A 42,348-nucleotide genomic window follows, 5' to 3' on the forward strand; every position below is an offset into this window, starting at 1 on the left:
GACAATCGGCTGGGCAGTGGGACTGTTCGTGGCCGGGCTGGTATTCGGCTCGATGACGAAAGCTCTGATGGACGCGGCCAAGACCAACGAGCTGATCGCCCGATTGCTGTCCGCGACGGGCAACGACGGCATCTACACCACCATGACTCAGTTCCTGGCCGCGGCGGCCACGGCGTATGTCTCATCAGTGGTGCTGCGGGTGTACACCGACGAGCAGAACGGACTGGGCGAGCCGGTTCTGGCCGGGGCGGTGTCACGGTGGCGCTGGCTGTTGGGCGCGGTCGGCTGCGCGCTGGCCGGGTCGGGGATCCTGATGTTCTGCGCCGGCCTGGGCAACGGCCTCGGTGCCGGGCTGACTCTTGGTGAGCCGGGCACCATCATCCGCCTCACCTTGGCCGCGCTGGCCTATCTCCCCGCGCTGGCGGTGCTCGCCTCGGTCGCGGCCCTGGCCGTGGCTCTGCGTTCGCCCTGGATCGCCTGGCTGGCAGTCACCTTCGTGATCACCGCGTTGTACCTCGGGGCGCTGCTACGGCTCCCGCGCTGGCTGATCGAGCTGTCCCCGGTCGGCCAGACCACCGTGCCGAGCCAGTTCCCGGCCATGGCCCTGGTGGTAATGCTCGTCACCGCAACGGTTCTGGCGGCCATCGCGGGCTTGATCTATCGCAACCGCGACGCGGTGTGAACCCGAACAGGAGACAGTTGATGAAACTCGCACTTCAGACGATCGCTTCGGGCGTGTTCGGCCTGGCATTGTTCGCCGTGACGCTGTTCTGGCCGGCCGGCACGTTCCACTATTGGCAGGCCTGGGTTTTCATTGCCGTGTTCATGGCGACCACCATGGTCCCGAGCATTTATCTCGCGGTCAGAGACCCGGCCGCCCTGCAACGACGCCTCCACGGTGGGCCCACCGCGGAAACGCGGATCGTGCAGAAGATCGTCATCTGGGCGGTCACGGGCTCGGCCTTCGCGGCGTTTGCCCTCAGTGCGCTCGACCACCGGTTCGGCTGGTCCAGCGTGCCGGTCGCCGTCGTAATCCTCGGCAACGTCCTGGTGGCGGTCGGGCTCATCCTCGCGCAGACGGTGGTCTTCCAGAACAGCTTCGCCGGCGCCAGTATCCAGGTGGAGGACGACCAGCCGCTCGTCTCGACGGGGCTTTACGGTCTGGTCCGACACCCGATGTATTTCGGCGCGGTGTTGATGATGTTCGGCACCCCACTGGCGCTGGGTTCTTACTGGGCCCTACTCGTTTCGATCGCCTCGATACCGATCTTCGGCGTGCGGATCGCCGACGAGGAGAAGATGCTGCGAGCCGAACTCGACGGCTACGACGAGTACACGCAGAAGGTGCCCTACCGGCTGCTGCCCTACGTCTGGTGAGGACTGCGACGTGAAGACAGGTCTACTCACCGCCGTGTCGGCCGTCATCGGACTGGTCGTATTCGGTGCACTGGTGTTCGGTCCGGCCGGGACGTTCGACTACTGGCAGGGGTGGGCATTCCTCGCGGTGTTCGCCCTGACCACTCTCCTTCCGAGCAGATACCTGGCGGTGCATGATCCGGAAGCGCTGCGACGCCGGATGCGCGCCGGACCGGTCGCCGAGACCAGACCACTGCAGAAGGTCGCCAGCACGTTGGCGTTCACTTTCCTGGCTGCGATGGTCATCGTGAGCGTCCTGGACCACCGGTTCGGCTGGTCGGCCGTCCCCGCCTGGGTGTCGGTCGTCGGCAACGCGTTGGTGGCCGTGGGACTCGGCGCCGCGATGCTCGTGGTGAGCCAGAACAGTTACGCCGCGGCCAACGTGATCGTGGAGGCGGGCCAGACCGTCGTGTCCACCGGCCTGTATCGGCTGGTGCGCCATCCGATGTACGCCGGGAACGTGATCATGATGATCGGCATCCCGCCGGCTCTCGGCTCGTACTGGGGATTGCTGCTCATGATCCCGGGTATAGCGATACTCGCCATGCGCATAGTCGACGAGGAGAAGCTCCTGCGCGCCGAACTCGACGGCTACGACGCGTATGCCGGGAAGGTCCGTTACCGGCTGCTGCCCTACGTCTGGTGAGGACTGCGATGTGAGAGGCCACGACGCGGACTCAGAGCCGATAACGACGAACCGCCGGGTCTGGAGCGGAGTTCGCCGCATACTGCAGTAATGGAACTGTTGACCGGCTTCGGCCTGGCCACTGCGGCGGGGCTCAATGCCTACATCCCGTTGCTGGCCCTCGGCCTGCTGTCACGCTTCACCCATCTGGTGTCATTGCCGGCGGGGTGGTCGTGGCTGGAGAACGGCTGGGTGATGGCGATCGTCGCGGTCTTGCTGATCGTCGAAGTGGTCGCCGACAAGATCCCCGCGCTCGATTCCATCAACGACACCATCCAGACCTTCGTGCGCCCGACCGCGGGCGGCATCGTGTTCGGCTCGGGCACCGCGTCCCAGACCGCCGCGGTCGCCGATCCCGGCGCGTTCGCCCAGTCCGGCCAATGGATTCCGGTGGCGATCGGCGCGGTGACCGCACTCGTGGTGTCGCTGACCAAATCGACGGTGCGGCCGGCCGCCAACGTCGCCACCGCCGGCGTAGCCGCCCCGGTGCTGTCCACTGTCGAGGACGTCACGAGTGTCGGACTGGTCTTCGTGGCGATCCTGCTGCCGATCCTGGTGCTCGTCGCGCTGTTGGCGCTGATCTGGGGTGCTTTCCGGTTGTGGCGGTGGCGCCGACGACGCAGTGAAGCCAAGGTCGGCGTCAACGCACGCAGCAATGCAGCTCCCCGCCCTGCCGCGGTAGACCCCTGGGAGTGAATCCGGTTCGGCGATGCGTCGGACGCGTCAGATCCACACACCCTTGCCGACGGCGACCACGCCGCCCGCGCTGATCGCAAACCGTTCCCGGTCCTTGTCGAGGTCCACGCCCACCATCTCGCCCGGGCCCACCACCACGTTCTTGTCCAGGATCGCGTGGCGCACCACCGCGCCGCGGCCGATCCGCACGCCCGGCATCAGCACGCTGCCCTCCACGATCGCGCCGTCGTCGATCACCACATTGGAGGACAGCACCGAATTGCGTACGGACGCCGCGGAAATGATGCTCCCGGCGCCGACGACCGACTCCTGTGCCGAGCCGCCGTTGACGAACTTGGCCGGGGCCAGATTCTCCGACTCGCCGCGGATCGGCCAGCGCTTGTTGTACAGGTTGAACACCGGGTGCACCGACACCAGGTCCATGTGCGCGTCGTAGAACGCGTCCAGGGTTCCGACGTCGCGCCAATAGCCGTGGTCACGTTCGGTGGCGCCGGGCACCTCGTTGTTGTTGAAGTCGTAGACCGCCGCCATCCCGTCGGACACCAGCCGGGGAATGATGTCGCCGCCCATGTCGTGGTCGGAGTGGTCGTCGTCGGCATCGGCGCGGATCGCGTCGATGAGCACCTTGGTGGTGAAGATGTAGTTGCCCATCGACACGAAGGTCTGCTCGGGATCGTCGGGCGTGCCCGGCGGGTTCGCGGGCTTCTCGACGAAATCCTTGATGCGCCCAGAGTCGTCGGCGTCGATGCAGCCGAACGCACTGGCCTCCGCGCGGGGTACCCGGATGCCGGCCACAGTCGCCCCGGCCCCGCTGTCGATGTGGAACCGCAGCATCTGCTCGGGATCCATGCGGTACACGTGGTCGGCGCCGAAGATGATGATGTAGTCGGGATCTTCGTCGTAGATCAGGTTGAGCGACTGGTAGATCGCATCCGCCGAGCCGGTGTACCAACGCGGACCGAGCCGCTGTTGGGCCGGCACCGGGGTGATGTACTCACCGGCCAGACCCGACAGACGCCAGTTCTGGCTGATGTGACGGTCCAGTGAATGCGACTTGTATTGCGTCAGAACACAGATCCGTAGGTAACGGGCGTTGACGAGATTGGACAGCACGAAGTCGATCAGCCGGTAAGCACCGCCGAAGGGAACTGCCGGCTTGGCTCGATCGGCGGTCAACGGGTACAGCCGTTTGCCCTCTCCCCCGGCCAGAACGATGCCCAGCACATGTGGCAACTCCCTCATGGGTCCAAACCTATCCGCCAACCAGCAACGCGGCCAGCCAATGGCAACAGAAGTCTGCGGCGCGTAGCTAGACCCGCCAAGACCTACTACCGTCTCGGATATGCGGGTGGCCATGATGACTCGGGAATATCCACCCGAGGTGTACGGCGGTGCCGGTGTGCATGTGACCGAACTCGTCGCCCAGTTGCGTCAGCTTTGCGACGTCGACGTGCACTGCATGGGCGCCCCGCGTGACGGCGCCTTCGTGGCGCAGCCCGATCCCGCGCTGCGTGGTGCCAACCCGGCTCTGTCGACGCTGTCCGCGGATCTCAACATGGTCAACTCGGCCGCCGCCGCGACAGTGGTGCACTCGCACACCTGGTACGCCGGAATGGCCGGGCACCTGACCGGGCTGCTCTACGGCATCCCGCACGTGCTGACCGCGCATTCCCTCGAGCCGCTGCGTCCGTGGAAGGCCGAGCAACTCGGCGGGGGCTACCGGGTGTCGTCCTGGGTGGAGCGGACCGCGATCGAGGCCGCCGACGCGGTCATCGCGGTGAGTTCCGGCATGCGCCACGACGTGCTGCGCACCTATCCGGCACTCGACCCCGGCCGGGTCCACGTGGTGCGCAACGGGATCGACACCGACGTCTGGTACCCGACTCCGCCTGCCGACACCGACTCGGTGCTCGCCGAGCTCGGGGTCGACCTGGGCCGACCGATCGTGGCGTTCGTCGGGCGCATCACCCGTCAGAAGGGTGTGGCCCACCTGGTGGCCGCGGCCCATCGGTTCAGCCCCGAGGTGCAGCTGGTGTTGTGTGCCGGCGCCCCCGACACCCCCGAGATCGCCGCCGAGGTGTCCTCAGCGGTGGCCGAGCTGGCCCGTGCCCGCACCGGCGTGTTCTGGGTGCGCGAGATGCTGCCGATCAACAAGATTCGCGAAATACTTTCCGCTGCAACAGTTTTCGTATGCCCTTCGGTGTATGAGCCGTTGGGTATCGTGAACCTGGAAGCGATGGCGTGTTCGACGCCGGTCGTCGCGTCCGACGTCGGAGGCATCCCCGAGGTGGTCGCCGACCGGCAGACCGGGCTGCTCGTGCACTACGACGCCAGCGATCCACGCTTCTTCGAGATGCGTCTGGCCGATGCGGTCAACTCACTCGTGGCGGAGCCGGAAACCGCCCGAAAGTACGGCGAGGCCGGGCGCCAGCGCTGCATCGCCGAGTTCTCCTGGGCGCACATCGCTGAACAGACCCTGGAGATATACCGCAAGGTGTCCGCCTGAGCGGACACCTTGCGAGCCGATCAGCTGGTGACGGCCTTGAGTTCGTCGCCCAGCGCAGCGGCCTCGTCGGGAGTCAGTTCGACAACGAGGCGCCCACCGCCTTCCAGCGGTACTCGCATAACGATTCCTCGCCCCTCTTTGGTTGCTTCCAGTGGACCGTCACCGGTCCGGGGCTTCATCGCCGCCATCGAGTGCTCCCTCCAACAGTGCCGACCCGTGTCAGCGGGCCAGGTTGGGGCCGAAGCCGCCCACTCGTTGGCGGCACCCGGCGTTGAACTGCTACTGAACTAGCCCTATTGTTCCTTATCCGCGGCTGTGCTTGTGCAAAGACCCGTCGGATACCGACCTAAGGCATGTTTTACCGGTCACAATTACTGCGCCGGGACCCAGCAGGTCGCGACATGGTCGTCGACCATCCCGGTGGCCTGCATCAACGCATATGCCGTGGTCGGGCCGACGAATTTGAAGCCCCGCCGCTTGAGTTCCTTGGCCATCGCGGTCGATTCCGGGGTCACGGCAGGCACTTGGGCCAGGTCAGCGGGCCGCGGCCGGGCCGGGGGCGCGAACGACCACAACAGCTCGCCGAGGTCTACGTCGAGCTCGGTGACAGCCTTTGCATTGGCGATGGTCGCGACGATCTTGGCCCGGTTGCGCACGATCCCCGCGTCGGCCATCAACCGCTCGACGTCGTCGTCGGTGTACCTCGCGACGGCGTCCGCATCGAACCCGTCGAACGCGGCCCGGAAATTCTCCCGCTTGCGCAGGATCGTCAGCCAGCTCAACCCGCTCTGGAATGCCTCCAGGCTGATCCGCTCGAACAGCGCACCAGAATCCCGCAGCGGGCGACCCCACTCGGTGTCGTGATAGTCGCGGTAGAGGGTGTCTCCCGCAGCTGAGCTGCTGGCTGAGACTGCCCAGCCGCAGCGGGTCTTGCCGTCGTCGGTCATGACTCGTCCGAGGTGCGGACCTCGCCTGCGGTGGCCGACACTTCTTCCTCGTCGTCGGCAACCTCGTCGAAGTCGTCGGGCACACCGTACGCAGCGCGCACCGCTGCCAGCTCCCCGCGCACCGCGTCGAGTTCGCGGCCCAGCCGATCGAGCACCCAGTCCACTTCGCTGGTCTTGTATCCACGGACGGCCTGGGCGAACTTGAGCGCATCCACATCGGCACCCGTGACGCCCGAGGCCGGCAGGACCGTGGCGGTGGTGCCCCGTGGCAGCGGCGGCAGCGTCTCACCGCGGCCGAAGATGACGCTGCCCAGCCCGAACAGCACCGTGGCCACCAGAACCAGCACCACGAGGTACAGCAGTATCAGTGTCACTGCAAACACCACGCAATCACGTAGGAATTCGAGTCCATCAGGGTCCACTATCCACGACAGCACCGACGAGACCTGGCGCCACACCACCGGCCGGTGGTTACGTGGGCAGAAGATGCCGAATCGTCCCAGGAAGGTGGATCAGAATGCCTGGCAACCCAACGCCTGCAACTGCCCTGCTCATGGCTGGAGCCGCGACTGCGATGGCCGCGGTGGTCGCTTGTGGCGGAGGCCAAGCGCCGACGACAGCCAATCCGGACAAGCAGGACGGGACCAGCGCGGCGCCGGCCCCCACCCAGTCCCCGCCGCAGGCGACCGCGAAGGGCAACACCGCTCTGCTGGCGGCAGCGGAGACGGCGCGAGGCACTGTTCCCGGCAGCACCGTGTCCTCCATCGAGACCGAGCGCGACGACACGCAATGGGAGGTTCAGGTCATCACGACCGATGGCGTCGAGCACGAGGTCGAGGTCTCCGCCGATGGCACCCAAGTTCTGAGCGGCCCGCTCGCCAAGCCGGAGGACGCCAAGGACACAGCCAAACACCGCAGCCGCATCCAGGCCGCCAAGCTCGACTTCCGCGCAGCTGTCGACGCTGTCGCCAAGGCCGTCGACGGCCGGATCACCGAATTGAACCTGGACGACCGCGACGGCACCACGGTGTGGGAGGCGGACGTCGTCGATCCCGCGAACACCCTTCACGAAGTCAGCGTCGACGCCGCTACCGGTTCCGTCGTGGCCCGGAACTGAAGGCCGACCGTCAGCGCGGGCGCAGGGTGACCATGGGCGGGCGGTCGGCCAGGGACACCGAAGACACCCGCGGGGTGAAGTCGTCGCCGTCGGCGTAGAACTGCGTCAGCCCCACCCCCGAATCGGCGATCCCGCACCGCGACAGCAAGGTCGCGATGACCTGTCGGCTCATCGAGGCGAGCTCGGTCAGCGGCCGGTTCCGATGCGCCCGGACGCCGAGGTTCACCTGGGCAATGGCATCGAGGCCGAGTCGGTCGTAGGTGTCGACCAGCAGGCCGATCTCCACGCCGTAGCCGGGCGCGAACGGCACCGAGGTCAGCAGTTCGCGGGTGCCCGCGTATTCGCCGCCCAGCGGCTGCAACACGCAGTTCAACTCGGGACGCAACGAGGCCAGCAGCGGGCGGGCCACCAACTCGGTGACCCGGCCGCCACCGTTCGCGTCCTCGGCGCCGCTCACCTTGAGCGGCCGCCGGTAGAACCCCTTGACGAGGTGCACCCCGTCGGCGGTGAGCAGCGGGCCCAGCAGCTTGGGCACGAACATCGGGTCGGGATCGATCAGGTCGGAGTCGACGAAGGCGATGATGTCGCCCGTCGTGGCGGCCAGCGACCGCCACAGCACTTCGCCCTTGCCCGGTTGCGGCGCGATCTCGGGCAGCGCCACCTCGCGGCTGACCACCCGGGCCCCGGCGGCGACGGCGCGGATCTCGGTGTCGTCGGTGGACCCCGAATCGAGCACGATCAGCTCGTCGACCAGCCCGCCGAGCAACGGGGTGATGGTCTCGACGACGGACGCGACGGTTTCTTCCTCATTGAGGGCAGGCAGAACCACCGAGACCGTGCGGCCCGCCTTGGCGGCCTCCAGCTCTTCGATGGTCCAGCTCGGCCGGTTCCAGCTGTGGTCGGTCAGCCAGCGGTGGCCGACGACTCCGTCGGCGACGGACAGATCAGGCAGAGCGGTCATGCCAACCCCCTCACTGTTCGTGCGGGTGCCCGCACTCCCTGGATCGACGCGACCATCTCCAGCACGCGCCGTGTGGGTCCGACCTCGTGTACCCGGAACATCGCGGCTCCATCCGCGGCGGCGAGTGCCGTCGCGGCCAGGGTGCCCTCCAGGCGTTCGGTCAGATCCACACCCAGAGTCTCCCCGACAAAATCCTTGTTGCTCAGCGCCATCAGGACTGGCCATCCGGTCTTAACAAGATCTTTTACGTGACGCAACAAACTAAGACCGTGATGAGTGTTTTTACCGAAATCATGGGTGGGGTCGATCAGTATCCGGTCGCGTGGCACACCCGTTGCTACCGCCCGCTCGGCCGCCGCGGTCACCTCGGCGATGACGTCGTCGACGACGCCGCGTTCGGTGATCCCGTAGTTCACCCGGAACGGCCGGGTGCGCGGCACCGCGCCGCCGGTGTGTGAGCAGACCAGGCCGGCGCCGAACTCGGCGGCCACCTCGGGCAGCCCTGGATCCGCACCTGCCCAGGTGTCGTTGATCAGATCGGCCCCAGCCGCGCAGGCCTGCTTGGCCACGGCGGCGCGCCAGGTGTCGACGCTGATCAACTGGTCGGGGTAGGTGGTGCGCAGCCATTCGATGAACGGCACGACGCGGGCGATCTCCTCTTCGGCGTCGACCATGCTGCCGGGGCCTGCTTTGACGCCGCCCACGTCGATCACGTCGGCACCGTCGTCGATCGCGCGCTGGGCAGCGGCCTTGGCCGCGTCGTCGGTGAAGGTGGCGCCGCGGTCGTAGAAGGAGTCCGGGGTCCGGTTGACGATCGCCATGATCAGGGCACGGTCAGCCGCGACCGGGCGCCCGCAGAACGTCGTCAACACGCCTCCATAGTGCCCGGTGGCTCAACCGCAGCAGTATTCGCGCCAGCTTCCGCGTCGTTTTCTACCTGTCGGTCGTCGCCGGACGCGATCGACGACCCAGGCGTGGAAATCCGCGCGGAGCTGCAGGCGCCCGCCTACTTCGGCCGCTTACCGGCCGTCACTTCGTCGGGGTATTCCGGGTAGAAGGGCACGTAGCCCTCCTCGCGGCCGGCCAGCACGTACAGCGGATCCTCGATGTCGGATCCATACCCCTGCTTGCGCAGGTCGACCTTCTGGCTCTTGAAGGTCGAGGTGTGCGCCAGTTCGGTGACGACGCGGACGAACAGCGGCACGGCGTAGGCCGGCAGGTGCGCGTAGAACGCGTCGGCCAGCTCCTTGCCTGCGAATTCCTTGCCGCCCTTGAGCTGCACAGCGGCCATCCCGGCGCGACCACCGGCGCCGGGCACCTCGACGCCGAACACGGTGCACTCCTCGATCAGCGGATGGCTCGCAACAGCCGCCTCCACCTCGGTGGTGGCCACGTTCTCGCCCTTCCACCGGAACGTGTCGCCGAGCCGGTCGGCGAACGCGGCGTGGCCCAGCCCCTGGGAACGCATCAGGTCGCCGGTGTTGAACCAGACGTCGCCTTCCTTGAAGGCGTTGCGCACCAGCTTCTTCTCGCTGGCGGCCTCGTCGGTGTAACCGTCGAACGGCTGCAGCGCGTTGATCTTGGAGAGCATCAGGCCGGGCTCGCCGCGCTTGACCTTGCGCAGCCGGCCGTCGGCGCCACGGGCCGGTTCGCCACTGTCGGCGTCGTATTCGACGAAGGCGACGGGACTCGGGCAGATGCCGGTGGACTTCGACACGTTGAAGACGTTGACGAAGGCGGTGTTGCCCTCGCTGGCGGCGTAGAACTCGCAGACGCGCGGGATGCCGAAGCGCTGGGTGAACTCGTCCCAGATGGCCGGGCGCAGCCCGTTGCCGACGATCACGCGGACCTTGTGTGCCCGGTCGGTCGGTTTGGGCGGCTGGTTGAGCAGATAGCCGCAGATCTCACCGATGTAGACGAAGGCGGTCGCGTCGTAGGCGATGACCTCGTCCCAGAACCGGGATGCCGAGAACGACTTGCCCAGGGCCAGGGCGGCACCCGAGTTCAGTGCCGAACCGACCGAGACCGTCAGGGCGTTGTTGTGATAGAGCGGCAGGCAGCAGTACAGGGTGTCGTTGCTGTGCAGCCGAAGCCCGAGGCCACCGAATCCGGCCAGGGCACGCAGCCAGCGGTAGTGCGTCATGACGCTGGCCTTGGGCATGCCGGTGGTGCCCGAGGTGAAGATGTAGAACGCCTTGTCCTTGGCCAGGACGGCGGACGCGCTGGCCGGGTTGGTGGTCGGCGCGGTGGCCGCCAGCCGGCGCAGCTCCTCGACCGTGATCAGGCCGTTGACCTCGGCCCCGCAGTCGGTGACGTGCTCGATCAGATCGGACTCGGCCACCACGGCGGTGGCGTCGAGCAGTCCGAAGCTGTGGGCCAGCACCTTGCCGCGCTGGTGGTAGTTGAGCATGCCTGCGACAGCGCCGCACTTGACGATCGCCAGCATCAGCAGGACCGCATCGGGCGAGTTGCGCAGCATCACCCCGACGACGTCGCCGTGGCCGACACCCTTGGCGGCGAGGACTGCCGCATACCGGTTGACGGTCTCGTTGGCTTCGCGATACGTGATGCGCTCGTCGCCGAACTTGAGGAAAACCCGGTCGGCGTACTGGGCGGCACGCTCCTGGAACACCTTGCCGATCGAGGTCTTGGCGGTCGGCCGGGCCATCATTCCGGTGACTACACCTCGCACGATGACCGGCGCATCCATCAGCAGACCGGGTACCTGGCTGGCGAGGTCGAGTAGGCCGACGCTGCTCCTGGTGCCCGATTTCTGGTCGGTCATGCGGTCTCCCCCTGCGCGTTGTTATGGGTCTCGAAGTGGCTGTCGTGTGGGCAACACCATAGCCGCGCTGGTAACCGCCGTTACCGCCGGTTCTAGGTAACCGACTCGCACGCCTCGAGCGCGGCGGACACCTCGTCGACGACAATCAACCGATCCAGGGCTGCATCACTCACGTAACCCGAGGCGACGAGTCCGCGCAGCCATTTCAACAAGCCGTCGTAGTGACCGAACGGGTCGAGCAGCACCACCGGCTTCTCGTGCATCCCGAGATAGCCCGCTGTCCAGGCCTCGAAGAACTCCTCCAGCGTGCCGATGCCGCCGGGCAGCGCGATGAACGCGTCGGAGCGGTCCTCCATCTCCTTCTTGCGTTCCCGCATCGTGTCGGTGACCACCAGCTCAGCGGCGTCCACGTCGGCGAGCTCGCGGTGAACGAGCGCCTTGGGGATCACGCCGACCGTGCGACCGTTGCTCGATCGCGCCGCCCGGGCGACCGCACCCATCGCCGACACGTTGCCGCCACCGGAGACCAGCGTCCATCCGCGCTTGGCGATCGCCACCCCTACCTCACTGGCCAGGGCCAGCAGCTCGGGATGGGTGGGACCCGAGGCGCAATAGACACACACCGCAAACTCGCGGTCAGTTTCACCGGACACGCACACAACCTAGAGGGTGGTGGTGAACCGTCGATGTCGGGTGGCTGATGACAGGTCCGTTACTGATGCCTGTTGCTGATGTCCGTTGCTGATGGACTAAGCCCCGGCTCGCAGGGACACTGAGCTGAACGCGGAGGGACGATCCTGGTGACTGACGATGTCGATCAACCGACAAGGTTGAATCGCGAGTTCATCTTGGACACCGCGATCGAGCTGATCGACCGCGACGGTCTGACGAAATTGACCATGCGGCGACTGGGCACGGCGTGCGGTGTCGAAGCCATGGCGTTGTACCGCTATGTGCACAGCCGTGGCGACCTGCTGACCGGCGTGGTCGACCACATCGTGGACCGCCTGTACGCAGATCAGCTCGCCGCGCGCCGACAGGAGGACGGCTGGCAGGACTTCCTGCTGCGGCTGGGTCACGGAGTGCGCCAGATCGCCCTTGACCATCCCGACGTGTTCCCTCTGGTGGCGACCGAGGCGCCGGAGGCCCCGTGGGTGCGGCCGCCACTGCGCAGCCTGCGCTGGATGGAGACCTTTCTGGAGACGCTGATCTCCTATGGGTTCAGCGACAGCGCAGCCGTCGCCGCCTACCGGACATACACCACGTTCCTGGTGGGCCAGTTGCTGCTGGAGGTGTCTGCACGCGGTGTCGCCCTCAGCCCGGAGGAACCGACTCTCGACGCCGAGCCGCGGCCCGATACCTCGCTGGCCGACTACCCGAACTTGCGACGGTTGCAGCCGATGCTGGCGGAGGATCACAGCTCCGACGAGTTCGAGGAAGCGTTGGAAGCCCTCCTCGATCGCATCGAAACCTGGCTCGACGGGCACTGAGCAGCCTCGTTTACAACGTAAACCAAGATCGGTATGCTCGGTTTCATCGTGGAATCGAACCGGCAGGATCACGAGCTGCACTGGATGGCTCACCCCATACCCGAAGGCCTCATCGTTCAGGTCTTCGGACAGGTCGATGCCCACAACGAGCCCACGTGGGAACGCATGCTCGGTGAGTCGGCAGCCGCCGCTCCCGATGGTTCGATACTCGTCGTCGACGGCGGGTCCCTGGATTTCATGAGCTGCGGAGCACTAGTCGCCCTGGCCAAACAGGCCGTCGACAGCCGTCAGCAGGGAGTCACGGTGCGACTCGTCACCACGCTGCCGAGCATCCGACGAGTCATCGCCGGCTGCGGTATGGACGACGCGATCTCGGCGCACCCGGATGTCGAATCAGCGTTGAACGGCGGCAGCCCACCATAGGATTCGGTGGATGGCTGTCGACTGGGTGATCGCACCACGTGACCGTGTGCTCGACGGCCTGGAAGCCGGCCTGCACGAACGCTGCGGCGCGGCGCTACTCGGTCCCGCCGGAGTGGGCAAGTCGTCGGTGGCCCGCACCGCTGCTGAACATCTCACCCCGGATTTCCGTCGCGTCCTGTGGATCACCGGCACGGAATCGGCTGCGACAGTTCCCTTTGCAGCGGTCGCGCACCTGATCGACATCCCCTCGACAGGCAAGACCGCCGAGGTGATGCGCGCGGCGCGTGAGGCGCTCGGATCCGGACTGTTGGTTGTCGTGGACGACGCACATCTGCTGGATCGGTTGTCGGCGGCGCTCGTCTACCAACTCGCCGTGACCGGTGCGGCCAAACTCATCGTGACCGCATCTGCGGGGGCGCCCGACGACGTCGCGGCATTGTGGGGTGACCGGCTGGTGAACCGCGTCGAGATGTCGCCGCCGGGCCACGACGACGCCCGACTGGCCGACCAGGTGGACACGTTTCTCGCCGATCTGCCCGACGACGTGGCCGGGGTATTGCGACAACTGGCGGTGCACGATCCGCTGCCACTTGCCGATCTGGCGGCGCTGACCAGCACCGGTGCCGTGCAAGCTGCACAGGACAGCGGCGTGGTTCGCGTCGACGACGGGATGGTGCACTGTGTGCATCCGCTGTTTCTGAGCGCCATGCGTGCCACCGTCGGCGGACCCGACCTGCGGCGGTTGCGCAACGCGGTGGTCGAGAGATTGTCCGCGGCGCCGCGGCCCGGGGTCGTCGACCGGCTGCGTGTGGCGGTACTGGCCCTCGACAGCGACGTGCCCCTTCCCGCCGCGGAACTCGTCGGCGCGGCAGGCGAGGCGCTGCGATTGGGCGACCTGGAGCTGAGCGAACGGCTGGCACGGGCCGCGACAGCGTCCGGTGGCGAATTCACCGGTCTGCTGACCCTGGCGTATGCGTTGGCCTGGCAGGGCCGCGGCCGTGAGGCCGATGCCGTGTTGGGACAGATCGACCCGGCCGACCTGTCAGAGGATCAACTGATGGCGTGGGCGTTGCCGCAGGCGGCCAATCAGTTCTGGATGTTGTCAGAACCCGAACGCGCCACCGCGTTCCTGAAGGCCACCCGCCGACGGGTGTCGACGCCGAGGGCACAGACCACGCTCGACGCACTCGCAGCTACCTTTGCGATGAATGCCGGTGCGCCCCAACGGGCTTTGGGCCTGGCACTGGAGGTGCTGGCCTCCCCCGCCGCTGATGACACCGCGATCGGCTGGGCGGGGTCGACGGCTGCGCTCAGTTGCGCGCGCCTGGGCGCCTTCGACCGGGTGGACGCGATGGCTGAGCGCGCGTTGACGGCAGGGCATCCGGGCCTGTTGCGGTTCACCAGCGGGTTCGGTCAAACCACGGCGCTACTGATGACCGGACGGCTGGACCGCGCCGAGGAGCTGGCTCAGAGGATCACCGATTTCACCCAGCTGCTGCAGCCCGGTCGCGCGGTGGGCGAGGTGCTGATGGCCGACGTGTTGTTGGTGCGCGGTCAGCTCGATGAGGCGATTGCCTTGTTACGCAAGGCAACTGCCGCGTTGGCGCCGACCGGGTACTCCTGGGGTCCGCTGGCGTGGATGCTGTCGGCTCAGGCCCTCGGGCAACGGGGCATGCCGGTCGAGGCGGGAAAAGCATTGTCGCGTGCGGAATCCCGACACGGACTCAAGTCGATGTTGTTCGCGCCGGAATTGTCCCTGGCCCGCGCCTGGACGTGCTTTGCCCGCAAGGATTCGGTGGGTGCGGTGACCGCGGCGCGCGAGGCTGCCAAGGCCGCCGAGCGCGGCGAGCAATCCGCGGTGATGCTGCGGGCGTTGCACGACGGCGTGCGACTCGGCGATACGCGCGCGGTCGACGCGCTCGCTCGCGTCGAGCTGGATTGCCTGTTCGGGCAGCTGACGCTGGACCACGCGCGTGCGCTGGCCGCTGGGGACGGTGCGGCATTGGCCGACGTCGCCGAGCGGTATCGCGACGTCGGGATGGTTGCCGCGGCTGAGGATGCCTTACGCCAAGCGTCGCGTTGAGGTGAGTTCACGGATCGGATGTCTGTGACCGGACCGTAAACTTCGATCATGCCGACCGGGGAGACATCGGGGTGAGTGCGCTTGACGGGTTCTATTCGACGTGGAACAAAGCGCGGGAGACCTTCGGGGCGGGCACCCCGGACGACGGCTCGCAGTTCGACGGCAGCGCTCGCCTACGGCAGATGAAGGCCGGGGTCGAGGCGGCCGCACCCGATGCCCGTTGGCAAGGCACCGCGTCGGAGGCTTACGCGGCGGCCAACAAGAAGCACGCCGACATCTACGAGAAACTCGCAGATCTGGACCAGAAGATGGCCGCCGAAATCAAGAACGCCGCCAACATCGTCACCGCCGGCCGCGAGAGCCTCGATCGAACTCGCGACTGGGTCTCCAGCTTGGCAGCATCGGTCCCGAACAGCGAAGCCGGCAAGAAGATGCTGCTCGGCATCATCAGCAAAGGCATGGGAGACATCAGCGAGGTCATCCAAAGTTCCACAGTTGGCATGACTGAGAGCAAGGGCCGGATCGAAGCGCTCAAGGCCGGATACGACGAGCTGAAGACCCAACAGTTCGCACCCGCAGGCGGCGACGAAAACGGCAAAGAAGACACCCAGATGCTCGGCGACCAAGAAAACAAAGAGGACGGGGACGGCGAGACCAAGACAGATATGTCGTCCGGCAAGATCGCGGATATCGACGACGCCAACCGGAAACTTCTGGCCGAGATGCGCGCAGAATACGAACAACTCCCCGACGGGCAGGTGAAGACCGATCGGCTCGCCGACATCTCCGCTATCGAGGCGGCGCTCAAGGTGGGAGGGTCGCACCTGATCTATCTCGAAAAACCATCCGACCCGTCGCAGATGGTACCCGCGGCCACCTCGGTCGGGGATCCGTTCACGGCCGACCATGTGTCGGTGACAGTGCCGGGGGTAGGGGGCACCACCCGCGGGACCATTGAAGGAATGACAGGCGAGGCCGCCGTATTGCGCAACGAAGCGACGGATGTCGCCCATGCTGCCGGCACGCCGGACCGGCCGATCAGCGACAGTATTGCGACAGTAGCGTGGGTCGGCTACCAGCCCCCGCCCAATGTCGGCGACACCTCGGTGCTCTCCGACGATCTCGCCCAAGCGGGGGCACCGAAACTCACCTCGTTCCTGGGCGAATTGGATGCAGCGTCGAAGAATCCGGGCCAATCCACCGCATTGTTCGGCCATTCCTACGGTTCGTTGACGTCAGGCATCGCCATGCAGGACGGCGCCAGCCAGTACCTGGACAACGCGGTGCTCTATGGTTCGCCGGGATTTCAGGCTGACACCCCGGCGGAGCTCGGCATGAATGACGGCAACTTCTTTGTGATGGCCGCAGGCGACGACTATCTGATCAACGCGATCGGGTCTGCCGCGCCGCTGCACGGATGGGGATCAGACCCCAATGACATCATCACCAATGACGATGGCAGCCTGCGGTTCCGTTTCGAACACCTGGACACCTCGGCCGGCAATACACCGATTCCTGCCTATGAGTCCAAGATCGGCGCCTCCGGCCACTCCGAGTACGGCCGCGACGCGGGGGAACGAATGACCGGATACAACCTTGCAGCTATCCTGCTGGACCGCCCTGACCTCACGGTAAAGGAGACCCCGTTGTCATGGTCGACCGAAGGCTGATCAAACAAGCACGGCGCCGCGTGACGGCACTGACATTCCTGGTGTGTACCTCGATGGTGATAGGTGGCTGTTCCTTGACTGAGAATCCCTACGAGTCCAAGACGGTCGAAGGTGAAGAAGCGATCAAACTAATCGACACCATGCGCGCCAAGGGCTCCTACGAAGACGCCAGAGCGCGCCTCAACACCACCGCCCAGACCATCGCCGAACGCGTCGCCGCCGCCATTCCCGGCCAGACCTGGAAATTCAGTGACGACCCCGACGCCATGGAGGTCAAGGCCAGCGGACTGCCATGCACAAAACTCACCATGGACGTCGCGCGGCGCCCCTTGTCCGACATGGTCATATTCGGCCGGACGTTCACCTCCGAAGAATTCGAAATGGCCAACGACATCGTGCGCCAAGAAGCCGCCCGCGTCGGAGCGGCCGGAGAATCCTCATTGTTCAACGACGACGCCAAACGCGACTACGACGTACAAGGCAATGGCTACGAGTTCAACCTCCGACAAGGTGGCACCGCCATGCTCACCGCTACTGGAGACTGCTTCCTGATGCAATCCGTGGTTGACTTGCCGCCCGGGCAGCTGCCACCCAAATAACCCACGTGCCAGGCCCCCTGTGCCCGGACGGCCGGACCCGATCGACGAACTGCCGCACAGCATCCGCCCGCACCGACCGTAGAATGCGCAGTTAGACTCAGCGATTTTGAGGGGGCTCGATGAATCAGTTCATCGCCGACATCAGCGCCATGGGCAACTGGCAGCAGCAAATGGGTGATGTGAGCTCGGATGTCAGCAATCTTCTCGGTAGCGCCCCTGGTGCCTCCAGTCTGGCCAGCAGCCTCGGCACCATCGCACACCCGGCACTGAATGCGACGAATGGCGCACAGTCGTCGAGGGAGAGCGCGCTGGGCGCCACCCAGTTCGCCGCCGGCAGAATGTCGGAACTACTCGGCCAGGCGTCGCAGGCATATGCGCGTGGTGACCTGGCGGCCGCCGAACGACTCAAGGCCCAGGCCGACCAGATCGAGGGCAGCGGCTCCTCCGCATCCGCCGGTGGCGGTGCAAGCTCGGCCGGTGGCAGCGCCGACGGCGCAGGCCAGATGATGGGCCAATTCAGCCAGATGGCCGGGCAGATGATGCAGTCGGTCACTCAGCCACTGCAGGGCCTGACCCAGGCCGCGACGCAGGTACCGCAGCAGGTCATGCAGGGAGTGCAAAGCATCGTCGAGGCCGCCACGCAGGCAGCCGGAGGCGGCGGCGATGCTGCGGCAACGGCTGCCGATGTCGGGGGCACGGGAGCCGAGGACGCCATCAAGGCCAACGCCGCCGGCCATCAGGGCCCCGGGGACGGCCAGGGCGACAGCACTGACGGCGGCCCCGCGGATCCGCATGACGGCAAGCACGACGGAAAAGACGACAAGAACGACGCCGAGCACCGCAAACACGACGGTGAACCCGGCCATCGGGCCGAGGCCGGCGCCAGCGCCCTCGGGTACAACGAGCAGCTGGGCGACCGAGCCTCGGCCGGTGTGCGGCCGGAGGACGGCTATGGCGTCAGCACGTTGCCGGCCCAGGCCCACAACATCAACCAGCGCCGGCAGTAGCGGCCAGCTCGCCGCCATCCAGCCGCAGCCAGCGGTCGATGCCGATGGCCTCGAGAAACCGTTCGTCGTGGCTGACCACCACGAAAGCCCCCTGATAGGCGTTCAGCGCCGATTCCAGCTGACCGACGCTGACCAGGTCCAGATTGTTGGTCGGCTCATCCAGCAGCAGTAGTTGGGGTGCAGGCTCAGCGTAGAGCACGCAGGCCAGTGTCGCCCGTAGCCGCTCCCCGCCCGACAATGCCGCCACCGGCAGGTGGATGCGGTCACCGCGAAACAGGAACTGCGCCAGCAGATGCATCCGCCGAGTGTGCGCGAGACTCGGGGCAGCAGCCGCCAGACTCTCGGCCACTGTGCGGTCCTCGGGCAGCAGATCCAGGCGTTGCGACAGTGAGGCGATACGCCCGTCGGCCCGTTGCACCATCCCTGAGTCGGGCTCCAGCGCGCCGTCGATGATCCGGAGCAGGGTCGACTTGCCCGCCCCGTTGGGGCCGGTCAGGGCGATGCGCTCCGGACCGCGAATGGACAAGCCAATACCGTTGCCGGCGAACAGTTTCTGGCCGCCACGGCTGATCTGCAGCTCCTCTCCGGCGAAGACCGTACGTCCGGCAGGCACCACAGTGTCGGGCAGGTCCAGCGCGATCACCTTGTCTTCGCGCAGCATTCGTTCAGCTTCGTCGAGTCGGGTTCGCGCATCATCGACCCGCTTCGCGTGCACGTCATCGGCGCGGGCCGCCGATTCCTGCGCATCGCGTTTGAGCTTGCCGGCCACGATCTTCGGCAACCCGGCGTCCTTGACGTTGCGTGCCGCGTTCGACGAGCGTCGGGCAGCGCGCTCGCGCGCCTCCTGCATCTGTCGCTTCTCACGCTTGAGCTGTTGTTCGGCGTTTCGGATGTTGCCCTCGGCCACGGACTGCGCCGCCTCTACCGTTTCCTGGTAGGCGGTGAAATTGCCTCCGTAGAAGATGATTTCACCGCGGTACAGCTCGGCAATCTGATCCATCCGGTCCAGCAACACCCGGTCATGACTGACCACCAACAGGCAGCCGCTGTAGCTGTCGAGCGCGTCGTACAGGCGGCGCCGGGCCGCACTGTCCAGATTGTTCGTGGGCTCGTCGAGGAGCAGAACACCCGGCCGCTTCAGCAGTTGAGCCGCCAGCCCCAGGGACACCACTTCTCCGCCGGACAACGTCCCCAACTGGCGGTCCAGCGCCAGGTCGTCGAGACCGAGCCGGTCCAACTGGGCACGCGAGCGTTCCTCGATGTCCCAGTCGTCGCCGATGGTGGTGAACACCTCGTCACTGGCGTCACCGGCGGCCAAGGCGGCCAGCGCGTCGAGCACCGGGGCGATCCCCAGCACCGCAGCCACGGTGAGATCAGAAGTGAACGGCAAGCTTTGGGGCAGGTAGCCGACGGCGCCGTCAGCCGTCACCGAACCCGCCGACGGCAGGTACTCACCGGCGATCAGCTTGAGCAGCGTGCTCTTTCCGGCACCGTTGGGTGCGACCAGTCCGGTGCGGCCGGGGCCGACCGAAAACGACAGATCCGAGAACAGCTCGACGTCATCGGGCCAGGAGAACGACAAATGGGAACAGACAATAGACATGCTGGTACTCCAAGGTGATGCGGGCATAAAGGCACCGCACAGAGGGACAGGAAGACGAATCGACTCTCGGGATCACCCGGAGATATCGTCAGTTCCCAGCATGTTTTCGGCCCACCTCGGTCGACAGCAGATGCGTTACCCATAGTACGCACGCGTGCAACCGATTTAGGTTCAGAAGGTTCCGCGCAGCCGATCCAGTTGGCGCCGTTCACGTTTCGTCGGGCGACCGGCACCCCGATCGCGGACGGGCGCGGCCGCCAGGATCTCCTTGGGCGGCGGTGGCGGACTGCGGTCGATCAGGCACTCCGCTGCGATGGCGGGACCGACCCGCTTGGCGATCGGGCGGATGACCTCCACGATCCGCTCCCGCCCGTCAAGCCGGACCCGCACCTCGTCGCCCGGACTGACGTGCTGCGCCGGTTTGGCCGGCACGTTGTTGACCCGCACATGACCGCCGCGACAGGCGGCCGCCGCCGCGGACCGGGTCTTGGTGATGCGCACCGCCCAGATCCAGCTGTCGACACGGACGGTGCTCACGACAGATAGCGCCTCAGCATGTCGGTGACCGCGCTGATCTGGGCGACCTCGACGCGTTCGTCGACCTTGTGGGCCAGGTTGGGATCGCCCGGTCCGTAGTTCACGGCAGGAATCCCCAGCGCGGCGAACCGCGACACGTCGGTCCAGCCGTACTTGGCGCGGACGGCTCCCCCGGCAGCGGCCACCAGCGCGGCGGCAGCGGGTTTGGCCAGGCCCGGCAGGGCGCCCGCGGCGGCGTCGGTCAATTCGATGTCGACGTCGAGGCCGTCGAACACCTCGTGCACGTGGGCGACGGCCTGATCGACACTTCGGTCGGGAGCAAACCGGAAGTTGACGGTCACCGAGGCGGCGTCGGGGATGACGTTGCCGGCGATGCCGCCGTCGATCCGGACCGCCGACAGCCCTTCCCGATACACGCAGCCGTCGATGTCGACACTGCGGGGCTGATAGGCGGTGAGCCGGTCGAGCACCGCACCGAGTTTGTGGATCGCGTTGTCGCCCAGCCAGGAACGTGCGGAATGCGCTCGGGTGCCGGTCGCACCGACGACGACGCGGATCGTGCCCTGACAACCGGCCTCGATGTAACCGCCAGACGGTTCGCCGAGGATCGCGACGTCGGCCTGCAGCCAGTCGGGCAGCTCGCGTTCGATGCGACCCAGCCCGTTGGCGCTGGACTCGATCTCCTCGCAGTCGTACATCACCAGGGTGATGTCGTGGCTCGGCTCGGCGATGGTGGCGGCCAGGTGCAGGAACACCGCGTCACCGGATTTCATGTCCGAGGTGCCGCAGCCCCACATCTCCCCGTTCTTGATGTGGCTTGGCAGGTTGTCGGCGGCGGGCACGGTGTCGATGTGGCCGGCCAGCATCACCCGTGACGATCGGCCCAGGTTGGTGCGGGCCAGCACCGCGTCACCGTTGCGGATCACCTCGAACCACGGTGCCTGCGTACGCAGCGCGGCCTCGATCTCGTCGGCGATGAGTCGTTCATGGCGCGATTCGCTGGGGATGTCCACAAGTGCAGCGGTCAGCGCGATCGGATCAGCACGCAGGTCTAGCCCCATGGTGTCCGAGGCTAGTCCAGTAACCTTGGCCAACGTGACTGCAGCATCTGGCGTCGGCCTGGCCACCATCACCGCCGACGGGACCGTCCTGGACACCTGGTTTCCCGCCCCTGAGCTGAGCGCCTCCGGCGACGCCGGCACGGTGAAGCTCACGGGTGACGATGTCCCCGCCGAGTTCGCGGGCCTGACCGGCCCCGATGCCGACCGCGGTGTCGAGGTGGTGGCGGTGCGCACCACGATCACCGACCTCGCGGACAAGCCGGCCGACGCGCATGACGCCTACCTGCGGCTGCACCTGCTTTCACACCGGCTCGTGGCCCCGCACGGCGCCAACATGGACGGCATCTTCGGTGCGCTGGCCAATGTGGTGTGGACGAACTTCGGTCCGTGCGCGGTCGAGGGCTTCGAAACCGTGCGGGCCAAGCTGCGCCGCCGCGGTGCCGTCGCGGTCTACGGCGTAGACAAGTTCCCCCGCATGGTCGACTACGTGTTGCCGGCGGGCGTGCGGATCGCCGACGCGGACCGCGTCCGCCTGGGTGCGCACCTGGCCGCCGGGACGACCGTCATGCACGAGGGCTTCGTGAACTTCAACGCGGGCACGCTGGGCAACTCGATGGTGGAGGGCCGGATCTCGGCCGGAGTCGTGGTGGACGACGGCTCCGACATCGGTGGCGGCGCCTCGATCATGGGCACGCTGTCCGGTGGTGGCAAAGAGGTCATCAAGGTGGGCAAGCGCTGCCTGCTGGGCGCCAACGCCGGCCTGGGCATCTCGCTGGGCGATGACTGCGTGGTCGAGGCCGGGCTCTATGTCACCGGCGGCACCAAGGTGACCACCGCCGACGGGCAGACCACCAAAGCCGTCGAGCTCTCGGGCGCGAACAACCTACTGTTCCGCCGCAACTCACTCTCGGGCGCCGTCGAGGTCGTCAAGCGTGACGGCACCGGCATCACGCTCAACGAGGCGCTGCACGCCAACTAGCTTTCTTCCGCCGAACGTCGGCTTGTGTGTCACAAATCGCGGATAGGAGACACACAAGCCGGCGTCCGGGGACTCAGGCTAGGTGCAGGGGATCCCGTGCGGGCCGCCGATCCAGTGACCTGGCGGGGATTGCCAAGGGCACCACTTCTTGATCTGCCCTGGCGGTAGGTTCGGGCCTGGATTCCAGTCAACCCAGCCCGGACCGGGAACCCACGGAATACGGGGGCCGGGGTCAGCCTGCGCTGAAGCCGCGCCCAACCCGAGGGATCCGGTGCCCAGTGCACCGGCGATCATTGCTGTTCCCACGATCTTCTTGAGATTCACGTGTGGCCTCCAAACATCTGCAGGTTGACGTGCGCTTTCTAACTTCTCTATCGACCAAGCTACGCCTTTTGTTAACACGTCGGCGGAGCCGGACCTACTCGGCAGCGAGTATGCAGAACTCGTTGCCTTCAGGGTCGGCCAGCACCACCCAGGTCTCGTCGCCCTGGCCGACGTCGACGTGTCGCGCACCCAGACCGACCAACCGGTCCACCTCGGCCTGCTGATCGTCGGGGGTGAAGTCTGGATGCACTCGGTTCTTGACCAGCTTGCCCTCCGGCACGGCGGTGAACAACCAGACGGGGCCGGCACCGGGCGGCGGGGTGAGGATCACGTCGCCGTCGGCATCGGTGTGATGGGGCCAGCCGAGTACCTTCGACCACCACGCTCCCAGCGCTTCCGGATCGTGGGCATCGATACAGATCTCGGAGAACCTCAGTCCCATTGCGCCAGTTCCTTTTTCATCACCTTGCCCATGGCGTTGCGGGGCAGGCTGTCCACCAGCCGCACTTCGCGGGGTCGCTTGTGTGCTGAAAGTTGTTGGGCGACAAACTCGATCAATACTTCCGGTGCGGCAGTGCCGACGACGAACGCGACGATGCGCTGCCCGAGATCCTCGTCGGGCATGCCGACCACGGCCACCTCGTCGACGCCGTCATGGCCCAGCAGCACGGTTTCGATCTCACCCGCGCCGATGCGGTAGCCGCCGGACTTGATCAGATCCACCGATTCACGCCCGACGATGCGGTGCATGCCGTCGGCATCGATGACGGCAACGTCGCCGGTGCGGTACCAACCGTCTGAATCGAAGGCCTCGGCGGTGGCCTCGGGCCGGTTGAGATAGCCACCAAACACCATGGGGCCCTTGATCTGCAGCCGCCCGATGGTCTCACCGTCGTGCGGCACCTCGGCACCCTCGTCGTCGACCAACCTGGTCTGCACCCCGGCCAGCGGCAGCCCGACCCAGCCGGGCCTGCGCTCACCGTCCACCCGGGTGCTCAGCGTGATCAGAGATTCGGTGCTGCCGTAGCGCTCCACCGGAGCGTGCCCGGTCAGCCGGACCAACTCGTCGAACACCGGTACCGGCAGCGGCGCACTACCGGAGACCAGCAGCCGCGCCGTGGACAGGGCCAGCGCCGAGTCGAGGTCCTTGACCACCCGTGACCACACCGTCGGCACTCCGAAATACAGCGTGCCCTGGGCCTGCGCGTACGCGGCCGGTGTCGGTTTCCCGGTGTGTACGAAGCGGTTCCCGATCCGAAGCGAGCCGAGCAGGCCAAGCACCAGGCCGTGTACGTGGAACAACGGCAGCCCGTGCACCAGGGTGTCGGCGGACGTCCACTGCCACGCCTCGGCCAGCGCGTCGATGTCGTCGGCGATGGCCTGACGACTGATCGGCACCCCCTTGGGCGCTCCGGTGGTGCCGGAGGTGTACATGATGATCGCGGTCGAATCAGCTGGCGGTTCTTGGTAGCGGTGCCAGGACCGCGCGTGCAGCCGGACCGGGATCAATGGAAGCCCCGCAGGATCATCGCCGTCCTCAGGCATCTCCCCCAGCCAGGCCTGGGCGCCCGAGTCCGCGAGGATGTGCCTGCGCTCTGCCACGCCGACGTCGGCCGGGACCGGCACCACCGGCACGCCGGCGATCAAGCATCCGATGATGGCGAGGACCGTCGTCGGGGTCGGCGTCGCCAAGACCGCGACGCGGCCGGCGACAGCGACGCGCTCGGCCACCGAAGTGGCGGCGCCGACGAGGTCGCTGCGGCTCAGCACGGTCCCGTCGATCGAAACGGCATCGTCAAGTTCGGCCCCCGCGGCGACAGCTGCGGGGTTCAAGGAGGCCAGCAACACCCTTGTGAGGCTACCGTCGGGTGGTATGGGCACAGCATCTGGACGCGACCGCGACGACTCCGGCCGGCCACGCAACACCCGCCCGCGTGACGCACTCGGCCGGCCGTTGCCGTACGGCAGTGAAGGCGTCGCACGCATTCCCGATGAGCTGGAGCTCACGCCGGCCGAAACTCTCGCCTACGCCCAGGATCTGCTCGACCGTGGTCAGGCGTTCAGCGCTCACGAAGTACTCGAAGCGGCGTGGAAGAACGGGCCGGGCCACGAACGTGCGCTCTGGCAGGGTCTGGCGCAGCTGGCTGTGGGCATCACGCATGTGCAGCGCGGCAACCGGACCGGCGCTGCCGCCCTGTTGCGACGCGCCGCAGCGCGGTTGGCACTCGTCGAAACACCTGCGCCCTACGACATCGATGTGACCCGCCTCGTCGATGTCGCCGCCACTCTCGCCGACGACATCGAGAGCACCGACGACATCGCGCCGGAGCGGCTGCGCACCGGCCTCACGGCCGCCATCCGCCGGACTGCGACGCGCGAGGTGTACCGGAACAACTGGCTGACGCTGCGCGAAGACCACATCGTCCGGTCTGACGGCAGCACCGGCGTCTACGCCGTCGTGGACAAGCAGACCTACGCCCTGGTGATTCCGTACGACCCCGATGGCGATCGGTTTCACCTCGTCGAGCAGTTCCGCTACCCGTTGGGGTTGCGGCGCTGGGAGTTCCCTCAGGGCACAGCGCCAGAGAATCAACATCTGGAGGCCACCGCCCTCGCCCACCGCGAGCTTCGTGAAGAGACCGGTCTGCGCGCCGAGACCATGGAAAGACTCGGCCTACTCGATGTGGCGGCGGGGATGAGCAGTCAGCGCGGCTGGGTGTTTCTGGCGACCGGCCTGACCGAGGGCGAACACGAACGCGAGCATGAGGAGCAGGACATGCACAGCGCGTGGTTCTGCCGAGCAGAGCTGAACGACATGATCCGGGACGGCGCGATCACCGATGCCCAGAGCCTGGCGGCCTTGACTTTTCTGCTGTTGCGCGAGAGGGAAATTCAGCGTTGACATCAACTTAGGTTGAGGTTCTACCGTCGAGCGCGTGAGCCAACCAGAGGTGATAGTCGACCAAGTTGTCCTGCGCGACGGCTTCGTCCCGTTGATCGACATCAGCAGCGCCCGAAACGGCGACCCACGTCAACGCCAAGCAGTCGCCGACGCTATCGGGCGATGCTGCGAAAGCAGCGGTTTTCTGCTGCTCGTCGGCCATGGGGTGCCCGATGGCGTGATCGAGGATGTCAACCGCGCGCTGCGCGAATTCTTCTCGCTGCCACGGGCCCTCAAGGAACAGGTCGGGGCCGATCCTGCCGATCCGCTGGCCCGTGGTTTCAGCAGTGCGGGCAACCTCGCGGCCACCAACGACGGGGCCGACCCGGTGGCCGAACACGAATCACCGGACCAGGTCGAGAAATTCGTGTACTTCCCGCAGGGAAATCCGGAGGGGTTCGACGGACCCGGAAGGGCCGATGGACGGGTCTCGGTCGCCGAACGATGGCCAGAGGTACCGGGATTCCGCGCGGCCTACGAACGCTATTACGACGAGATGGCTTCGCTTGCGACCGAGTTGTCCCGGCTGTTCGCCTTGGCGCTGGGCCTGCGCGAAGACTGGTTCGACAAACTGATCGACCGGCACAACTCCAACCTGATGGCCAACCACTACCCGGCCGATGATCAGCCGGCCGGCCACATCCGGCTCAGTCAGCACAGCGACTGGGGCAACCTCACGATCCTGCTGCAGGACGAAACCCAGAGCGGGCTACAGGTTCGGGACGATCGCGGTGAGTGGCTCGACGTGCCGGTGGTACCGGGCTCGTTCGTCATCAACATCGGCGACCTGTTGGCCCGGTGGACCAACGACCGATGGGTCAGCACAGTGCACCGGGTAGTGGGCACCGGAGCACCCACCGCAGAGCGGTTCAGCCTTCCGTTCTTCCACCAGCCCAACTTCGACGCCGTGATCGAGTGCATCCCCACGTGTGCGACCGTGGACAACCCGGCGCGGTATGAACCGGTGGTGTCGGGACCCTATCTGCTCGACAAGTTCAAGGTCGCCTACGACCTGAGTCCCAGCTGAGGCCCTGGGTCAGTGGCGCTCGGCCAGGGCCCGCAGGAAGAACGTCAGGTTGGCCGGGCGCTCCGCCAGTCGCCGTACGAAGTAGCCGTACCACTCGTTGCCGAACGGCACGTACACCCGGACGTGGTTGCCCGCGTCGGCAAGCCGGCGTTGTTCGGCGTCACGGATGTTGTAGAGCATCTGGTACTCGAAACCGTCCACGCCCCGGCTGAATTCATCGACAAGGCCGGGTACCGCGTCGATGATCTGCGGGTCGTGTGAGGCCACCATCGGGTAGCCCGATCCGGCCATCAGCACCCGCAGACAGCGCAGGTAGGAGTCGGTGACCTCGTCTGCATCGCGGTAGGCAACCGTGGCGGGCTCGTCGTAGGCGCCCTTGCACAGCCTGATCCGGGCTCCGGATGCGGCGAACTCACGGCAGTCCGCCTCGGTCCGGTGCAGATAGGCCTGCAGAACGGTTCCCAGCCAGTCGAATTCGGTGCGTAGATCACGCACGATGGACAGGGTCGAGTCGGTCGTGGTGTGGTCCTCGGCATCCACGGTGACCCAGGCTCCCACCTCGCGGGCCTTGGTGCAGACGGTGTGCGCGTTCTCGTAGGCGATCTTCTCACCGTCGCGCGGCAGTGCCTGACCGAGCGCCGAGAGTTTGAGTGACACCTCGAGCGGTCGCACGGAGGCGTCGATGTCGCCGCGTCGTGCCAGCCCGTCGAGCAGGGTCAGGTAGGCCTGCACAGTACGTTCGGCGTCGTCGTTGCTCGTCGTGTCCTCGCCGAGGTAGTCGACGGTGACGAATCGGCCCGAATCTCGCAGTGCACCAACGGTGTCGAGCGCCTCGGGTACCGTCTCCCCTGCCACAAAGCGGTCCACCACCTTGCGGGTGATCGGGAGGCGTTCGGCTGTGTGGCGCAGTCTCGGCGAGTGCGACGCGGCCAGGATCGCCGGGCGGGCGACGCGCTGGAAGACGCCCATGTCAGACCTCCATGTGGGGGTAGGTGTGGTGGGTGGGCGGCACGAACGTCTCTTTGATGGAGCGGGCCGAGGTCCAGCGCAACAGGTTCAGCGCGGAACCGGCCTTGTCGTTGGTGCCCGAAGCGCGCGATCCGCCGAAGGGCTGCTGGCCGACGACCGCGCCGGTCGGCTTGTCGTTGACGTAGAAGTTGCCCGCGGCGTTCCGCAGCCGGTCGGCGGCGGTCAACACCGCGGCGCGGTCGTCGGCGATCACCGCGCCGGTCAGCGCGTAGCGGGCACCGGTGTCGACGACGTCGAGGATGCGCTCGTAGTCCGCGTCGGGATAGACGTGGACCGCGAGGATGGGGCCGAAGTACTCGGTGGAGAAGGCCTCGTCGGTCGGATCGTCGGACAGCAGGACCGTGGGCCTGACGAAATAGCCTTCACTGTCGTCGTATTCACCGCCGGCGGCGATGGTGACGCCCGCCGCGCCCTTGGCCCGCTCGATCGCCGCGACGTTCTTGGCGTAGGCGTGTTCGTCGATCACGGCACCGCCGTAGTTGGTCAGGTCGGTGACGTCGCCGTATTTGAGGTCCGATGTGGCCGAGAGGAAGTCATCGCCCATCCGGTGCCACACCGAGCGCGGGATGAAGGCCCGGGAGGCTGCCGAGCACTTCTGTCCCTGGTAGTCGAAGGCGCCGCGGATCAGGGCGGTGCGCAGGACATCCGGGCGGGCCGAGGAGTGCGCGACGACGAAGTCCTTGCCGCCGGTCTCGCCGACCAGTCGTGGATAGGTGTGGTAGCTGCCGATGTTCGCGCCGACCTCGCGCCACAGGTGCTGGAACGTGGCGGTCGATCCGGTGAAGTGGATGCCGGCCAGTCGCGGATCCGCCAGGGCCACATCGGAAACCGCGATCCCGTCGCCGGTCACCAGATTGATCACCCCGGGCGGCAGTCCGGCGGCCTCGAGCAGTTGCATCGTCAGGTAGGCCGCGAAGGTCTGGGTGGGCGAGGGTTTCCACACCACGGTGTTGCCCATCAGGGCGGGTGCGGTGGGCAGGTTGCCGGCGATCGCGGTGAAGTTGAAGGGGGTGATGGCGTAGACGAAGCCCTCGAGTGGCCGGTGATCGGTGCGGTTCCAGACGCCGGGGCTGCTGACGGGCTGTTGCGCCAGGATCTCACGGGCGAACTCGACGTTGAACCGCCAGAAGTCGATCAGCTCGCAGGGGGCGTCGATCTCGGCCTGGTAGGCGGTCTTGGACTGGCCGAGCATGGTGGCGGCGGCGATCTTCTCGCGCCAAGGTCCGGACAGCAGATCGGCCGCGCGCAGGAACACCGCGGCGCGCTCGTCGAACGGCACCCGGGCCCACTCGGCCTTGGCGGCCAGCGCGGCCTCGATGGCGGCACTGGCGTCGGCGTGTTCGGCGTTGGTCAGGGTGCCGAGCGTCGCGCTGTGGCGATGCGGTTGCACGACATCGATGCGTGCACCGCCGCCCATGGTGTGTTTGCCGCCGATGACGTGCGGCAGGTCGATCGGGGCGCCGGTGAGTTCGCCGAGCGCAGTGGCGAGCCGGGCGCGTTCGCCCGAGCCCGGTGCGTAGTCGTGGACCGGCTCGTTGGCCGGCGCGGGCACGGCGGTGATGGCATCCATGAGTCAAGAATCCCCGACGTGACCCACGCAACACTTGTTTGTTCCGCCAAGCCTTGCTCCTCTGATCAGTAGAATCGGACAACATGCGGACCACTGGTGTCAGCCTGGGCCAACTGTTGTTGGCGCTGGATGCCACCCTGGTCAGACTGGTTGAGGCACCCCGTGGCCTAGATCTGGCGGTGGCCTCGGCCGCACTCATCGATTCCGACGACGTGCGTCTGGGCCTGGCCCCGTCCGCAGGCGCCGCGGACGTGTTCTTCCTGCTCGGATTGTCCGAAGAAGACGCGCTGAGTTGGGTCGAGCAGCAGACCGCACGCCGGGCGCCTGCGGCGATCTTCATCAAGAAGCCATCCGATGCGGTCATCGAACGAGCAGTGGCGGCGGGCACCGCGGTGGTTGCCGTCGATCCGCGGGCCCGCTGGGAGCGGCTCTACCGATTGGTCAACCATGTCTTCGAACACCATGGTGACGGCGCGCTGCACGATTCGGGTACCGACCTGTTCGGCCTGGCCCAGTCAGTGGCCGAACGCACGCACGGCATGGTCAGCATCGAGGACGCCCAGTCACACGTGTTGGCCTATTCCGCGTCCAGCGACGAAGCCGATGAGTTGCGTCGCCTGTCGATTCTCGGCCGAGCGGGTCCACCAGAGCATCTGGCGTGGATCGCCCAGTGGGGCATCTTCGATGCGTTGCGTTCCCGACCGGAGGCGGTGCGGGTGGCCGAGCGCCCCGAACTCGGGCTGCGGCCCAGGCTGGCGATCGGCATCTTCGCGCCCGCCGTCGACGAGCGCCGGGCCGCCGCGTTCGTCGGCACCATCTGGGTGCAGCAGGGCAGTCACCCGCTGGCCGAGGACGCCGAGGAGGTGATGCGCGGCGCCGCTGTTCTGGCCGCGCGGATCATGGCGCGCCTGGCCGCCGCGCCGTCCACCCATGCCGTGCGGGTACAGGAACTGCTGGGGTTGGGTGAGGCGGAGGCCCCCGTCGAAGTGGAGTTGATCGCCCGGGAACTAGGTGTGGCCGTTGACGGCCGGGCCGCGGTGATCGGCTTCGACAGCCGCGCCGGAGCCAATCAGGCGAGCCGACTGGCTGACGTTCTGGCTTTGAGCGCCAGCGCCTTTCGCCACGACGCACAGATGGCCTCGGTGGGATCGCGGGTCTATGTGCTGTTCCCCACCACTGGTAAGGCGGTGACGTCGTGGGTGCGGGGCACCGTGGCGTCGTTGCGCACCGAGTTGGGACTGGAGCTGCATGCGGTGATCGCCAGCCCGGTGGCCGGGTTGGCCGGCGCGGCGGCGGCCCGCATCGATGTCGACCGGGTGCTCGGCACGGCCGGACGCCATCCCGGAACGCTGGCCGCCGTCACCTCGCTGGCCGAGGCGCGCACGACGGTGTTGCTCGACGAGATCGTCACCGCCATCGCCGCCGACGAGCGGCTGATCGATCCGCGGGTGCGGATGTTGCGGGCCGACGAACCGGTGCTCGCGGAAACCCTGGGCATGTACCTGGACTGCTTCGGCGACGTGGCCGCGGCCGCGCAGCATCTGCACGTACACCCCAACACTGTCCGTTACCGGATCCGCCGCGTGGAAGAGCTGCTGGCGACCTCCCTCAACGATGCCGATGTCCGGCTGCTGCTCGCGTTGAGTCTGCGTGCCACAGCGTGAGTCGCCTCCCCTGCCGAGCAGACGCTCAGGTACCCAGATGCTCGGCGTGTCGGGTACCGCCGCGTCTGCTCGCCAGAAATGTGGGCCCCTGTCCATCGTTCGGTTGACATACGAATCAGCCGCGAAGGCGTCGCGCGGACGCGGGCGAAGCGGCACCGTAGGGGTATGACGACCGAAACGGTTCAGCACACATACGAACATCCGTATCTGAGCGGGAACTACGCCCCGGTACATGACGAGGTCACGGTCACCGACCTGACGGTCACGGGGAACATTCCGGACTACCTCGACGGGCGCTACCTGCGCACCGGGCCCAACCCGCTGCGCGCTCCCGATCCGGAACGCCACCACTGGTTTCTGGGCGACGGCATGGCGCACGGGATCCGGCTGCGCGACGGCAGCGCGACCTGGTACCGGAATCGCTGGATCAGGTCGAGTTCGGTCGCGCGCCAGCTCGGCGAAAAATGGGCCGGCGGCGCGCACGCCGGTGGGTTCGACTTCCCCTCGAACACCAACATCATCGGCCATGCCGGCCGGACGTTGGTGGTCACCGAGGCCGGCGTGCGACCCTACGAACTCACCGAGGAGCTCGACACGGTAGGTCCGTCCGACTTCTGCGGCACATTGTTCGGCGGATTCACCGCACACCCGAAGCATGATCCGAAAACCGGTGAACTGCATGCCGTCTCGTACAACCCGTTGCGCGGCAACCTGGTGAGCTACACCGTCACCGGGGTGGACGGAAGGGTCCGGCGCACAGTCGACATCGCCTTACGCGCCCAGACGATGATGCACGACTTCACCCTGACCGAGAAGTATGTGGTGCTCTACGACCTGCCGGTGCTGCTCGATCTGACGACGATGGTCAAGAGTGCCCCGGCGCGTGCCGCCGCACGGTTGCTGACCGGATTCGCGGCCCGGCACGCGGCACCGGACTTCGTCCTGCGCGCCGCCATGCGCGGATCCGAACGCGCCGCGCTGCCGACGACGGCGATGCCGTACCGGTGGTCACCGGAGCACGGTGCTCGTATCGGGGTGATGCCCCGCGAGGGATCAGCCGCCGACATCCGGTGGTTCGACATTCCGCCGTGCTATGTGTTCCACACCCTCAACGGGTACGACCAGACCGGACCCGACGGCGAACAGATCGTGCTCGACGTCGTCCGACATCCTGCGGTGTTCACAACCGGCGACCGGCTGTTCACCGACTCGATCACGTTGGACCGCTGGACCGTTGACCTTCGCACCGGAAAGGTGCGCGAGCAGCGACTCCACGACGAGACCCAGGAATTCCCCCGCATCGACGACCGCACGGTCGGGCGGCAGCACCGATACGGCTACACCGTCAGCCTGCCCCCGGAACCGGACGCGCCGGCCGGCGCCATCCTGCGCCACGACCTGCGAGAGGGAACCACCGACCGGGTCGACTTCGGGCCCGGGCGCGAACCCGGCGAATTCGTCTTCGTCCCGTCCGGACCGGATGCCGACGAGAACGACGGCGTGGTGATGGGATTCGTCTACGACCGAGCCGAGAACCGTAGCGATCTGGTGTTGCTCGACGGGCAGAGTCTGGCACCCGTTGCCACCGTGCACATTCCGGTCAGGGTCCCACACGGATTCCACGGAAACTGGGTGGCCACCGAAGGCGGCGGCGGCCGTTAACATCGGCAGATGACCGAAACCGGTCCGTCCACTACAGCAGTCCTGCGGGAACCGTCGGACTGGCATTGGATGTGGGAGACCTACGTCTGCGGGTTGTGCGTCGCGGCGGTCGTCGCGGTGGTGCTGCTGCGACACACCCTCGGCGGCAACGTAGGAGTGGCGTGCGGCGCACTCGCCGCGATGGTCGTCGTCGTTCTGGTGTTCGGACGCAGCGTGATTCACGATGCGGATCCGATCACCGGCCCGGTGAGCGCACGGACGGCGGCGTTCCTGGCAGTGATGATCGGCCTCTGGCTGCTCGCGCTGCTGGCCGCGGCGCCGGCCGTCGCGGCAATTCCGGCGCTCTTCCCGCTGATCTTCGCCACGTTGCCGCTGACGGCGGCGTTGACGCTGACTTTCCTGGTCACCCTGGCACCGTTGGGCCTCGCCGTGGCCATCCACGGGCTGGGGTGGCCGAGCCTGCCGCCGGTGGCCGCGGTGACCCTCGTCGGTGCGGTTGCCGCCCCGATCATCGGTACCACCATCATGACCACCATGCGCCAGCGACAGAAGTTGGCGGAGACGGTCGCCGAGTTGGCGGCCAGCCGGGCCGAAGCCGCCCGCCTGTCACGGGAGGCCGGCGTGGCCGCCGAACGGGAGCGGCTGGCCCGGGAGATCCACGACACCCTGGCCCAGGGATTCACCAGCATCGTGGCGCTCGCCCAGGCGGTGCAGGCGGAGAGCGACGCAGACCCGGCCGCCGCCGCCCGGCATGTGGAGTTGATCCGCAACACCGCGCGCGACAACTTGGCCGAGGCCCGCACGATGGTCACCAGACTGACCCCGGCCGCGTTGGAGGAGGGCTCCCTGCCTGCTGCCCTGCGCCGCCAGTGCGAGCGATTGGCCGCCGAGACCGGCATCGCCGTCGACATACACATCGACGACGACCTACCCTCGCTTGGCATGGCCGCCGATGTGGTGTTGTTGCGCAGCGCGCAGGAGGCGATGACGAACGTGCGCCGGCATTCGCAGGCCAGTGAACTCCGGGTCCACCTTGAGCCCGTACCGCACGGGGTACGACTTTCCCTGTCCGACAACGGTATCGGCCTGCAGCCCGACCACGTCGACGGTTTCGGACTGCGCGGTATGCAGGCCCGGCTGGATCAGGTCGGCGGCACCCTGACGCTGTCGGTCCCCGACGGTGGCGGCGTGCGGGTGATCGTGGCGGTGCCGGCATGACCGGGACTGCGACCAAGGTCCTGCTGGTCGACGATCACCCGGTGGTCCGCGAGGGGCTGCGCGGCATGATCGACGCCGAGGACGACCTGACGGTGATCGGTGAGGCCGGTTCCGGCGCCGAGGCGATCGGGTTGGCCGGTGCGCTGCGCCCCGATGTCATCTTGATGGATCTGCGGATGCCCGGAATCGACGGCGTCACCGCCACTGCCCAGATTCTGGCTGCCGATCCTTCGATCCACATCGTCGTGGTCACCACCTACGAAAGTGACACCGACATCCTTCGCGCTGTCGAGGCCGGCGCGACGGGCTATCTGCTCAAGGATGCGTCCCGCGCCGAGTTGGCCCGTGCAGTGCGCGACGCCGCGCGCGGCAAGACGGTGCTGGCCCCCGGCGTCGCAGACCGATTGGTGAACGCGGTCCGGACGCCCGCGGTGACACTGTCGGTGCGGGAGGCCGAGGCGCTGGCCTTGGTGGCCACAGGTGCCACCAACGCCGATATCGGCCGCGCATTACACATCAGCGAGGCCACCGTGAAGACGCATCTGCTACGGGCGTTCCACAAACTCGGGGTGTCCGACCGCACGGCGGCCGTCACCAAAGCGATGTCGCTGGGCCTGCTGGGCTGACTTTCTCCCGCGAGCAGACGCAAACTCGCACATTTTCAGCGGAAAACTGATGAGTTTGCGTCTGCTCGGCGGTTAGGAGAGGCGTGCGACCGCAGCGGCGATGCGCTCGTCGGTCGCGGTCAGTGCGACCCGCACGTACTGAGCTCCGGCCGGACCGTAGAACTCGCCCGGCGCCACGAGGATGCCGCGCTCGGCCAGCCACTTGACGGTGTCGCGGCAGGGCTCGCCGCGAGTGGCCCACAGGTACAGGCCCGCCTCGGAATGCTCGATGGTGAATCCGGCCGCCTGCAGTGCGGGTAGCAGCAGCGCCCGGCGTTGCGCGTATCGCTCGCGTTGCACGGCTTCGTGCTCGTCGTCGTCGAGGGCGGCGACCATCGCGGCCTGCACCGCCGTCGGCACCATCATCCCGGCGTGCTTGCGGACCGCGAGCAGTTCGGCGACGACAGCCGGGTCACCGGCGACGAACCCGGCACGGTAGCCGGCGAGCGAGGAGGTCTTGGACAGCGAGTGCACCGCGAGCAGCCCGGTGTGGTCACCGTCGCAGACCGATGGATGCAGGACACTGAGCGGCTCGGCTTCCCAGCTCAGGCCCAGGTAGCACTCGTCGGAAGCGATGAGCACCCCACGGTCGCGGGCCCAGGTCACCACCTTGCGGAGGTGGTCGGCCGGGAGCACCTTCCCGGTGGGGTTGCTCGGCGAGTTCAGGTAGATCAGCGCGGGACGTTGCGGACCCAGCTGGGTGAGCGAATCGGCACGCAGCACCTGCGCCCCGGCCAGCAGGGCACCGACCTCGTAAGTCGGGTAGGCCAGCTCCGGGACGACGACGGCATCGCCGGGGCCGATCGCCAGCAGCGTCGGCAGCCAGGCGATCAGCTCCTTGGTGCCGATCACCGGCAGCACCGCATCCGGCGCCAGGTCGGTGATGCCGTACCGGCGTCGCAGTGCCGCCGCGGCCGAGGCTCGCAGCGCCGGTGTCCCGGCCGTCGTCGGATAGCCGGGAGCCGAACTGGCGGCGGCCAGCGCCTCCCGGATGACCGGTGCCACCGGATCTACCGGAGTGCCTACCGAAAGGTCGACGATTCCGTCGGGGTGCGAGCGGGCCAGAGCAGTGACGTCCGCCAGGGTGTCCCACGGAAACTCTGGCAATGCCGCCGAACGACGCTGTCGCACCACGTCAGTCTCGAAGCCGGATTCGACCGTGCTCAGTCCTCGGCCTTGGCCGGCAGGTCCTTGATCACCTGCGGATCGTTGTCGGTCTGGCCGACCTTGGACGCGCCGCCGGGCGAACCCAGCTCGGAGAAGAAGTCAGCGTTGGCCTGCGCGTAGCTGCTCCACTGGTCCGGCACATCGTCTTCGTAGTAGATGGCCTCGACCGGGCAGACCGGTTCGCACGCGCCGCAATCCACACACTCGTCGGGGTGGATGTACAGCATGCGGGCACCCTCGTAGATGCAATCGACCGGGCACTCTTCGATACATGCCTTGTCTTTGACGTCGACGCAGGGTTCGGCAATGACGTACGTCACTGATGTCTCTCCTGTCCAGTGGGCTGCTGGGCTCGGTGGTCGGGACTCTGTTGAGTTCGACGTCACAGTATGCGTTGCCGATACTTGGACGCGCGTCTCAGTGTGTCCTAACTTCACGCGTCACCCAGTTATGGGTGGCGCGTGGTAACTGATACTAGCCGTCGCAGATACAGCTCGCCTAGCCGCCCGACCGATTCCTTTTGCCCAACCCAGATCAGTCAATTAGTTGCATAGGACCGTCGGTCCCACCTACCCTGCGGACATGGGGTTGACCTATCCGCATCTCTTGTCGCCGTTGGACCTCGGCTTCACCACCCTGCGCAACCGGGTCGTGATGGGCTCGATGCACACCGGCCTCGAGGACCGCGCCGGCGACACCGCGAAGCTCGCCGAATACTTCGCCGAGCGGGCCCGCGGTGGCGTCGGGCTGATCATCACCGGCGGCTACGCCCCCAACAAGACCGGCTGGCTGCTGCCGTTCGCCTCACAACTGGTGTCCTCCGCCGAAGCGCGACGCCACCGCCGGATCACCGGTGCCGTCCACGATGCCGACGGCAAGATCCTGCTGCAGATCCTGCACGCCGGACGCTATGCGTATCACCCACTTTCGGTGAGCGCATCGTCGATCAAGGCCCCCATCAACCCGTTCCGGCCGCGCGCTTTGCGGGACGTCAAGGGCACCATCGACGATTTCGTCCGCTGCGCGCTGCTCGCCCGCGAAGCGGGTTATGACGGCGTCGAGATCATGGGCAGCGAGGGCTATCTGCTCAACCAGTTCCTGGCACCGCGCACCAACAAGCGCACCGACGCGTGGGGCGGCACCCCGGAGAAGCGCCGTCGCTTCCCGGTCGAGATCGTGCGACGGGTGCGCGAGGCGGTCGGCTCCGACTTCATCATCTGCTACCGCCTCTCGATGGCCGACTATGTCGAGGACGGTCAGACCTGGGAGGAAATCGTCGCGCTGGCAACCGAAGTCGAGGCGGCCGGCGCGACGATCCTGAACTCGGGCTTCGGCTGGCACGAGGCGCGGGTACCCACGATCGTCACCTCGGTGCCCAACAGCGCCTTCGCCGACATCAGCAGTGCGGTGGCCGAGCACGTCTCCATCCCGGTGGTGGCGTCCAACCGGATCAACATGCCGCAGAGTGCCGAGCAGATCCTGGCCGACACCCACGTCCAGCTGATCTCGATGGCGCGGCCCCTGCTCAGCGATCCGGACTGGGTGCTCAAGGCCGCCGAGGAGCGGGCCGACGAGATCAACACCTGCATCGCGTGCAATCAGGCCTGCCTCGACCATGCCTTTGTGCACAAGAAGGTTTCGTGCCTGCTCAACCCGAGGGCCGGGCGGGAGACGACATTGGTGCTCAGCCCGACGCGTCGGGCCCGTTCGGTGGCCGTCGTAGGCGCCGGCCCAGCCGGGTTGTCGACCGCGGTCAACGCCGCCCAGCGCGGTCACCGGGTCACGCTGTTCGAGGCGGGGTCGGCCATCGGCGGCCAATTCGACCTGGCCAGAAGGATTCCCGGCAAGGAAGAGTTCAACGAGACCATCCGGTACTACACGACGATGCTCGACAAGCTCGAGGTCGACGAGCGGTTGGGAGTTCGCGCCGGAGCCGACGACCTGGCCGGCTTCGACGATGTGGTGCTCGCAAGCGGGGTCACACCGCGCCTTCCCGCCATTCCAGGGATCGACCATCCGAAAGTGCTCACCTACGCCCAGGCCATCACCGGTGCGCCCGTGGGCAAGTCGGTAGCGGTGATCGGCGCCGGCGGAATCGGCTTTGACGTGAGCGAATTCCTGACCACCGATGCTTCTCCCACCCTGAACCTCAAGGAGTGGAAGGCCGAGTGGGGTGTGGCAGACCCCCAGGAAGCCCGTGGCGCGCTCACCACTCCCCTGCCCGCTCCCGCCGTGCGCGAGGTGTATCTGCTGCAGCGCACCAAGGGCCCACAGGGCCGCAACCTCGGCAAGACCAGCGGGTGGGTTCATCGAGCATCACTGAAAGCCAAAGGGGTGCATCAGCTTTCCGGAGTGAACTACGAACTCATCGACGATGAGGGTCTGCACATCAGCTTTGGCTCCGAACACCGGGACCGACGCGTGCTCCCGGTCGACAACGTGGTGATCTGCGCCGGACAGGAATCGGTGCGTGATCTCGAAGCGGACCTTCGGCGCAACGGCATCGAACCCCACATCATCGGAGGCGCTGCTGTGGCAGCCGAACTCGATGCGAAACGAGCAATCAAACAGGGCACCGAATTGGCCGCGGCACTCTAGGCTGCGCTGCGCGAACTTTCCGAAAAGCCCGCAATGACGCTGCCCCGTCGGTATTTTTGACCCCGTCGAAGATTCCGCACGTGCGGGTTCAGATGCCGCCCGCACCCATGTGGTGGGGGGAGCAAGCGCATGGCCGTCAAGGAGTCCACCAGCCAACCACTGATCGGCAAGGGCTGGGTTCAGGGCGTCGCCCTGGTGATGATCTTCGGCTTCTTCGTCATGGGGCTGCTGGCCTACCGCACCTACACGGCATCGATGCCGATGCCCGACAAGGTGGTCACCGAATCCGGGCAGGTGGTGTTCACCGGCGAGGAGATCACCCGGGGCCAGGAGCTCTTCCAGTCACGCGGCCTGCAGGAGTACGGGTCGATCGTCGGTCACGGTGCCTACCTCGGCCCCGACTACACCGCTGATTACCTGCGCCGGGCAACCGAAGATGTCGCCACCCAGCTGCGGGACGGGGGTATGGCCGACACCCACGACACCGTCGTCACCGAGTTCCGGACCAACCGCTTCAACCCCGAGACCCGAACCCTGGTGTTCACCGACCGACAGGCCGAGGCCTTCGACCGGATCACGCAGCACTATGCCGAATTCTTCGGGGAGGACTCCACCAAACACGGGCTGCTCCCCCGGCTCATCACCGACCCTGCCGAGATTCACGACCTGACCGCGTTCTTCGCCTGGACCGCATGGGCGTCGGCCGCTGACCGGCCCGGCCACAACTACAGCTACACCAACAACTGGCCCAGCGAACCCCGCGTCGACAACGGCCCCACCGCACAGCTCATCGTCTGGTCGACGCTCTCGTTGATCATGCTGCTCGGCGGGACCGGCATCATGTTTGCCGTCTACGGGCGGTGGAGTCAGAAGATCGGTTGGCACAGTGCCGAAGCCCCGATGCTGTCATTCCGCCAGCCTGGCGAAGTTCCGCTGACGCGCGCACAGCGGTCGACCATCTGGTTCTTCGCCATCGTGTCGCTGCTGTTCTTGGCCCAGGCCCTGCTCGGCGGCGCCGTACAGCACTACCGGGCCGACCTTTCGAACTTCTTCGGGCTCGACCTTGCCGCCATCCTGCCCTACAACCTGGCCCGCACCTGGCATCTGCAGCTAGCCCTGCTGTGGACCGCCGCGGCGTTCCTGGCGGGTGGAATCTTCTTGACCCCGTTCATCTCCCGGCGTGAGCCGCGACGGCAGCACTGGCTGTCCTACGGCTTGCTCGGTGCGGTGGTGATCGTCGTCGTCGGCTCACTGATCACCGAGGCGCTGTCGATCTACGGGATCGTCCCGTCGGGTTCACTGTTCTCGCAGCAATGGGAGTACCTGGATCTCCCGCGGCTGTGGCAGATCCTGTTGATCGTCGGCATGTTCCTGTGGATTGCGATCATCTGGCGCGGCATGCGGGCCCGGCTCAAAACCGAGTCCAAGTTGAACATGCCATGGGTGTTCTTCTTCTCGGGCCTGGCGATTCCGATGTTCTACGCGGTGGGCCTGCTCGCCGGCAGCGACACCCACCTGACAGTGGCCGACTTCTGGCGCTTCTGGGTGGTGCACCTGTGGGTCGAGGATTTCCTCGAACTGTTCACCACGGTGATGGTGGCCTACATCTTCGTCATGCTCGGGGTGGTCAGTCAGCGCATCGCGCTCGGGGTGATCTTCCTCGACGTGATCCTGTATTCGGCAGGCGGCGTCATCGGCACCATGCATCACCTGTATTTCTCCGGAACTCCGGTGGAACACATGGCCCTTGGCGCGTTCTTCTCCGCAGCCGAGGTGATCCCGTTGACGTTCCTCACCGTGGAGGCATGGGCCTTCCTCCAATTGGGGTCCAGACAGACCACCGGAGATGCCAAACCTTTCCCGCACCGCTGGGCAGTGATGTTCCTCGTGGCAGTCGGCTTCTGGAACTTCGTGGGCGCCGGCATCTTCGGCTTCCTGATCAACCTGCCGATCGTGTCCTACTACCAGATCGGCACCGCGCTGACCGCCAATCACGCTCACGCCGCGATGATGGGTGTGTACGGAATGCTCGCCGTAGGGCTGGCCATGTTCGCGTTCCGGTATGTGATTCCGGCCGACAAGTGGCCGGAGAAATGGGCGCGAGTATCGTTCTGGTGCCTCAACATCGGCCTGGCCTGGATGGTGTTCGCCAGCCTGTTGCCGTTGGGTGTACTGCAGCTGTATCACTCGGTCAACGAGGGCTACTTCGAGGCGCGCTCGCTGGGCTACATCACCCAGCCCGGTAACGCGGTGCTGGAGTGGCTCCGGTTGCCCGGTGATCTGATCTTCATCATCGGCGGAGTAGTCCCGTTCGTCTGGATCGCCCTGCAGGCGGTGCGGCACTTCAAGTCCGGCCCGACCACCGACGAGATGCCCGAGAATCCGCTGTACACCGAGGTCAGCCCGACGCCCGTGCCGGAGGCGCGATGAGCCCTCCGAGCACCGCGGTGTGGCTGATGGCGGGGTACGCCCTGGCACTGGTCGCGGTGGCCTGGGGATTCGACATGATGGCGCGGCGCGCCTCGATGCGCGCGGCGCGTTGGCGCACTGGGCAATTCACCTATCACGCCGATCACGACGCCTGGATGTGCCCGCAGGACCAGTGGTTGTGGCCCACGTCCTTCGACCCGGCCAACCGGGTGATGAGGTACCGGGCGAAGCCGTCGGTGTGCAACAGCTGCCCGGTGAAGTCCACTTGCACCAGCTCCGATCACGGCCGCGAGATCAGTCGGGAGGTCGATCCGTGGCCGTACTCGGAGGCCGGACAGTTTCACCGCGGGATCGCCTGCGCGGTGGCCGGATTGGCGCTGGTCATGGTCGCGGCGATGGCGATCGGGCAGCACGGTGCCGGTGATGTGGTCGTCCTGGTGGTGACGGCGACGGCCATCGTCGCCGCCGGTGTGCCACTGGCGCGCCACCTTTGGGCCAGCCCGGCCAACGCTCCCGACCATCTCCCGCACCGCACCGGTGAACAGGACATCACGGCCGTCAGCGTCGACCGGTTCACGACGAAGTGGGGCGGCGGCTGGGCCGACAGGAAGGAGACCCAGTGACCGGATTGTGGTTCTTGCTCGCCGCGGCGGGGCTGATCGTATTGGTGGCGTTCGCGTACTTCTCGCTGAAGGTGCTGCGCGAGTACGAGCGGGGCGTGGTGTTCCGGATGGGCCGGGCCCGCCCGCTGTACGGGCCCGGACTGGTGGTCCTGCTGCCACTGGCCGATCGGATGGTTCGGGTCGATCAGCGGGTGGTGACGCTGACCATCCCGCCGCAGGAAGTGATCACCCGCGACAATGTGCCGGCCCGGGTCAACGCCGTCGTGATGTTCCAAGTCACCGATCCGCTGAAAGCGATTATGGCCGTGGAGAACTACGCGGTGGCCACGTCGCAGATCGCGCAGACCACGCTGCGGTCACTGCTGGGCCGGGCCGATCTGGACACGCTGCTGGCGCACCGCGAGGATCTCAACGTCGACCTGCGCGGCATCATCGAAACCCAGAGCGCCCGCTGGGGTGTCGAGGTCCGCGTGGTCGAGATCAAAGATGTGGAGATCCCCGAATCGATGCAGCGGGCGATGGCCCGTGAGGCTGAGGCCGAACGTGAGCGCCGTGCCAAGGTGATCAACGCGCGCGGCGAACTGCAGGCCTCCGACGAGCTGCGTCAGGCCGCCGAGACGCTGTCGAAGAACCCGGCCTCGCTGCAGCTCAGGTATCTGCAGACACTGCTTGAGCTTGGTGCGGACCAGAATTCGACGGTGGTGTTCCCACTGCCGGTCGACATCATCACGCCGTTCTTGAAGAACCCCGCCAGTCTTGGTGAGGCGCTGGCCAATGGTCTGGCCAGACACCGGGACTAGGGCGTGTCTGACAAACATTTTGGATGTGGCGGTCCAGACTTGGGGTGTGTCGCGTTTTCAGTTGC

The 42,348-nt window shown here is 66.7% G+C and carries 40 protein-coding genes and 1 pseudogene (1 of these 41 only partly in view); 24 read left to right on the forward strand and 17 right to left on the reverse strand.

The genetic code is table 11. The annotated features are described in order from the left end of the window. The 4 genes from AC4ELH_RS26345 to AC4ELH_RS26360 all read left to right on the forward strand — a co-directional run. Positions 1-682 carry the 3' end of an ABC transporter permease gene (locus AC4ELH_RS26345; RefSeq protein ID WP_448448489.1) on the forward strand. It extends 938 nt beyond the left edge of the window, so only the last 682 of its 1,620 coding nucleotides appear in the window; its start codon lies beyond the left edge, outside the window; its stop codon occupies positions 680-682. Between the two features lie 20 nt (positions 683-702). Next, complete coding sequence (locus AC4ELH_RS26350) at positions 703-1,377, forward strand: methyltransferase family protein (protein WP_064960410.1); 675 nt, start codon at positions 703-705, stop codon at positions 1,375-1,377. A gap of 10 nt (positions 1,378-1,387) precedes the next feature. Next, positions 1,388-2,062, forward strand: a complete 675-nt coding sequence (locus AC4ELH_RS26355) for a methyltransferase family protein (protein ID WP_448448490.1) — start codon at positions 1,388-1,390, stop codon at positions 2,060-2,062. A gap of 90 nt (positions 2,063-2,152) precedes the next feature. Then, entirely contained in the window at positions 2,153-2,797 is a 645-nt protein-coding gene (locus tag AC4ELH_RS26360) for a DUF4126 domain-containing protein (protein WP_448448491.1), read from the forward strand. A 27-nt stretch (positions 2,798-2,824) separates the two neighbouring features. On the opposite strand, the gene glgC is transcribed toward AC4ELH_RS26360, so the two are convergent. Further along, entirely contained in the window at positions 2,825-4,039 is a 1,215-nt protein-coding gene (gene glgC, locus AC4ELH_RS26365) for a glucose-1-phosphate adenylyltransferase (RefSeq protein ID WP_064960412.1), read from the reverse strand. 100 nt (positions 4,040-4,139) lie between these two features. Between glgC and glgA the strand changes: the two genes are divergently transcribed. Continuing rightward, on the forward strand, positions 4,140-5,303 hold the full coding sequence (gene glgA / locus AC4ELH_RS26370) for a glycogen synthase (protein WP_064886270.1): 1,164 nt from the start codon (positions 4,140-4,142) through the stop codon (positions 5,301-5,303). A gap of 20 nt (positions 5,304-5,323) precedes the next feature. Here glgA and AC4ELH_RS26375 read toward each other — a convergent pair whose 3' ends face one another. The 3 genes from AC4ELH_RS26375 to AC4ELH_RS26385 form a co-directional block, all read right to left on the reverse strand. Beyond that, positions 5,324-5,491: a DUF3117 domain-containing protein gene (locus AC4ELH_RS26375; protein ID WP_003885506.1), complete on the reverse strand. Its 168-nt coding sequence runs from the start codon at positions 5,489-5,491 to the stop codon at positions 5,324-5,326. Between the two features lie 183 nt (positions 5,492-5,674). Then, complete coding sequence (locus tag AC4ELH_RS26380; protein ID WP_064960413.1) at positions 5,675-6,250, reverse strand: DNA-3-methyladenine glycosylase I; 576 nt, start codon at positions 6,248-6,250, stop codon at positions 5,675-5,677. After that, positions 6,247-6,624 (reverse strand): DivIVA domain-containing protein, encoded by a 378-nt coding sequence (locus AC4ELH_RS26385; protein WP_064886293.1) that lies wholly within the window; start codon positions 6,622-6,624, stop codon positions 6,247-6,249. The genes AC4ELH_RS26380 and AC4ELH_RS26385 overlap by 4 nt, the downstream gene beginning before the upstream one ends. Before the next feature lie 143 nt (positions 6,625-6,767). Here AC4ELH_RS26385 and AC4ELH_RS26390 point away from each other — a divergent pair, with 143 nt between their 5' ends. Next, positions 6,768-7,367, forward strand: coding sequence for a PepSY domain-containing protein (locus AC4ELH_RS26390; protein ID WP_448448492.1), 600 nt, complete (start codon positions 6,768-6,770; stop codon positions 7,365-7,367). 10 nt (positions 7,368-7,377) lie between these two features. Here AC4ELH_RS26390 and AC4ELH_RS26395 read toward each other — a convergent pair whose 3' ends face one another. The 4 genes from AC4ELH_RS26395 to log form a co-directional block, all read right to left on the reverse strand. Beyond that, the gene (locus AC4ELH_RS26395; RefSeq protein WP_064886273.1) at positions 7,378-8,328 is read right to left on the reverse strand and encodes a glucosyl-3-phosphoglycerate synthase; all 951 of its coding nucleotides are present in this window, start codon (positions 8,326-8,328) and stop codon (positions 7,378-7,380) included. Continuing rightward, a complete protein-coding gene (gene folP / locus AC4ELH_RS26400; protein ID WP_082941828.1) occupies positions 8,325-9,149 on the reverse strand; it encodes a dihydropteroate synthase in 825 nt (274 codons plus the stop codon). The genes AC4ELH_RS26395 and folP overlap by 4 nt, the downstream gene beginning before the upstream one ends. 185 nt (positions 9,150-9,334) lie before the next feature. Further along, a complete protein-coding gene (gene fadD6 / locus AC4ELH_RS26405; protein ID WP_498887677.1) occupies positions 9,335-11,113 on the reverse strand; it encodes a long-chain-acyl-CoA synthetase FadD6 in 1,779 nt (592 codons plus the stop codon). 92 nt (positions 11,114-11,205) lie between these two features. Then, on the reverse strand, positions 11,206-11,766 hold the full coding sequence (log, locus tag AC4ELH_RS26410) for a cytokinin riboside 5'-monophosphate phosphoribohydrolase (protein WP_055116475.1): 561 nt from the start codon (positions 11,764-11,766) through the stop codon (positions 11,206-11,208). 147 nt (positions 11,767-11,913) lie between these two features. Here log and AC4ELH_RS26415 point away from each other — a divergent pair, with 147 nt between their 5' ends. The 6 genes from AC4ELH_RS26415 to AC4ELH_RS26440 all read left to right on the forward strand — a co-directional run bounded on the left by AC4ELH_RS26415 (position 11,914) and on the right by AC4ELH_RS26440 (position 18,385). After that, positions 11,914-12,603, forward strand: a complete 690-nt coding sequence (locus AC4ELH_RS26415) for a TetR/AcrR family transcriptional regulator (RefSeq protein ID WP_448448494.1) — start codon at positions 11,914-11,916, stop codon at positions 12,601-12,603. Between the two features lie 33 nt (positions 12,604-12,636). Beyond that, complete coding sequence (locus tag AC4ELH_RS26420) at positions 12,637-13,026, forward strand: anti-sigma factor antagonist (protein ID WP_448448495.1); 390 nt, start codon at positions 12,637-12,639, stop codon at positions 13,024-13,026. A 10-nt stretch (positions 13,027-13,036) separates the two neighbouring features. Further along, a complete protein-coding gene (locus AC4ELH_RS26425; RefSeq protein WP_448448496.1) occupies positions 13,037-15,109 on the forward strand; it encodes an AAA family ATPase in 2,073 nt (690 codons plus the stop codon). Positions 15,110-15,291: 182 nt separating this feature from the next. Next, positions 15,292-16,779: an alpha/beta hydrolase gene (locus AC4ELH_RS26430; RefSeq protein WP_498887681.1), complete on the forward strand. Its 1,488-nt coding sequence runs from the start codon at positions 15,292-15,294 to the stop codon at positions 16,777-16,779. Continuing rightward, a complete protein-coding gene (locus AC4ELH_RS26435; RefSeq protein WP_448448498.1) occupies positions 16,761-17,378 on the forward strand; it encodes an LppA family lipoprotein in 618 nt (205 codons plus the stop codon). Before AC4ELH_RS26430 ends, AC4ELH_RS26435 begins: the two co-directional genes overlap by 19 nt. A 119-nt stretch (positions 17,379-17,497) precedes the next feature. After that, complete coding sequence (locus AC4ELH_RS26440; RefSeq protein WP_448448499.1) at positions 17,498-18,385, forward strand: type VII secretion target; 888 nt, start codon at positions 17,498-17,500, stop codon at positions 18,383-18,385. Here AC4ELH_RS26440 and AC4ELH_RS26445 read toward each other — a convergent pair. The 3 genes from AC4ELH_RS26445 to dapE all read right to left on the reverse strand — a co-directional run bounded on the left by AC4ELH_RS26445 (position 18,366) and on the right by dapE (position 21,586). Beyond that, positions 18,366-19,988 carry an ABC-F family ATP-binding cassette domain-containing protein gene (locus AC4ELH_RS26445; protein ID WP_448448500.1) on the reverse strand — a complete coding sequence of 541 codons (1,623 nt, stop codon included), beginning with the start codon at positions 19,986-19,988 and terminating at the stop codon, positions 18,366-18,368. The genes AC4ELH_RS26440 and AC4ELH_RS26445 overlap by 20 nt on opposite strands. Positions 19,989-20,159: 171 nt before the next feature. Beyond that, entirely contained in the window at positions 20,160-20,525 is a 366-nt protein-coding gene (locus tag AC4ELH_RS26450; protein WP_064886281.1) for an RNA-binding S4 domain-containing protein, read from the reverse strand. After that, positions 20,522-21,586, reverse strand: coding sequence for a succinyl-diaminopimelate desuccinylase (gene dapE / locus AC4ELH_RS26455; protein WP_498887684.1), 1,065 nt, complete (start codon positions 21,584-21,586; stop codon positions 20,522-20,524). Before dapE ends, AC4ELH_RS26450 begins: the two co-directional genes overlap by 4 nt. 25 nt (positions 21,587-21,611) lie before the next feature. Between dapE and dapD the strand changes: the two genes are divergently transcribed. After that, positions 21,612-22,565, forward strand: a complete 954-nt coding sequence (gene dapD, locus AC4ELH_RS26460; RefSeq protein ID WP_498887686.1) for a 2,3,4,5-tetrahydropyridine-2,6-dicarboxylate N-succinyltransferase — start codon at positions 21,612-21,614, stop codon at positions 22,563-22,565. A gap of 418 nt (positions 22,566-22,983) precedes the next feature. On the opposite strand, the gene AC4ELH_RS26465 is transcribed toward dapD, so the two are convergent. Both AC4ELH_RS26465 and AC4ELH_RS26470 read right to left on the reverse strand, forming a co-directional pair. Then, positions 22,984-23,331, reverse strand: coding sequence for a VOC family protein (locus AC4ELH_RS26465; RefSeq protein WP_498887688.1), 348 nt, complete (start codon positions 23,329-23,331; stop codon positions 22,984-22,986). Further along, a complete protein-coding gene (locus AC4ELH_RS26470) occupies positions 23,322-24,737 on the reverse strand; it encodes an acyl-CoA synthetase (RefSeq protein ID WP_448448504.1) in 1,416 nt (471 codons plus the stop codon). The genes AC4ELH_RS26465 and AC4ELH_RS26470 overlap by 10 nt, the downstream gene beginning before the upstream one ends. 25 nt (positions 24,738-24,762) lie before the next feature. On the opposite strand from AC4ELH_RS26470, the pseudogene AC4ELH_RS26475 reads away from it, so the two are divergent. The 3 genes and pseudogenes from AC4ELH_RS26475 to AC4ELH_RS26485 form a co-directional block, all read left to right on the forward strand. Next, positions 24,763-25,242 (forward strand): annotated as a pseudogene (locus AC4ELH_RS26475) (DUF309 domain-containing protein); the annotation flags it as partial. A gap of 3 nt (positions 25,243-25,245) precedes the next feature. Further along, the gene (locus tag AC4ELH_RS26480; RefSeq protein ID WP_498887709.1) at positions 25,246-25,791 is read left to right on the forward strand and encodes an NUDIX domain-containing protein; all 546 of its coding nucleotides are present in this window, start codon (positions 25,246-25,248) and stop codon (positions 25,789-25,791) included. 34 nt (positions 25,792-25,825) lie between these two features. Further along, positions 25,826-26,857: an isopenicillin N synthase family dioxygenase gene (locus AC4ELH_RS26485; protein WP_498887691.1), complete on the forward strand. Its 1,032-nt coding sequence runs from the start codon at positions 25,826-25,828 to the stop codon at positions 26,855-26,857. Positions 26,858-26,866: 9 nt separating this feature from the next. On the opposite strand, the gene AC4ELH_RS26490 is transcribed toward AC4ELH_RS26485, so the two are convergent. Together AC4ELH_RS26490 and pruA are read right to left on the reverse strand one after the other, a co-directional pair. Then, complete coding sequence (locus tag AC4ELH_RS26490) at positions 26,867-27,826, reverse strand: proline dehydrogenase family protein (RefSeq protein WP_498887693.1); 960 nt, start codon at positions 27,824-27,826, stop codon at positions 26,867-26,869. Between the two features lies 1 nt (position 27,827). Continuing rightward, the gene (pruA, locus tag AC4ELH_RS26495) at positions 27,828-29,456 is read right to left on the reverse strand and encodes an L-glutamate gamma-semialdehyde dehydrogenase (RefSeq protein ID WP_498887695.1); all 1,629 of its coding nucleotides are present in this window, start codon (positions 29,454-29,456) and stop codon (positions 27,828-27,830) included. Between the two features lie 83 nt (positions 29,457-29,539). Between pruA and AC4ELH_RS26500 the strand changes: the two genes are divergently transcribed. The 4 genes from AC4ELH_RS26500 (at position 29,540) to AC4ELH_RS26515 (ending at position 34,626) form a co-directional block, all read left to right on the forward strand. Continuing rightward, positions 29,540-31,120: a PucR family transcriptional regulator gene (locus AC4ELH_RS26500; protein WP_498887697.1), complete on the forward strand. Its 1,581-nt coding sequence runs from the start codon at positions 29,540-29,542 to the stop codon at positions 31,118-31,120. A 165-nt stretch (positions 31,121-31,285) separates the two neighbouring features. Then, positions 31,286-32,782, forward strand: coding sequence for a carotenoid oxygenase family protein (locus AC4ELH_RS26505; RefSeq protein WP_498887699.1), 1,497 nt, complete (start codon positions 31,286-31,288; stop codon positions 32,780-32,782). A 9-nt stretch (positions 32,783-32,791) separates the two neighbouring features. Continuing rightward, on the forward strand, positions 32,792-34,000 hold the full coding sequence (locus tag AC4ELH_RS26510; protein WP_498887701.1) for a sensor histidine kinase: 1,209 nt from the start codon (positions 32,792-32,794) through the stop codon (positions 33,998-34,000). Next, entirely contained in the window at positions 33,997-34,626 is a 630-nt protein-coding gene (locus tag AC4ELH_RS26515; RefSeq protein WP_498887703.1) for a response regulator, read from the forward strand. Before AC4ELH_RS26510 ends, AC4ELH_RS26515 begins: the two co-directional genes overlap by 4 nt. A gap of 72 nt (positions 34,627-34,698) precedes the next feature. On the opposite strand, the gene dapC is transcribed toward AC4ELH_RS26515, so the two are convergent. Both dapC and fdxA read right to left on the reverse strand, forming a co-directional pair. Continuing rightward, a complete protein-coding gene (gene dapC, locus AC4ELH_RS26520) occupies positions 34,699-35,799 on the reverse strand; it encodes a succinyldiaminopimelate transaminase (protein WP_463793952.1) in 1,101 nt (366 codons plus the stop codon). A gap of 29 nt (positions 35,800-35,828) precedes the next feature. Then, positions 35,829-36,152 carry a ferredoxin gene (gene fdxA, locus AC4ELH_RS26525; RefSeq protein WP_003882174.1) on the reverse strand — a complete coding sequence of 108 codons (324 nt, stop codon included), beginning with the start codon at positions 36,150-36,152 and terminating at the stop codon, positions 35,829-35,831. A gap of 262 nt (positions 36,153-36,414) precedes the next feature. Here fdxA and AC4ELH_RS26530 point away from each other — a divergent pair, with 262 nt between their 5' ends. The 4 genes from AC4ELH_RS26530 to AC4ELH_RS26545 all read left to right on the forward strand — a co-directional run bounded on the left by AC4ELH_RS26530 (position 36,415) and on the right by AC4ELH_RS26545 (position 42,283). After that, positions 36,415-38,430, forward strand: a complete 2,016-nt coding sequence (locus AC4ELH_RS26530) for an FAD-dependent oxidoreductase (RefSeq protein WP_498887705.1) — start codon at positions 36,415-36,417, stop codon at positions 38,428-38,430. Positions 38,431-38,559: 129 nt separating this feature from the next. After that, a complete protein-coding gene (locus tag AC4ELH_RS26535; protein ID WP_448448513.1) occupies positions 38,560-40,860 on the forward strand; it encodes a nitric-oxide reductase large subunit in 2,301 nt (766 codons plus the stop codon). Beyond that, the gene (locus AC4ELH_RS26540; protein ID WP_003882177.1) at positions 40,857-41,483 is read left to right on the forward strand and encodes a hypothetical protein; all 627 of its coding nucleotides are present in this window, start codon (positions 40,857-40,859) and stop codon (positions 41,481-41,483) included. The genes AC4ELH_RS26535 and AC4ELH_RS26540 overlap by 4 nt, the downstream gene beginning before the upstream one ends. After that, a complete protein-coding gene (locus AC4ELH_RS26545) occupies positions 41,480-42,283 on the forward strand; it encodes a slipin family protein (RefSeq protein WP_003882178.1) in 804 nt (267 codons plus the stop codon). Before AC4ELH_RS26540 ends, AC4ELH_RS26545 begins: the two co-directional genes overlap by 4 nt. The last annotated feature ends 65 nt before the right edge of the window (positions 42,284-42,348 follow it).

The organism is Mycobacterium shunyiense, assembly GCF_058270075.1.

What these genes read in the sequence shown, in the direction of transcription:
- AC4ELH_RS26350 (WP_064960410.1), top strand. Translation starts at nt 703, where the DNA reads ATGAAACTCGCACTTCAGACGATCGCTTCGGGCGTGTTCGGCCTGGCA.
- AC4ELH_RS26360 (WP_448448491.1), top strand. Translation starts at nt 2,153, where the DNA reads ATGGAACTGTTGACCGGCTTCGGCCTGGCCACTGCGGCGGGGCTCAAT.
- glgC (WP_064960412.1), bottom strand. Translation starts at nt 4,039, where the DNA reads ATGAGGGAGTTGCCACATGTGCTGGGCATCGTTCTGGCCGGGGGAGAG.
- glgA (WP_064886270.1), top strand. Translation starts at nt 4,140, where the DNA reads ATGCGGGTGGCCATGATGACTCGGGAATATCCACCCGAGGTGTACGGC.
- AC4ELH_RS26375 (WP_003885506.1), bottom strand. Translation starts at nt 5,491, where the DNA reads ATGGCGGCGATGAAGCCCCGGACCGGTGACGGTCCACTGGAAGCAACC.
- AC4ELH_RS26380 (WP_064960413.1), bottom strand. Translation starts at nt 6,250, where the DNA reads ATGACCGACGACGGCAAGACCCGCTGCGGCTGGGCAGTCTCAGCCAGC.
- AC4ELH_RS26390 (WP_448448492.1), top strand. Translation starts at nt 6,768, where the DNA reads ATGCCTGGCAACCCAACGCCTGCAACTGCCCTGCTCATGGCTGGAGCC.
- AC4ELH_RS26395 (WP_064886273.1), bottom strand. Translation starts at nt 8,328, where the DNA reads ATGACCGCTCTGCCTGATCTGTCCGTCGCCGACGGAGTCGTCGGCCAC.
- folP (WP_082941828.1), bottom strand. Translation starts at nt 9,149, where the DNA reads ATGGCGATCGTCAACCGGACCCCGGACTCCTTCTACGACCGCGGCGCC.
- fadD6 (WP_498887677.1), bottom strand. Translation starts at nt 11,113, where the DNA reads ATGACCGACCAGAAATCGGGCACCAGGAGCAGCGTCGGCCTACTCGAC.
- AC4ELH_RS26420 (WP_448448495.1), top strand. Translation starts at nt 12,637, where the DNA reads ATGCTCGGTTTCATCGTGGAATCGAACCGGCAGGATCACGAGCTGCAC.
- AC4ELH_RS26425 (WP_448448496.1), top strand. Translation starts at nt 13,037, where the DNA reads ATGGCTGTCGACTGGGTGATCGCACCACGTGACCGTGTGCTCGACGGC.
- AC4ELH_RS26430 (WP_498887681.1), top strand. Translation starts at nt 15,292, where the DNA reads ATGAAGGCCGGGGTCGAGGCGGCCGCACCCGATGCCCGTTGGCAAGGC.
- AC4ELH_RS26435 (WP_448448498.1), top strand. Translation starts at nt 16,761, where the DNA reads ATGGTCGACCGAAGGCTGATCAAACAAGCACGGCGCCGCGTGACGGCA.
- AC4ELH_RS26440 (WP_448448499.1), top strand. Translation starts at nt 17,498, where the DNA reads ATGAATCAGTTCATCGCCGACATCAGCGCCATGGGCAACTGGCAGCAG.
- AC4ELH_RS26445 (WP_448448500.1), bottom strand. Translation starts at nt 19,988, where the DNA reads ATGTCTATTGTCTGTTCCCATTTGTCGTTCTCCTGGCCCGATGACGTC.
- dapE (WP_498887684.1), bottom strand. Translation starts at nt 21,586, where the DNA reads ATGGGGCTAGACCTGCGTGCTGATCCGATCGCGCTGACCGCTGCACTT.
- AC4ELH_RS26465 (WP_498887688.1), bottom strand. Translation starts at nt 23,331, where the DNA reads ATGGGACTGAGGTTCTCCGAGATCTGTATCGATGCCCACGATCCGGAA.
- AC4ELH_RS26490 (WP_498887693.1), bottom strand. Translation starts at nt 27,826, where the DNA reads ATGGGCGTCTTCCAGCGCGTCGCCCGCCCGGCGATCCTGGCCGCGTCG.
- pruA (WP_498887695.1), bottom strand. Translation starts at nt 29,456, where the DNA reads ATGGATGCCATCACCGCCGTGCCCGCGCCGGCCAACGAGCCGGTCCAC.
- AC4ELH_RS26500 (WP_498887697.1), top strand. Translation starts at nt 29,540, where the DNA reads ATGCGGACCACTGGTGTCAGCCTGGGCCAACTGTTGTTGGCGCTGGAT.
- AC4ELH_RS26505 (WP_498887699.1), top strand. Translation starts at nt 31,286, where the DNA reads ATGACGACCGAAACGGTTCAGCACACATACGAACATCCGTATCTGAGC.
- AC4ELH_RS26510 (WP_498887701.1), top strand. Translation starts at nt 32,792, where the DNA reads ATGACCGAAACCGGTCCGTCCACTACAGCAGTCCTGCGGGAACCGTCG.
- AC4ELH_RS26515 (WP_498887703.1), top strand. Translation starts at nt 33,997, where the DNA reads ATGACCGGGACTGCGACCAAGGTCCTGCTGGTCGACGATCACCCGGTG.
- AC4ELH_RS26530 (WP_498887705.1), top strand. Translation starts at nt 36,415, where the DNA reads ATGGGGTTGACCTATCCGCATCTCTTGTCGCCGTTGGACCTCGGCTTC.
- AC4ELH_RS26535 (WP_448448513.1), top strand. Translation starts at nt 38,560, where the DNA reads ATGGCCGTCAAGGAGTCCACCAGCCAACCACTGATCGGCAAGGGCTGG.
- AC4ELH_RS26540 (WP_003882177.1), top strand. Translation starts at nt 40,857, where the DNA reads ATGAGCCCTCCGAGCACCGCGGTGTGGCTGATGGCGGGGTACGCCCTG.